Consider the following 57,492-nt stretch of genomic DNA (forward strand, 5'->3'; position numbering starts at 1 on the left):
CCATTCGATTTCCTGCTCGCCAATGAGCTCGACATCCGCTCGCTCACCGTGCCGCGCGCACGGCTGGCGCGGCTGCCCGAGCTGGTGCCCTCGGCCGAGGATCAGCCGATCCTGCCCGATTTCGATATCCACGTCGGCCGGCTCGATGTCGCGCGGTTGCAGCTCGGCGCGGCGATCGCCGGGCGGCCGCATGTCGCGCGGCTGGCGGGGCGGGCCGATATCCGCAGCGGCATGGCCGATGTCGATCTCGACGCGCGCCTGCTCGATGGCGACGACCGCCTCGTGCTCGACATGCGCATCGCCCCCGATGCCGGGGATTTCGACATCGATGCGGATGTCGTCGCGCCGACCGGGGGCGTGCTGGCGACGATGGCCGGGCTCGACCGGGGTCTGACTGGCAAAATACGCGGGCAGGGCGACTGGGATCGCTGGAGCGGATCGCTGCTGGCCGACAGCGCCGGTCCGAGCGGCACGGCGGCGCTGGCGCGGTTGCGGTTGGGCGCGCGCGACGGTCGTTACACGGCAACCGGGCGGGTCGCCCCGGCGCTGGTGCTGTCGAACGGCCTGGTCGACCGGCTGAGCGAGGGCGGGCTCGCGGTCGATATCGACGGCACATTTGCCCAGCGCCGCTGGGAAGGGCGGATTGCCCTGGTCGGCGCGGCGCTGCAGCTCGACAGCGAAGGCGGCATCGATCTTGCCGCCAACCGCTTCAATGCGCTGCGCGCCGATCTGTGGCTGCGGCGGCCGGGTCTGCTGCTTGACGATATGGATGGGCAGAATGCGCGGGTGGCGTTGCGGCTCGACGGGGCCTTTGCCGGGCCGCGCTTCGACTATCGCGCCACCGCGCCCTGGCTGGCGTTCGGCACCACCCGGCTGGAGGGCATAGAGGCGCGGGGCAGCGGTGTCGCCGGGCGCGAAATTGCGCAGATTCCGCTCGCGCTCTCGGTCGATCGCGTGCGCGGGCTCGGTGCGCTGGCGGAGGGTATCGTGCGCAACCTGCGCGCCGAAGGCGTGCTGCAACTGCGCGACAATGTGTTGACGTCGGACCTCATCCGGTTGCGCTCGGCCGGGCTCAACGGGCGGCTGGCGGTGCTCGCCAATTTCACCACCGGCGATTATCTGGTCGGCTTCGACGGGGCGCTGCCGGGGCTGGAAATCGCCGGGCTGGGCCGGGTCGACCTGCTCGCCGATCTCGAGGTGCGGCGCCGTCCGGGCGGGGCGCTCGGCATCGGCGGCACCGCGCGCGCGACGGTGCGGCGGCTCGACAACACTTTCCTGCGCACGCTGACCGGCGGCCTGCCGGTGGTGTCGAGCGCGCTCTCAGTCAATCCCGACGGGTCGATCCGCTTTACCGACCTGCGCGTGGCATCGCCCCTGCTGACCCTGAGCGGCGAAGGCGTGCGGCGCGCCGACGGCACCTTCCAGTTGAGCGGGCGGGGCACGCACCGCAGCTATGGGCCGGTCATCGTCACGCTCGACGGGCCGATCAACCGGCCGCTGGTCAATCTGCGGCTGGCCTCTCCGGTGCCGGCGGCGGGCCTATCCGACGTGCTGCTGCGCCTGGTGCCCGACGCCAACGGCTTCCAGTTCGAGGCGAGCGGCGGTTCGACGCTGGGGCCGTTCACTGCCAGCGGTGCGATCCTGCTGCCGCGTGGCGGATCGGCGATCGTCGATATCCGCCGGCTCGCGGTCGGCGGTACGGTCGCCAGCGGGCGGCTGGCGGTGGTCACCGGCGGGCTGGCTGGCAGCCTGCGGATCGCGGGCGGCGGGGTGAATGGCAGCGTGGTGCTGTCGGTCACGCAAGGGGTGCAGCGGATCGTCGCCGATCTGACCGCGCGCGACGCCCGCTTTGCCGGTCCCCCGCCGATCACGCTGCGGCGCGCGCAGTTGCAGGCGACCATATTGCTCGACCCGCGCGGAACCGACATCGATGCGACCATCGAGGGGGCCGGGCTGCAGCGGGGCGGCCTCAGCCTCGCCCGCTTTGCCGGCAATGCGCGCATCGTCGGCGGGCGCGGGACGGTGCGCTCCAGCGTGGGCGGCTACCGGGGCCGCGCCTTCACCTTCTCGACCGTCATCGGCGTGACGCCGGACCGCTACCGGGTCAGCGGCAGCGGCACGCTGGGGCGGCGCAGGATCAGCCTGTCGCGCCCGGCGGTGGTGCGGCGGACAGCCGACGGCTGGGCGCTCGACGCCGCCGAACTCAGCGTCGGGCGCGGGCGTCTGCGCCTGTCGGGCACGCTCGACGACGCGCTGCTCTCGGTCGACGCCGCGCTCGAGAACATGCCGCTGGCGCTGCTGGAGATCGCCAATCCGGACCTGCTGTTCGGCGGCACCGCGAGCGGTCGGCTGAGCTGGCGCGATGGCGCCGGTCCGCCGACCGGCACCGCCGAATTGCGGCTGCGCAACTTCACCCGCACCGGCCTGACCGGGACCGGCGCGCCGCTCGACATCGGTGTCAACGCCGCGCTGACCGCGGACAGCGCCGCGATGCGCGCGGTTGTCGCGCAGAATGGCGGCACCATCGGGCGCATCCAGGCGCGCATGGCGCCGCTGGGTGGCGGCAGCGATCTGGTCGCGCGGCTGACCAATGCGCCGCTGACCGCCCGACTGACCTATGATGGCGAGATCGGGCCGCTGTGGCAGCTCGCCCGCATCGACGCCTTCGCGCTGTCGGGCCCGGTCGCGGTCGATGCGCAGGCGCGGGGCACGCTCGCCAATCCGCAGATCCGCGGGACGCTGAGGGCGCATGGTGCGCGTTTCGAAAGCTTCAACACGGGCACGGTGGTGACCGACGTCAGCGCCATCGGCCGCTTCGATGGATCGCGCCTGCAATTGCGCAACGTCACCGGCGTCACGTCCGGCGGGGGCACGGTGACGGGCGAGGGTGATTTCGACCTCGCGGCCGCCAATGGCTTCGGCATGGACCTGCGTCTGCGCGCGACCAATGCCTTGCTGATCGAGCGCGACGACCTCAGCGCGCGTGTCACCGGGCCGGTGCGGCTGCTCAGCGACGGCAATGGCGGGACGATCAGCGGCAATCTGGTGCTCAACTCCGGACGCTTCCGGCTCGGCCGGGCAACCGCGGCAGAAGCGCTGCCGGTGATCAACGTCGTCGAGGTCAACCTGCCCGCCGACCGCGCACCGCGCCGCGTCGTGACGAGCGCGCCGTGGCAGCTCAATGTCGCGGTGCGCGGGCGCAACGGCTTCATCGTCACCGGGCTGGGCCTGGAAAGCGAATGGCGCACCGACGTGCGGGTGCGCGGCCCGGTCAATGATTTCAGCATCGTCGGCACCGCCAATCTGGTGCGCGGCGACTATAACTTCGCCGGCCGGCGCTTCGAGCTGCGCGAAGGCGCGATCCGCTTCACCGGCGATGCCGCCGATCCGGTGCTCGACATCGAGGCGGTCGACGACATTTCGGGCATCGATGCCACCATCCGCATCGGCGGCACCGGCAGCCGGCCCGAAATCAGTTTCTCGTCGGTGCCGGCGCTGCCCGAGGACGAGCTGCTGTCGCGCATCCTGTTCGGATCGTCGGTCACCGACATTTCGGTGACCGAGGCCGCGCAATTGGGCATCGCGCTGGCGAGCTTGCGGAGCGGGGGCGACGGGATCGATCCGATTAACGCCATTCGCCGCGCCACCGGCCTCGACCGCCTGCGCATCCTGCCCGCCAACAGCGAAATCGGCGCCGGCACCAGCATCGCCGCGGGCAAATATCTGACGCGGCGGGTGTATGTGGAAGTGATCACCGACGGTCAGGGCTACAGCGCCACCCGCGTCGAATATCAGGTCACCCGCTGGCTATCGGTGCTGGCCGCGATATCGACATTGAACGACGAGAGCATCAACCTGCGCGTCGAGCATGACTATTGAGGATGGACCGGGGTCGGGCGCTGACAGGTGAAGGACAGTCTCCCGCTACGATCGCGCCATCATCCGCGACGATGGTGTGGGGATTGTCCCCATGGTTTCGTGAGGAGGTATTGCCAGAATAATGGGCCGCAGCCCTAAGCTGGGGCCTGTCACAGCATCAGCGTGTTGACGCCCTCGACCACGGTCGAACGCAAAACCTGCCCTGCAACACCGTCCCTCGTTACCGCTGCGAGCTTGCCCGCCTCGCCCTTCGCCGTGCGCGCTAGCACGCGCGCGCCGTCGGCGGTGCGCAGGAAGGCATAGCCGCGGGCCGGTTCGCCCTTGGTGTAGGTGACGGTGAAGCTCTCGAGGGTGCCGGTTGCCTCCTCGCTGAGCAGCGGCGGGTGCGGCTGGGCGTCGCAGGCGGCCTGGATATCGGCATTGCTCTGCGGCTGCCATCCGGGCTGCGGCACGCTCGAATAGACCCCCGCCGCCTCCTTGCTGAGGAAGCCGCCGTTGGCGAGCACCAGCCCCTTCGCTCCCGGCGCGGCGCGGCACGCGTCGACCATCGCGGCAATGGCGTGCATCGAATAATTGTTGCCCGCACCGCCGAAGAAGGGGAGCCCGCCGGTCAGCGTCAACCGTGCCGGATCGGCCAGCGGGTCGATGCCCAGCGCTTCGGTTGCCAGCAGGACGGCGACGGGGAAGCAGCTATACAGGTCCATCAGAATTTCACTGTCTGGCCTTCCCCTAGCGTGAACGCTGGCGGCGATGTCCGCCGCAGTGATCCCGCTCGCCTCCAGCGTCTGCTTCAACACCAGCTCGGTGGCGAGGCTGCGCGACAGATCGGGGCGCTCGCTCGGGGTGCGGTCCTTGGCATGGGCGTGACCATGCAGATACACCCGCCGCTCCGCTGCGATGCCGAGCCGGTCGGCCTCGCCCACGCTGGTCAGGATCACCGCCGCGCCCTGGTTGACCGCATCCTGGGCGACATCCCATTTGAGATAGGGATCGGCGACAGGGTAGTTTTCCGCGCTCGGGGTCGACAGGAAACCGGCGCTGCGCTCCTGCGGGAACTGCGCGAAAGGATAGCGCGCCGCAACCGACGCGAAGCCGGACCATAGCGCCGACATCAGCGCGCGATGCCCCGCCCGGCCATGCCCCAGCCGCGCCGCCAGCGCATTTTCGAATGCCGGATAGGTCTGCGTCGGCGCGCCGAGTCCGTTGGCGATCTCGTAACGCGAGAGCAGCGGCGCGCCGAGGCCGAGGTCGTCGCATTCCCCCGGCGCCGAATGGCTCCAGTCGAGCGCCACGCCAGCCTTCAGCGCCGCCTTCATCGCCGCGGTCGCCTCGCAGCCGGCCAGCAGGATGGCGCGGCATTCGCCTGCGAAAATCGCGGCTGCGCTCTGGTTGACCAGCGTCTGCGGCTGGTCGCCCCCGACCTGGCTGTAGATGGCGTCGCGCGGCGAGAGGCCGATATCGGCAGCGAGTGTGCCCGGCGGGTTGGCGCAGCGACCGAACGGCTGCGGCGCGCCCGGCACGCTGTCGAGCATGGTGCGCAGCGCGACCACCCGGTCTATCGATGCTGCCAGCGCCTGCGCCACGCCACTGTCCGCCAACGCCCGCCGCGCCGCCTCGGCGCGCAGCGATTGCGGAGAGGGCGCGGCTTCGTCCGATCCGGGCCGCCAATGCGAGACGATCTGGCCGACGCCGACGAGGACGGGGGTGTTGGGGGCGATGCTCATGAGTCTCTCCGCTCGACGGGCTATTGATTGTCCCTGCCGCCACTGTCGCGCAGCACCAGCCGGACGGGGACCAGCGTCGGTTCCACCGCATCGGCGGTGCGGCCGGCGAGCAGGCGGGTGACCAGCAGGCGGCCGGCCGCGGGCAGATCCTGTTCGACGGTGGTCAGCGCGGGGCGGCAGTAGCGGGCAGGGTCGCTGTTATCGAAGCCGATCACGGCGACATCGTCCGGCACGCGCTTGCCGGCCTCGGCCAGCGCGGCGAGCGCGCCGATGGCGATCAGATCGTTGGCAGCAAAGATGGCGTCGCATGGCGTGCCGCCGGCGATCAGCGCGCGCGTCGCGGCCTCGCCCTGGGTCTCGCGTGACGCTGGCGCCGAGACCTCTCCTGGCGCGCCCGCGAGGGGCAGGTTCGGCACGGGTGCGCCGCCATCCTTTGCCCATTGCCCGGCGAACCCGGCATAGCGTTCGCGGAATTGCGCGGGTGATCCTGCCTCGCCGCCGATGAAGACGGGATGCCGCCGCCCGCACGCCCGGAAATGCTGCGCGACCAGCGCACCGCCGGCGCGATTGTCGGCGGTGACCAGCGCGTCGTGCGGGCCGTCGCCGCTGTCGAGATCGAAGCTCCAGCTCACCATGGCGACACCATCGGCCTTGAGCTGGCGGAAATAGGACCAGGCGGCCTGCTGCTCGCTGCTGCCGATGACGATGACGCCGTCGGCGAGCCCGGCATCCTCATAATGGCCGAACAATTCGCCCTCGTCCGACTGGAAGCTGACGATCAGCTCATGCCCCGCTTCCGATGCGGCGGTGGCGATGTGGCCGAGCAGCGCGAGGTGGAAGGGGCTGACATCGACCCGCCCGCGCGTGTGGCGGGCCAGCACCACCAGCGCGATGGCGTTGGTGCGCTGGGTGCGCAGCCGCGATGCGTTGCGGTTGACCCGGTAGCCGATGCTGCGCGCCGCCTCGCGGATGCGGTCGCGCGTCTCCTGCTTGATCGATCGGTCGCCGCGCAGCGCCTTGGACACCGTCGGCTGCGACACGCCGACCAGTTCGGCGATGTCATGGCTGGTCGGCTTGCGCGGCAGGGGGCGGGTGGGCGGCGGGCTGGTCACGGCGTCGTCGTGGACCGGCGGATGCAGGCGGTCAAGATAGGGTGCCTATGCCATCGCCTTCAGCCTGGCCCGCGTATCGGACGGCAATGTGCCGCCGACCAGCGGGCGGTCGGCATGCCACAGCGCATCGATGGCATCTGCCCAGGTCGCGCTGCGCCACAGGTCGGCAAAGCGCGCCGCCAGCGGGTCGTCGACCGGGCCATTATCGCCGCGGCTGTGGCGCAGCCAGGCCGCCAGCGCGGTCTCCAGCACCGGGCTGGGGCGGCCGGCGGCGCTGTTGGCCGCCAGCGTCTCCAGCCAGCGCTGCGGGATCTTCTGGCTGCCATCCATCGCAATCTGCATCAGCCGGTGGGCGAGCGCGGGGTTGGCGAACCGGTCGAGCAGCTCGGCGGCATAACGGCGCGGGTCCAATCCGGGGATGGCGGGCAGCGTCGGCGCGGCTTCCTCCAGCATCAGCCGTTCGATCAGCGGGCGGATGGCGGGGTCGGCGACGGCCTGGTCGACCGTGGCATGGCCGCGCGCCAGCCCGAGATAGGCCAGCGCCGAATGCGCGCCGTTGAGCATGCGCAGCTTGGCGGCTTCCCAGGGCGCGGCGTCGGCAACCAGCTGCGCGCCCGATTGGTCGAAGGCAGGGCGGGGGCCGGCGAAATCATCCTCGATCACCCATTGGCTGAATGGCTCGGTCGAGGTCAGCCCCTCGTCGGCAAGGCCGGTGCGCGCGGTCACGCTGGCGACGTCGTCGGGTGTGGTCGCAGGAACGATGCGATCGACCAGCGTCGAGGGGAAACGGCATTCGGTCTCGACCCAGCGGGCGAGCGCGGCATCGACGCCGTCGAGATGGGACAACAGCAGTTGTTTCAGCTGCGCGCCATTGCCCGACAGATTGTCGCAACTGAGCAGGGTCAGGCCGGGCAGGGCAGCAGCGCGGCGGCGCGCCAGGCCATCGGCCAGCAGTGGGTAGATGCTCCCTTCGCCCGCCAGTGCCGGGTCGAGCCTGCCATCGCTGGCGCGGCCATAGCCCTTTTCGGTGATGGTCAGGCTGACGATATGCGTCTGCGGTGCGGCGACCGCATCGACGATGGCGGCCCGGTCCGCCGCGCCGGTCAGCACGCGCTGCACGCTGCCGACGAGGCGCAGCGCTTCACCCGCTGCCGAGCGCACGGCAAGCAGGTAGAGCCCGTCCTGCGGGTTGAGCTGGTTGGCGACGGCGGGCGAGCGCAGCGACACTCCGGTGATGCCCCAGTCCCGCTCGCCGCGGTTCATGGCGTCGTCGGCAAATATCGCCTGATGCGCACGGTGGAACGCGCCGATGCCGAAATGGAGGATGCCGCAGGCCTGGGCGGCGCGGTCGTAGGCGGGGCGGATGACGTCGGCGGGCAGGTGCCCCGCCGTGGCTGCTGACAGTCTCACAGCCGGTACGTGCGCTTCACCAGCCCATAGGCCAGCTCCTGCGCCAGCTCGGCGGCCTCCCACTCTTCCAGCCGGTGCTCGGCGACCAGTTGCGCCAGGAAGCCGCAGTCGATGCGGCGGGCGACATCGTGGCGCGCGGGGATCGACAGGAAGGCGCGGGTGTCGTCGTTGAAACCGACCGTGTTGTAGAAGCCCGCCGTCTCCGTGGTGTTGAGGCGGAAGCGGCGCATGCCCTCCGGGCTGTCGTGGAACCACCAGGCCGGACCCAGCTTCAGCGCCGGATAATGGCCGGCCAGCGGCGCCAGTTCGCGCGCATAGACGCTTTCGTCGAGCGTGAAGAGGATGATGGTCAGCGCCGGATTATTGCCATGCCGCGACATCAGCGGGCGCAGCGCATGGACATAGTCGGTGCGGGTCGGGATGTCGGCGCCCTTGTCCCGCCCGAAGGCAGCGAACAGCGCGGGGTTGTGGTTGCGGAAACTGCCGGGGTGGATCTGCATCACCAGCCCGTCGTCGACGCTCATCGTCGCCATTTCGGTCAGCATCTGCGCACGGAACAGCTCGGCATCGGCAGGCTCGACGGGACCGGGCCGGGTCACGCGCGCAAACAGCGCCTCGGCCTCGGCCGGGGCAAGGTCCGCCGTCGCCGCGCTGGGGTGGCCATGATCGGTCGATGTCGCGCCATGCGCGGCGAAGAAGGCGCGGCGCTGGCGGTGTGCGGCCAGATAGCCGGACCAGCCGAAGCAATCCTCCCCCGTCAGCTCGGAAAAACGCGCCAGATTGGCGCGGAAGCCCTCATAATCGGGATCGACCACCGGATCGGGGCGATAGGCGGTGACCACCCGCCCCTGCCAGCCGGAGGCGGCGATGGCGGCGTGATGCTCCAGCGTGTCGAGCGGCGATTCGGTGGTGGCGATCAGCTCGATATTGTAGCGCTCGAACAGTGCGCGCGGGCGGAAGGCCGGTGTCGCCAGCGCCTCGGTGATGCGGTTATAATAAAGATCGGCGGTAGAGGCATCGAGCCGCACGTCCAGCCCGAAGGCGACATTGAACACCCAGTCGCACCACAGGCGCGATGGCGTACCCCGGAACAGATGATAGTTTTCTGCCAAGATGCGCCACGCCGCGCGGGCATCGGCTGCATGTCCGCCGATTCCCAGCGCCTCCAGCGGTACGCCCTGGCTGTAGAGCATCCGGAACAGATAATGGTCGGGCTGCAACAGCAGTTCGGTGGCGTTGCCGAAAGGCTCATCCAGCGCGAACCATGCCGGGTCGGTGTGGCCGTGCGGGCTGACGATCGGCAGATGCTCGACCTCCGCGAACAGCGCGCGGGCGATGGCGCGGACGGCGGGGTCAGTCGGCAGCAGCCGGTCGGGGTGGAGAACAAGCGGGCGTGGCATGGCTTGGAGAGTTTCCCGTTCACATTGAACCGCAGCCCCGGGCAGGGCAGAGTCTAGGGCGCAGGCGCGTCCACCGTCACCGGCGTCAGCCTGGGGCTCAGCAGGTGGATCGCGGCGACCGCGATGAAATAGGTGACGGTGCAGGCCGCGAAGATCAGCGTGTAATTGCCCCCGGTCGCATCCAGCACCAGCCCGGTCGATTTGGCCATGATCATGCCGCCGATCCCGCCGCAAAAGCCGCCCAGCCCGATTACCGACCCGACTGCGCGCTTGGGGAACATGTCCGGCGGCAGCGACAGCAGGTTGGTCGAAAAGGCCTGATGGCCGGCGAGCGCGATGCCGATCAGCGCCACGGCCAGCCACATATTGTCGAGGCCGGAAACGAACAGCAGCGGCAGCACGCAGGTGCCAGCCAGCAGCAATGTCACCTTCCGCGCGAAATTGGGGGAGCGTCCGCGCTGGATCAGGCGGGACGACAGCCAGCCGCCGGCGATGCTGCCGACATCCGACAGCAGATACATGACGATCATCGGCAGCAGCACGACCTTCAGGTCGACCTGATAGGTGCTGGCGAAATATTTTGGCAGCCAGAACAGCATCAGGAACCAGACCGGGTCGGTCAGGAACTTGGCGACGGCAAAGGCCCAGGCTTCGCGCTTGCTGACAACCTTGGCCCAGCCGATGCGCTCCACCTGCTCGGGCGGATCATGTTCGATCCATGCCAGCTCGCCCTGGCTGACTTTGCCGCTCTCGCGCGGGTTGCTGTAGAGCCACAGCCACAGCAGCAGCAGTGCGGCACCGAACAACCCGGTGTAGAAAAATGTCTCGCGCCAGCCGAGGCCAAGCCAGGTCATGAACAGCCACAGCGTCGGCGCGGTCAGGATCACGCCGATGGTGGTCGCGCTGTTGACCCAGCCGATGGCCAGTGCGCGTTCCTTTTGCGGGAACCATTCGCTGCTGGCGCGCACCACAGAGGGGAAATGGCCGGCCTCGCCGACGCCCAATATCGATCGCGCCAGCATGAAGGAGGCGACCGAGGAGGCCGCCCCATGCGCGACATGGCCGATGGTCCAGACGGTGATGGCGATGCTGTAGCCGATCTTGGGGCCGAACCGGTCGATCAGCCAGCCCATCACCAGAAAGCCGCCGGCATAGGCGGCCTGGAAGGCGGTGACGATGTTGCCATAGTCATTCTCGGACCAGCCGAGTTCGTCGCCCAGCATCGGCGCGAGCAGGCCGAGCATGGTGCGGTCGATGTAATTGACGGTGGTGGCGACGAACAGGATGGCGATGATCAGCCAGCGGTACCGGCCCGCGCTGGCACTTGGCGCCGGATGGGGGGCAGCAATGCTCATCTCGCTCTCTCTCCTGTGCCGGGGGCTTTATGCCCTCTGTGGCGGTGTTTCGGGTTCAGCCTTGCCCACCTGCGGCGACGATGCGGCAGGCAATCGGCTGCGCGTCGTCGAAACTGGCCACCGCATGGCTGCCGATGGCGATGGGATGCACGCCGCTGATCGCACCCGCCGATACCCAGAAGGGCAAGCGCATCGGGCTCGGCCGCGCAGCAACATGGCCGAGCAGGAATCGCACCGACTCGATCGGCCCGCCGGGCAGCGCGTGCATGTCACCGCGACCGACCTCGGTCCCGTCGATGCTGACGGCGCCGACCACGGCGGCGAGATCGCGGGCGCGCCAACCGGGCAGTTCGGCGCCGACGATCAGCCCGCCATTGTTGCCGAAGTCGGACGCGGTCACCAGCGGACCGTCGATATTGATGCGGGCGTAGGGCGAGCTGGCGATCTCGATGCCGACATGCACCGCGCCGACATGCGCCATGATCGCGGCATCGTCGAGCGCGCATGGGTCGCCGTCCGGCAGGCTGTCGATGCGGAACAGCAGCTCGGCCTCGACTGCGGCAAAGCCGCCGGCGAACACCGGCATCGCCACTTCTGCACCGTCCGCCGCCGCCGTGTTGCCGGCAAAGATCGGTCCGGCGAGGCGGTCGGTGCCGTGGATGCTGTCGTGCGGCGGATTGACGCGCCCTACCTTCCAGCCGACCACCGGCTCGCCATACAGCGCAATCGCCTGCTCCTGGATGGCATAGGACGCTGCGAAGTCGGCGGGTGGCGTGGCCGGGTAGGCCGCGATGCTCGATCCGGCCCGGCGCGCCGCGACAAAGGCCCGGGCTATGCGCTCGCCACTGTCCATGATCGCATGGCCGCTATCGAGCAAAGTCCGTCTCCCCTACCGCATCGCTTCTGACACGCCGGTTATCTCCGGCTGGGGATGGCAGCTATAGGAAACCGGTGTCATTGGCAAGATGCCTCACCTGTCACAGCGTCACGCCCCGCTTCCAGATGGCAATTTCCCGCTCATCGTTGCGCTCGGCTGCGGTCTCTTCACCCGAGACATGCGCGATGATGCGTTCGGTGAATGCCGCATCCAGCGCCGCCAGATCCCCATCCAGCGCCGCCCCCGCATCGAAATCGATCCACCCCCGCTTGTGCTGCGCCAGCGCGCTGTTCGAGGCGACTTTCATCGTCGGAACCGGGAACCCCAGCGGCGTTCCCCGCCCCGTGGTGAACAGGATCAGCCCCGCCCCCGCCGCCGCCAGCGCGGTCGACGAGACGGCGTCATTGCCCGGCGCTTCGAGCAGCGTCACCCCGCCCGCTGTGCGCAGCGGCTGTCCATAGCCGATGACGTCGACCACCCGCGCCCGCCCCGCCTTCTGCACCGCACCCAGCGATTTCTCCTCGAGCGTGGTGATCCCGCCGGCGATGTTGCCGGGTGAAGGGTTTTCCGAAACCGGTTCCCCGTTGCGGCGGAAATAGTCCTTGAACGCCGCCACCAGATCGAGCCCAGCGCGGCGGACATCGGCGCCGGCGCGCGCCAGCAGCAGATGTTCTGCGCCGAAAATCTCCGGGATCTCGGTCAGGATAGCGCTGCCGCCCGAGGCGCACAGCCGCTCGGCAAAGCGGCCCAGCAGGGGATTGGCGGTAAGCCCTGACAGGCCGTCCGAGCCGCCGCATTTGAGGCCGACCACCAGCCGCGACAATGGCAGGGCGGTGCGTTTTGCCTCGGCGGCGATGGCGACCAGCTCGTCGACCAGCGCAATGCCGCTGGCAAGCTCGTCGTCCAGCGCCTGTGCGGCAAGCGTGCGCACGGGCGGCCCGCCCGGCGGGATAGCCGCCACCAGTTCCGCCAGCTGGTTCGATTCGCACCCCAGCCCGACCAAGAGGACGCCGCCAGCATTGGGATGCGCAGCGAGCGCGGCAAGGATGGCGCGGGTGCCGCCCAGATCGTCGCCCAGTTGCGAACAGCCATGCGGGTGCACGAAGGCGTGGATGCCGTCGACCCGCCCGGCATGGCGCGTCGCGCTGGCAGCGGCAATGCGCTGTGCAGTGCGGGCGACGCAGCCCACGGTCGGGAGAATCCAGATCTCGTTGCGCGTCCCGGCACGCCCGCCCCGATCATAACCCATCCATGTCTGCGACAGCGCGGTGCCAGCCGCTGCCGCCTGCTGTTCCATCCCCGACGTGCCATCGCTGTCGAGCAGGGTTGCGAGATTGTGGCGGTGGACATGCTCGCCGGCGGCAATCGGCCGGGTGGCCGCGCCGATCGGCTGGCCGAACTTGATCACCCGTTCCCCGGCGGCGTGCGCGCGCAGCGCAATCTTGTGGCCGCGCTGCACCGCCTGAACCACGGGCAGGGCGGTGCCAGCGACGGCGATTCTTTCCCCGGCGGCGATATCTGCTAGAGCGATGGCGACACTGTCGTCGGGGTGAATGCGAAACACGCTGTTGCTCATGAAACCGGTGTCATAAGCGCATTACCCGGGCTGCGGCAAGGCACACGGGGAAGAGAGGATGACGGCGTGAAGAGCAAGGGCCAGCCGACGATCAACGATGTCGCGCGGCTTTCCGGCGTGTCGAAAAAGACGGTCAGCCGGGTGATCAATCGGTCCGCACTGCTCAACGAGGAGACGCGCCGCAAGGTCGAGGCGGTGATTTCCGACCTCGGCTACGTCCCCAACCCGCAGGCGCGGGCGCTGGCGTTGCGGCGCAATTTCCTGATCGGCCTGATCCACGACAACCCCAATGCCCAGATGGTGCTGGGGGTGCAGGAAGGCATATTGGAGGCGATCCGCGAAAGTGCCTATGCGCTGGTGGTCCGCCCGGTCGACCGGCGCTCACCGACGATGATCGAGGATATCCGCGCTTTTCTGGAGCAGCAGCGGCTGGCGGGCGTGATGCTGTTGCCGCCGATTTCCGAGAATGACGCGCTGGCCGCCATGTGCCGGGAGATCGGCTGCGCCTATGTGCGGATGGGCTCGGCCGTGCTCGATGACGAGGCGCATATGGTCGCCTCCAACGATCGTGACGCCGTGGCCGATGCGGTGCGCCACCTGATCGCCCAGGGGCACCGGCGCATCGGGTTCATTGCCGGCCCCCCCGGCTTCCGCTCTGCAGAGGAACGGCAGAAAGGGTTCGAGGCGGCACTGGCCGAAGCCGGCATCACCATTCCGCGCGCGATGCTGGCGGATGGCAATTACACCTTTGATTCGGGGCGGGCGGCTGCCGACCGGCTGCTCGATGCCAGCCAGCGGCCGACGGCGATCTTCGCTTCCAATGACGAGATGGCGGCCGGTGTGCTGCACGCGGCACGGCAGCGCGAACTGCGCGTTCCCGACCAGCTTTCCATCGTCGGTTTCGATGATACCGCCATTGCCGCGCATATCTGGCCGCCGCTGACCACGGTGCGCTGGCCGATCGTGTCGATGGCCCGCGCGGCAGCGCTCAAGCTGATCGAACCCGAGCAGGCCGCGCAGGAGCCGTCGCTGTTCCTGTCCAACCTGATCCGCCGCGCCTCGGTTGCGCCGCCGTTCGACGGGTGACCGGGCCACAGCACCTGCATGATCCCGTAGCCCTGACTTTGTCGAAGGGCGTTTGGCAGTAACGGGAAACGCCCTGCGACGTCATCACGCTCTCGGGGCCAAGCTGAGGCCATGATGCCTTGATCTTGGCTTTGACACCGGTTACCAAAGACGTAGACGGTGGCAGGTAGCCGCTCACTCAATCGATGCGGGACGAGAGAGACGCAATGAAGATCGCGCTGATCACAGAGAATAGCCAGGCGGCCAAGAACGGCATCATCCATGAAGCGCTGACCACCGTGGCCGAGCCGCTGGGGCATCAGGTGTTCAACTATGGCATGTATTCTGCCGAGGATGCGGCCTCTCTCACCTATGTGATGAACGGCCTGCTGACCGGGATATTGCTCAATTCGGGCGCCGCGGATTTCGTGGTGACCGGATGCGGCACCGGCATGGGATCGATGCTGGCATGCAACGCCATGCCCGGCGTGTTCTGCGGCCTGATCATCGACCCGACTGATGCCTTCCTGTTCGGCCAGATCAATGACGGCAATGCCATCTCCATGCCCTATGCCAAAGGCTTCGGCTGGGCGGCGGAGCTCAACCTGCAGGACGTCTACCGCAAGCTGTTCGACGGCGAGCGCGGGCTTGGCTACCCCAAGGAACGCGCCGAGATCATGCGCAGGAACCGGGGCATCCTCGCCAGCCTCAAGGCGGCGTCATGTCATGACATGCTGACCGTGCTCAAGACGGTCGACCAGGACCTGCTCAAGGCCGCGATCGCCGGGGAGCGGTTCGACGAGTATTTCTATGCCAATGCGCAGGATGAGGCGATCAAGGCGTATCTCAAGGCGCTTTGAGCGCAACGCGGCGAAACAACACCCGTCATAGCGAGCGAAGCGCGGCAATTCAGTACGGCGCTGCACAACCCTGGATTGCCGCGCTTCGCTCGCAATGACGATGGAGGGGTGAGCATATGACCAGCCTATTCGATCTGACCGGGAAGGTCGCGTTGGTGACGGGTGCCAACACCGGCATCGGCCAGGGCATTGCGCTGGCGCTGGCCGAGGCCGGCGCCGACATAGCCGCCGCCGGCCGCTCGCCGGCGCGCGAGACGGTGGAGCAGGCGCGCGCGCTGGGGCGCAGCGCCGAGAATTTCGCCGCCGATCTCTCCACCACCGCCGCCATCCAGCCGCTGGTCGATGCGGTGCTGGACAGGTTCGGCCGCATCGATATCCTTGTCAACAATGCCGGGATCATCCGCCGTGCCGATGCCGTGGATTTCACCGAGGAAGATTGGGACGCGGTGATCGATACCAACCTCAAGAGCGTATTCTTCCTCTGTCAGGCGGCAGGCCGGCACATGCTGGCGCGCGGCTCGGGCAAGATCGTCAACATCGCTTCGATGCTGACCTTCCAAGGCGGCATCCGCGTGCCGAGCTATACCGCGTCGAAATCGGGCGTCGGCGGGCTGACCAAGCTGCTGGCCAACGAGTGGGCGGCCAAGGGCGTGCAGGTCAACGCCATCGCACCGGGCTATATCGCCACCAACAATACCGCGGCGCTGCAGGCGGACGAGAGTCGGAACCGGCAGATCATGGAGCGCATCCCGGCAGGACGCTGGGGCGACCCGGCCGATCTGGGCGGTGCAGCGGTATTCCTTGCCTCCCGCGCGTCGGATTATGTGCAGGGGCATATCCTCGCCGTCGATGGCGGGTGGCTGGCGCGGTGAGCAACGCGCCCCCCATCGTCGGCTTCGGCGAGCTGCTGGTGCGGCTTTCTCCGCCCGGACGGCGGCTGATGGTGCAGGCGCAGAGCCTCGATCTTGCGGTCGGCGGCGCGGAGGCGAATGTTCTTGCCGGGCTCGCGGCGCTGGGCCACCCGACCGCGATGCTGAGCCTGGTGCCGGACTCGCCGCTGGGGCGGCTGGCGACAGGCGAACTCAGGGCGCGCGGCATCGATACCGCGCGCGTCGGCGTCGCGTCCGGGCGAATGGGGCTCTATTTCCTCGAACAGGGGCAGGGGCTGCGTGCGTCGGCGATCACCTACGACAGGGCGGGTTCTAGCTTTGCGCTGGCGACAGCCGGGGATTTCGATTTTGCGCGGGCGCTGGATGGGGCGGCTTTGCTCCACCTTTCCGGGATAACGCCTGCGCTGGGGCCGCAGAGCGCCAAAGCTGCGCTGGCAGCGGCACAAGCAGCACGTACGGCAGGGGTGCCGGTGTCGTTCGACGGCAATTATCGCGCGCAACTGTGGGAAGCATGGGACAGCGATCCGCGCGGGGTACTGGGCGAACTGGTCGGGATGGCGAGCATCCTGTTCGGCAATCATCGCGACATCGCGCTGCTGCTGGGGCGCGCCTTCTCAGGCGACGGCCCGGACCGGCGGCGTGAGGCAGCCGAGGCGGCGTTCGACGCCTTCCCCTCGCTGGAACTGATCGCATCGACTGCGCGCCATGTCGTCGATGCCGATCACCACCGCATTGCCGCGCGCGTCGATCTGCGCACCGCGGAGCACCAGACCGAGGAGGTGGACGTGACCGGCATCGTCGACCGCATCGGCACTGGTGACGCCTTTGCGGCAGGCGTGCTCGACCAGTGGCTGCGCGGCGGCGATGTGCGGGCGATGGCCGAGACGGGTCAGGCGCTGGCGGCGCTCAAGCACAGCCTGCCGGGGGATATGCCGATCTTCTCGCCGGCCGATGTCGAGGCGTTCCTTGGCGGCGGACGCGATGTCCGGCGGTGATGGTTGGAGCCGGCGCGCGGTACTTGCCGGCGGCCTCGGCATGGCTAGCTTGCCTTCGATAGCGGCAGCCACGACCATCCGTTCGCCCGAGGTGCTTGCCCCATCCGGTCGGTATGTGGGCGGGTTTGCCTATGATCCCGCCGATCGCGTGACAGTGCGGGCATTGCGCTTCACCGGCATACGCTACGGCCGCGCCGCCCGTTTCCAGGCGCCGCAGCCGGTACAATCGTCCGAACCGATGGCCGAGCAGGCCCCGCGCTTCGGCCCGGCCTGCCCGCAGCCCGGCGACCGATACCAGCCGCAATCCGAGGATTGTCTGTTCCTCAACATCTGGACGCCGCTTGAGCCATCATCCAGCCCACGCCCGGTCATGGTCTATTTCCACGGCGGGGCCTATTCGACCGGTAGCGTCACCGATCCGGTCAACGATGGCGCAGCGCTCGCCCAGCGCGGCGATGTCGTAGTCGTCACCGTCAACCATCGGCTCAACGCGCTGGGCTATCTCTACCTCGCCCGGCTCGATCCGCGCTTTCCCGACAGCGGCAATGCCGGGCAGCTCGACCTCGTCCTTGCGCTGCAATGGGTGCAGCGGAACATCGCGGCGTTCGGGGGCGATCCGGGAAATGTCACCGTCTTCGGTCAATCGGGCGGTGGCGCGAAGATTGCGACGCTGATGGCAATGCCGGCGGCACGCGGCCTGTTCCACAAGGCGATCACCATGAGCGGGCAGCAGGTGACCGTCTCAGGTCCGCTCAACGCGACGCGGCGGGCGGAGGCGTTTCTCGCTGCGCTAGGGCAGGGCGTCGACCCTGTGACGGCTCCGGTCGAGCAACTGATCGCCGCACTGTCGGCGACCGATCCGGTGCTGGGCGGGGGCGTTTACATGGGGCCGGTGCTCGACATGCGGCATATCGAGCGGCACCCGTTCTGGCCTGATGCACACCCGCAATCGCGGAACATTCCGATGATGCTGGGCAACACCGTGTCGGAAACGCGCGCCGTCTACCCTGCCGATGGGCGGGTGCTGGGAGGGCTGACGATGGCTAATCTGAGCCAACGCATTGCCCCGGAAATGCGGATCGACGCGCACCCCGAATGGGTGGTCGCGCAATTCCGGGAGCGCTATCCCGAGGCCGATGCCTTGACCCTGTTCCACCGCATCGTCACCGCCGCACGCAGCTGGCGGGGGCAGGTAATCGAGGCCGAAGAGCGGGCCCGCGCGGGCGTCCCGGCTTTCGTCTATCAACTCGATTTCGAGGACGCCAAACATACCGACGATATCGCGCTGGCGTTCGGCACGGTGGCCGAATGGACGCCGGCACGCCGGGTGATGAGCGAGCGGCTGATGGATGCCTTCGTCCGATTCGCGCGCACCGGCGATCCGGGCTGGCCAGCTTATGACCTGCCCGAACGGGCGACAATGCTGTTCGACACCCAGTCGCGGGTCGTTTCCGATCCGCGTGCGTGGGAGCGCGAACTGTTCGGCCGCATCCCCTATATCCAGCCGGGAAGTTGACGGTTCAGAAGCGGCGTTCGCCCGCCTCGTCGCGCATCTGATCGACGGTGCGTTCTTCCTGCCCGCGCATCGGGTGACGGTTTTCCGGCTTGCGCAGAAAGCGGAGCAGCAGAACCACCGCGATCAGCAGCACGGCGATCAGGGTGAAGAACATCAGCGAGCCATTGAGGGTTTCGGTGGACATGGGTGGGGACCTTCTGGCTGATGCGCCGGGTAGGGCGCGCATACCGGGTCAACCGCTGGCTTGTGGTGATGTTCCGCTACGGCAGCGCCGCAGGCATTGATCGAAATCAGCGTCGTTCGACGGGATAGCTGACGATCAGGACAAGGGGCTCCTCACCGACTTGGCGGATACCGACCTGCGCGCCGGTCCAAAGATAGGCGGCCATGCCGGGTTCGAGCTGTGCCGTCGCACCGTCCGATGTCACCTCGCCTCGCCCGGACAGAACATAATAGACCTCGTCATGCGCGATCGGGTGGATGCCGATCGCGGCACCGACGTCGAGCGACCGTTTGCGGAACTCCATGCTGCGCGATGGCGGAACCGCATCGCTGATGCGCCAAGCGGTGGACATGCCGATGGCGCCATGCGGTGGCGGTTCACGGCGGACGGTATCATCCTCGTCGATCACAACCATCGGCGGCAGAGGCGCTGGTACCGGCGCTGCCGCCGGTTCAGTCTGCGCAGCGAGCGCGAGCAGGAGGATAGTGGCCGGCATCTATGCTGTTCTCCGGCGGTCTATTGCCCCCGCGCGCTGCGGTCGCGCGGGCTCAGCACTTCCTGCGGGCGCGGTGCCGTCTGGGCGGGATAAAGGCCCGAGCGGGGGGTGAGTGTCGCCATGTCCCAGTCGGCCTCGACGAAGGGTGCGCGCACCGGCACCACCACCGGATAGGCGCTGACCTCTCGTTCATCGTCGATGACCTCGCCGCGCCCTTCGGCGACAAAGAACAGCACGCGGATATCGTCCGCACTGCGTGCCCAGGGGCGGGCACCGGCATCGGCGAGGACGGCGGTTTCGACATCGTCAGTGGCCAGCAATGGAATCCCCGCCAGCGGCATCAGCGGCCGGCGGCTGGGGATGATGCGTGCGCGGGTCTCGCCATAGCGGCCGGTCATCGGCAAGGGCACGCCATGGCGGTCGACCGCGCGATTGTCCCGCCCGTAGAAGGCAAGATCGCCATCGCCGCCGATCATCAGGAAGGGCAGGCCGGCATCGGTATCATTGCCGCCGCGCATGACATTGCCGACTGCGGTCAGCTCGCCGGTAACATAGGGCTGGCCGACCCATTCGAGCGACATCAGATTGTAATGCACCGCGCGGTGCTGCGGATTGTAGATCAGATTGTTGACCATCAGCACCTGCGCGCCGCCCTTGATCAGCGGATGCCGCTCGACATTGTGGGCCCAGACATTGCGATAGAAGATGATGCCGGTGGCATTGTCGTGGACCAGGCTGCCCTTGCTGTGCTCGCCCTTGGGGTGGCTGGCGTTGGCCAGGCCTTCCGCAGCGAGGTTGTTGGCAAAGACGATGTTGCGGCTGGTGCCTTCGCGCCATTGCTCGACCGTGGTGCCGGTAAAGCGCGGACCGGAGGCGGACATGTTTTCGTCGATGCCCCACAGGAAGCTGCAATTGCGGACGATGACATTGTGCGCGGCGACCGTGGACAGCGCGTCGGCCTCCCAGCCGCTGCGACGCGGCTGGCCGTCGGCGCCGGTGTAGATGCGCACGTGGCTGAGGATCACATCGTTGGCGCGGATGTCTACGCCGCCGCGGATGAGGGTGATGCCCGGGCCGGGGGCGGTTTCCCCGGCGATGGTGACCTCGCCCGAGCGGATTTCAGGGCTGGTGCGGCCGAGATCGATCACTCCGCCGATTTCGAAAACGATGATGCGCGGCCCGGTGGCATCGAGTGCTTCGCGCAGCGTGCCGGGGCCGCTGGCGTCGAGGCTGGTGACACGGATGATGCGTCCGCCGGCACCGCCTTGGGTCACCTGCAGCGGTTCGGGCAAGGGCGTGGCGGTGGCGGGGACGCTGGTCAGGCCGAGGCTGACGGTCCCAATCATCGCGCATATCGCGCGTGTCAGGCGGTGGACGATGCTGGTCATTCTGCTCTCCCGATTGCCTGCTTGACAGATGTGCACCCCCGCTGCAATAAGCAATGACACCGGTTACCTAAAACAATGGAACCGAGCGCCAGACGCTATAAACAGGGCGCGGGCGGGAGAGAGCGACGCATTGGCCGGTGGCCCTGGATGGCGCCGGCGATGACGTGACTCTCCCTGCGTCCAAGGGAGGGTTGGGAACGATGTCGACAGTGATTTTCCGCCGCAACGCAGCATTTGCCGCCATTCGCGCGAGCCTGGCGCTATCCTGCGCCATGGGCCTCGCGAGTGTTGCGCAAGCGCAGGATGCCGCCGCAGCCCCATCGGGTACGGCCACCGGCGACGAGGCGGTGATCGATGATGCCGGCGACATCATTGTTACCGGTTTCCGTCAGTCGCTGCAGGCCGCGCTCAACGTCAAGCGCGACTCGATCACCGCCGTCGATGCCATCGTCGCCGAGGATATCGCCAAATTCCCCGACCAGAATCTGGCCGAATCGCTGCAGCGCATCCCGGGCATCTCGATCCAGCGTGACGGCGGCGAAGGCCGTGCCATCACCGTGCGCGGGCTTGGGGCGCAGTTCACGCGCGTTCGCGTCAACGGGCTGGAAACGGTGGCGACATCGACCGACGGCGCGTCGGCCAACCGCGATCGCGCCTTCGACTTCAACGTGTTCGCTTCCGAACTGTTCAACTCGATCGTCGTCCACAAGACCGCTGAAGCGTCGCTCGACGAAGGCTCGCTGGGCGCGGTGGTCGATCTCAACACCGGCAACCCGCTGGCCGGGCGTGCCGGCTTCACCGGCGCCTTCTCCGCGCAGGCGAGCTATAACGATCTCAGCGACACGGTCGGCCCGCGCATCGCCGCGCTGGTCAGCTGGCGCAATGAGGAAGGCACGCTGGGCGTAAGCTTCTCGGTCGCCCATTCGAACAATGAGACGCTGCAGCTTGGTAACAACACGGTGCGCTGGGCGCAGGCGCGCTTCGACAGCGTCGATGGCACGCGCTGCTTCACCACCCAGAACAGCGGCGGAACCTATGTCGCGAGCCCGGCCTGCAACCAGGCAGCGCTGGCCTTCCATCCGCGCATCCCGCGCTACGGTCGCATCGAGCAGGATCGCTCGCGCCTTGGCCTGACTGGCACGATCCAGTTCGAACCGAGCGAGTCGACCCGCCTCGAGATCAACGGGCTCTATTCGAAGTTCGAGGAAGTGCGGCAGGAGCTTTGGGCGGAGGTGCTGTTCCGCTCCAACGAGCGCTCGATCGACGTGCTGAGCCCGGTGTATGACAGCAACAATAATCTGATCGCCGGCACCTTCAACGACGCGTGGGTGCGTACGGAAAACTACCGCCGCGAAAGCGCCACCGAATTCTACCAGATCGGCGGCAGCTGGGATCAGGACATCGGGGACAGTTTCCGCTTCACCCTGCTGGGCGGGCTTTCCAAGTCCGATGCCAGCATCCCGGTCGAGACGACCATCGTCTTCGATGACCGCGACGCACAGGGCTATCAGTACGACTATCGCGACATGGGCAGCCCGCGGCTGACCTTTGGCACCAGCGTCACCGATCCCGCCAATTTCCAGCTCGCGGAAATCCGCGACCGTCCGTCGAGCACGGTCAACAAGTTCCGCACGGTGCAGTTGCGCGGCGAATGGGATGTGATGGAAGATCTGACGCTCAAGGCGGGCGCGGTCTACCGCCGTTTCTCGTTCGATACGGCAGGGTTCACACGTGACACGATCGTCTGCGGCAATGGCGGGGCGGACCGGGTGCTGGGCACGCTGACCTGCTCACCCACCAGCCTGTTCGGCCCGACCGCAGTCTATGGCTTCCAAGTGACCCCGGATCTGGCGCAACTGGTCAATCTTGGGCGGGCCGGGCAGCCGGATGGCACGACCACCCGCTATATCGTCCCCAATCTCGACGCGGCGACCGGCTTTACCCGCCTGTACAGTCGCACGCCCGCAGTCGATGCCGGCAACACCCGCGCGGTGACCGAAACGGTCAAGGGCGGCTATTTCCAGGCCGACTGGCGCTCCGAACTGGCCGGCGTCGAATTCGCGATGAACGCGGGCGTGCGCTACGTCCGCACCGAACAGAGCTCGACCGGCCTCAACAACGGGACGGCGGTGACGGTGGAGCGTGCCTATGAGGATTGGCTGCCCTCGGCCAACCTCGCCATCTTCGCCTCCGACGACATGATCGTCCGCCTTGCCGTATCGGACGTGCTGACGCGCCCGACGCTGGGCAATCTGACACCGGGCGGCTCGGTCGACGGGTTCAACTACCGCGTCAGCTTCGGCAACCCGTTCCTCCAGCCGTTCCGCGCGACCGCCTATGACCTCGCGTTCGAATGGTATTTCGCGCCGCAGTCGATCTTCTCGGTCGCCCTGTTCCGCAAGGACGTGGCGAGCTTCCCGGTCTCGCAGACGATCAGCGGCACCTATGCCTCGACCGGCCTGCCGCTGTCGGTGATCCCGCCAAGCTCGCCCGCCGCGATCAATCCCGAAGGGCAGCTGTGGACGATCAACACCATCGTCAACGGCCAGGGTGCGCAGCTCGAGGGTGTCGAGGTCTCGGTGCAGGCGCCGCTGCGCTTCCTGCCGGGCTTCCTCTCCAACTTCGGCATCATCGCCAACGCGACCTTCGTCGATTCCGATGCAGACTATACGGTGTCCGGCCCGGCAGTGACCCCGGGCGGCGCGCTGGTCGCGGCGACCCGCACGGCGACGCTGTTCGGCCTGTCGAAGCGGGCCTACAACGGCACCATCTATTATGAGGACGGCGGCTTCTCGGCGCGCGCGTCGGTGAGCTATCGCAGCCGCTACATCGATGCCAACTCGGGCACCGGCAATGTCTTCGAAGGCTATGGCTCGACCGTCAATGTCGACGCATCGGTGCGCTATGCAGTGACCGAGAATATCGAGCTGTCGGTGGAAGGCATCAACCTGACCGACGAGTATCGCTATCGGTTCACCGATTTCGACGCGGACCGCAATTACGAGAACAACCATTTCGGCCGGACGGTCCTGTTCGGGGTGCGGCTGAAACTGTGATCTCGATCTAGTCACTCGTCATTGCGAGCACAGCGAAGCAATCCAGGGCAGCGCTACACCGCACTGGATTGCTTTGCTGCGCTCGCAATGACGATGTTGGAGTTTCGATTTGTGGACTTCGACCGACGCGACATCCTCGGGAGCGTTCCCGCCGCCGGCCTTGGCCTGCTCGTCGGCACCCCGGCCTTCGCCCAAGGCTCCCGCGCGACATCCTCGCTCGATCCGCATGGCGACATGGTCTGGCCGCGTGGCATCGAGGGGCAGCGGCGGGCCGACCTTGGCGATGGGCGTTTTCTCAATCCCATCCTGGCCGGCGATCGACCCGATCCATCGATCCTGCGGCGCGGAGACGACTATTTCCTCACCTTCTCGAGCTTCGATGCCTATCCGGGCCTGCTGATCTGGCACAGCCGCGATCTGGTCAACTGGACGCCGCGCAAGGCCGCGCTCACCACCCCGATAGGATCGGTCTGGGCACCCGACCTGACCTGGCACGACGGCCGCTTCTATTGCTATATTCCGGCGCGCACGCCGAGCTACCGTTCGATTTACGTCATCCACGCCGAGCATATCGACGGGCCATGGTCGGAGCCGGTCGACCTGCATCTCAATGCGCATATCGATCCATGCCATGTCGCCGACAGCGATGGCACGCGCTGGCTGTTCCTGTCCGGCGGAGACCGGGTCCGCCTCAGCACCGACGGCCTCTCGACGGCAGGGCCGGTCGAGCATGTCTACGACCCGTGGCGGTATCCGGAGGAATGGGTGGTCGAGACCTTCGCGCCCGAGGGGCCGAAGATCATGCGGCGCGGTGCGTGGTGGTATATGACGACGGCGGTGGGCGGGACCGCCGGGCCGCCGATCGGGCACATGGTGATCATGGCGCGCAGCCGCACCCTCGCCGGGCCGTGGGAGGATGCGCCGAACAATCCGCAGATCCGCACGCAGAGTGCGCGCGAGAAATGGTGGTCGCGCGGCCATGCGACGCCGTTCGAGGGGCCGGACGGGCGCTGGTGGATGATCTACCATGGCTATGAGAATGGCTATTGGACGCTGGGCCGCCAGACGCTGCTCGAGCCGGTGGAATGGACCGGGGACGGCTGGCTGAGGCCGCAGGGCGGCGACTTGTCCGCGCCGCTGGCCAAGCCGCTGGAGCTGGGCGCGCAGCCGCACGGCATGGCGCTGTCCGATGATTTCTCGACCGACCGGTTCGGTGAGACCTGGGCCTTCTACGATCCGGGTGCGGACGAGCGCGCGCGGGTGCGGCGCGAGGGCGGGGCACTGGTGGTGGCGGGCAAGGGCGGATCGCCCGCCGATTGCTCACCGCTGTGCGTCATTGCCGGAGACCAGAGCTATCGCGTGACCTGCGACATAGAGATAAGCGGCAGGGCGGAGGCGGGCTTGCTGCTGTTCTACAACCGGCGCCTCTATGCCGGGCTCGGCATCGGACCGGGCGGGCTGGTGATGCATCGCTATGGCCTGCAACGCGCGCGCGGCCTGCCGCCGGGCATGGCGGCACCGCCCCGCCGGCTCACCATCCGCCTGACCAACGAGGAGAATATCCTGACCATCCATACGCGTGAGGAAGGCGATGCCGAGTGGCGGAAGTTCGACGTGCAGATGGAGGTCAGCGGCTATCATCATAATGTCGCCTATGATTTCCTGTCGCTGCGACCGGCGCTTTATGCTGCGGGCGAAGGCGAGGCACGCTTTCGCGATTTCCGGTACGAGGCGCTATGAGCGTCGATCGCCGGACAATGATCGCGGGTGCAGCATTGGCAGGGCTCGCCGCCCGCGCTGCCGCGCAGACCCCGCCGCCCGCGACTGGCGGCGCACTGCCCCCCGGCCTGCCCGAACCCGCCGAGACCATCGATCTGTGGCCTGACCGTGCGCCGGGCGCGCCCGCGACGCCGCTGGTCGAAACGGTCACCGAACGCTCCACCGACCCGCAGATCACCGACCGCGCGGTGTTCGGCATAGCCCGCCCGCGCATGACGGTGTTCCGGCCCGACCGGCCCAATGGCGCCGCCGTGCTGGTCACGCCGGGCGGCGGCTATCGATGGGTCGTCATCGACAAGGAAGGTTATGAAATTGCCCGCTGGCTGAGCGCGCGGGGGTTCACCGTGTTCGTGCTCTTCTATCGCCTGCCGGGAGAAGGCTGGGCGGCGGGACCGGATGTGGCGCTGGCCGATGCGCAGCGGGCGATGCGGGTCATCCGCGCGCGGGCGCGTGACTTTGCTGTCGATCCGGCGCGGGTGGCAGCGATGGGTTTTTCCGCCGGCGGGCATGTCTGCGCCGATCTTGCCGCCCGGTTCGATCATCGCATCGGGACGCCGATCGATGCCATCGACAGCCTGTCGGCCCGGCCATTCTGCGCCGCGCCCATCTATCCGGTGATCAGCATGCGTGCCCCGCATGCCCATCCGGGGTCGCGACGCCAGCTGCTGGGCGAGGCGCCCTCGCCAGCACAGGAGGCGGCGCACTCGCCCGACCTCGCCGTTCCTGCCAACGCGCCGCCGCACTTCATCCTCCACGCCGAAGACGACGATGTCGTCCCGGTCGACAATGCCTTGCTGCTGCGGGCGGCCTTGAAGGCGCGTGGCGTGGCGGTCGAAACCCATTTGTTTGCAAGCGGCGGGCATGGCTTCGGCTTGCGCCGGGCGGCGGGCAAGCCGGTCGAGGTCTGGCCCGAGCTGTTTCGCGCCTGGGCGCGGACAGTAGGCCTCGGTTAAGCGGTCAGAAGATCGAGCGTGGCAAGGCCGAGACGCTCGAAATCGGCCCGCGACGCGATCTGCACCGGCGGCAGCGGGTGCAGTGGCGCGGTGGCCAGCGCCTCGAGCAATTCCTGCCTTTGCGCGCCTCCGGGCAGCGCGGCGAGCCAATGCGGGCGGAACAGATGTGGGGTCAGTGCGGCAACCGGGTCTGCCGCCCCGCCTGCGGTTAACCCGGGGAGCAAAATCGCGGCGACGGGCAGGCCGGCGGCTTGCGTCCGATGCGCGGGTTCGGCCAGCCATTTGCCGCGGTCGTCGCGCAGATCGGGGGCAATCGAGCGTGTGGGCAGCCAGGTGGCGGTCGTCGCGTGCAGGCGCATGCCCGGCCGGCCGGGGGCGAGGCGTGCAGACCCATCCGCGCCATGCGGCCAGGCGACGCAAAGATCGTCGGCAACGAACGCTGCTCCCGCTGCGACCATCGCGGCGGCGAGGGTCGACTTGCCTGCGCCGGTGGCGCCGCAGATCAGCACCGCGGCGCCGTCCACCTCGACCGCGCTGGCATGGAGCGGCAGCGCGCCGCGCCAGGCGAGAGTCAGCGCGGCGATGGTCGAATAGAAGACCGTGGGCATCGCGCCGTTCCAGTCCGGGCCGGGCACATAGACTATCTCCCGACCATCGACGATGTCGGCCAGCATCGCGCCGTCCCGGTTGAAGCGGATGCCGTCGGCGTGGATGGTGCTGCGCCGGAACCAGCGCAGCGCACCCGGTCTGGGCGGGGCGGCGTCGCGGCGGCGAACGTCGATGTCCGGCTGCTCTGTCGGAGCAGGGTCCGCAGCAAAATAAGGAAGGGCGATGTCCGACCGCCAGCTGAGGCCAAAGGCACGGTGATGGTGGGCATCCCCGATCACAGCGCCAGCTCCCGATACAGAAGGTTGAGCGTGGCGGCAGCGTCGAGCGGACCGGTGGACAGCTTCAGAATGCGCAGGCGGCTGGCGATCCGGGCGGCGCTGGCGAGGCTCTGCGCGCGATCGGCGACCAGCGCCGGCACCCTGGGGCGATGCCTGGCCTTGAGCAGCGCCTCCAGCGCCGCCACGCCGGTCAGCGGGGCTATGCCGGGCAGATGGGCCGGGTCGCGGTCGAGGATGACCAGCGTGCCGAGCGGGGCCGCACCGCACTGCTTGTCGCTGGCGACCGACACGAAGCGGCGGTCACGAGTGAAATAGCCGCCGGGCAGACCGCAACCGAGCAGCGTCGCGCCGTCTGCATCGAGGCACAGCGAATCGTCAGCGAGCAGTTGCGCCCCGCGGCCGAGCGCTTCGGCCAGCAACGTCGACTTGCCGGCGCCGCTGGGGGCCGAGAGGGCAATGGCCTCGGTCTGGCCCATGGCGATGAAGGCGCTGGCATGCAGCATGTACCCGCCACGCGTCCACATCAGCGCGGGCAGGGCGGTGGCGACCAATAGCGCGCTCACATCGACCTCGTCGGCGGCCGGGTCCGGGGAGATCAGGATGCCCTGGTCGGGCTGGCACAGATAATTTGCGACACCCGGCGGCGTGAACAGCAGGGCAGCGTCGGCATCGGCCGATGGCGGGCGGTAACGATAGGGATCAGCAACGATGCCGGCATCGTCCAGCCGCGCCTCGCCTGCGGTGATGGTCAGCGCTGCACCTTGCGCGTCGGCGTCCGCGATTCTGGCGCCGGGGATGGCGCGATCGCTAGCAAAGCGGAGGCCGAAGGCCTCGACGATGATGGATGGGGCACTACCGGTTGTGCCGGATGCGACCCCTCTGGGCGTGGGCTGATGGTCGGTGGCACCCTGCATGCGCCCAGCGCCTAAGCGAAATTGCGGCAGCGCGCCATGCTTGGCGGCGATGGTCAGGTGGGCGCGCGGTTGGCTTTTAGCTGTGCGATGCCGCGAAAGCGCTTGAGTCCTGCGGCCACTGCGGCGAAATGCAGGCCATGGCCGACGACAAGATCTACCTCTCTGCAAACCAGCTGCTTGAAGACAGCTTCCGCCTCGGCATCCAGGTGCTCGATAGCGGTTTCAGGCCGACGCATCTCGTCGGCATCTGGCGCGGGGGCGCGCCGGTCGGCATCGCGGTGCAGGAATTGCTCGATTATTACGGGGTGCACTGCGACCATATCTCGATCCGCACCTCGTCCTACGAGGGGATCGACAAGCAGGCGGAAGTGCGCGTCTTCGCGCTCGGCTATCTGGTCGATACGCTCAATCCGGAAGACCGGCTGCTGATCATCGACGATGTGTTTGACAGCGGGCGCAGCATCCGTGCCTTCATCGCCGAGCTGAAGGCGCGGTGCCGCAACAACATGCCGCGCGACATCCGCATTGCCACCGTCTACTGGAAGCCGGGACGCAACAAGACCGATTTGCAGCCCGACTATTTCGTCCACTCGACCGAGCAATGGCTGATCTTCCCGCACGAGATAGACGGGCTGAGCATCGAGGAAATCCGCCGTAACAAGCCCGAGGCCGCAGTGATCCTGCGCGACGGTACCGGTGACAAGGAGCAGACCAATGGCTGAGGGTTTTGCATCGTCGGCGGATCGCGCCGCCTTTATCGCCGGCCTGCCCAAGGCGGAGCTGCATCTGCACATCGAAGGTTCGCTGGAGCCCGAACTGATGTTCGCGCTGGCGCAGCGCAACGGCGTCACCATTCCCTTCGCCAGCGTGGAGGAGGTGCGCGCGGCCTATGCCTTCTCCAATCTGCAGGATTTCCTCGACATCTATTATCAGGGGATGGCGGTATTGCTTACCGAGCAGGATTTCCATGACCTGACCGCCGCCTATATCGCGCGCGTCCATGCGGATGGCGTGCGCCATGTCGAGATTTTCTTCGATCCGCAGGGCCATACCGAGCGCGGCGTGCCGTTCGCTACGGTGATCGGTGGCATCACCCGCGCGCTGGACGAGGCGCAGGCGCAACATGGCATCAGTTCCAAACTCATCATGTGCTTCCTGCGCCACCTGTCGGAAGAAGCGGCGGAAGCGACGCTCGATGAGGCGCTGCCCTGGCTTGGCCGCATCGACGGGGTCGGCCTCGATTCATCCGAAGTCGGCCACCCGCCGTCCAAATTCGCCCGCGTCTTTGCCCGCGCCCGCGCACTGGGGCTGAAACTCGTCGCGCACGCCGGGGAGGAAGGCCCGCCCGCCTATGTGCATGAGGCGCTGGACGTGCTGCACGTCGACCGCATCGATCATGGCAATCGCAGCCTTGAGGACAGCGCGCTGGTCGGCCGGCTGGCGACGGAGCAGATGTGCCTGACGGTGTGCCCGCTTTCCAACCACAAGCTGTGCGTGGTCGACGATCTCGCCCATCACCCGCTCAAGACGATGCTCGACGCCGGGCTGCTCGCCACGGTCAATTCGGACGATCCCGCCTATTTTGGCGGATATGTGAATGCCAATTTCATCGGGGTCGCAGACGCGCTGGACCTGTCGAAGGACGACCTGCTGCGTCTCGCGCGCAACAGCTTCACCGGCTCCTTCCTGTCCGACGCCGAACGCGCGCCTCATCTTGCCGCCATCGACGCTTACGCCATGGCGCATTGAACCATGGTTCCGCGTGAACTGATCGCAACCGCCCGCGTGCCGGGCGGGGCAGAGCTGATGCTGTATCGGCGCGGCGGCGATCACATGATCTGCCTCGAGCGCAACGAGCTGATGAGCAGCCGCATGGCCGGTTCGGAGGAAGCGCTGGCGGTGATGAGCGTCGAGCGGCTTGCCGGGCGACCGGCGCCGCACATCCTGATCGGCGGCTATGGCATGGGCTTCACGCTGCGTGCGGCGCTCAAGGCGTTGGGCGGTGATGCGCGGGTGACGGTATCGGAAATCGTGCCGGAGATCATCGAGTGGGCGCGAGGGCCGATGGTCGAGTTGATGGCAGGTTGCCTCGAAGACCGCCGCGTCGAGCTGGTCATGGGCGATGTCGCACAAGTCATCGCTGCCGCGCCGGCGCGTTTTGACGCGATCCTGCTCGATGTCGACAATGGTCCCGATGGCCTCAGCCGCGAAGGCAATGACGGCCTCTATTCGCCCCGCGGCCTCGCGGTCGCGCGGGCGGCGCTGAAGCCCGGCGGAATCCTCGCGGTCTGGTCGGCAGGGCCGGACAAGCTGTTTGCCAAGCGGTTCGCCGGCGCAGGGTTCGCGGTCGAAGAAGTCGGCGTGCGCGCGCGCAGCAACGGCAAGGGGCCGATGCATGTCATCTGGTTCGGCCGGAAGGGCGGTTGACGCTCCCCGTCGCCCCGGACTTGATCCGGGGCGGCTATCGACGTCGCGCACCGGTGCCAGCGACCCCGGATCAAGTCCGGGGTGACGTGTTCCGGATGTAAGCCAGCGCCTCCGCTTCCCCGATCACTTCGGCATATTTGGCCTGCAGGTCGAACAGATTCGCCTCGTGCGGGGCCGGGTGGCGGTCGGCGCAGGCCTCGCGCACCACCAGCGGCACGAAGCCGTATTGCATCGCATCGAGCGCGGAGGCGCGCACGCAGCCGGAGGTGGAATAGCCGGTGATCAGCAGGGTATCGATGCTTGTCGCGTGGAGCGCCTCGGCAAGGCCGGTGCCGAAGAAGGCGCTGGGATATTGCTTGGTGAACACCCGCTCGCCTTCGCGCGGAGTCAGCCCCTCCAGAAAGGCACCGAGCGGCGATCCTTCCACGAACATCTTGAGCACGGGCGCCTTGCGGTAAAACACGCCGCCGTCCGAGCCATCGGGCTTGTACTGCACGTTGGTGAACACCACCGGTGCCCCGGCCGCACGCGCCGCTTCGGCGAGCCGGACAATGCTGTCACGCGCCGCCGCAGCGGTTTCCATGAACAGCGCCGAGCCCTCCGTGAGATAGGCCATCACGACATCGACGATCAGCAGGGCAGGCCTGCTGCCCGGCTGAAGCCGCCCTTCGTACACCCCCGCATAATTGTCGGCTGCCGGGGGGCCACCCATCAGATTATCCCCGCCGCCGCCAGCCGCTCCAGCTCCGCCGCATCCAGCCCGAGCCGTTCCGCAAACACCTCGGCATTGTCCTGCCCGGGCGTGGCGGGCGCGGGTCGGCGGATGGCGCTGGGGGTTTTGGAGAGCTTCGGGAAGGCGTTCTGCATCTTGATGCGCCCGCGGCTCTGCGTCTCGACCTCGACGATCGCCTGACGCGCCTGGAAGTGCGGATCGGCGAGCATTTCCGGCGCGCGATAGACGCGCCCTGCGGGAATCGAATATTCGGTCATCAGCGCATCGACCTCATCCACCGTCAACGTGCCGGTCCATGCATTGACCAGTGCGTCGAGCTCATCCTGATGGATACCGCGCGCGATGTGGGTCGAATAGCGCTCGTCGCTCGCCAGTTCGGGTCGCCCCATCGCCTGGCAAAGCCTTGCGAAGATCGCATCGCCATTGCCGCCGATCATGTAGCTGCCGTCCTTGCAGGTATAGACGTTGGAGGGCGCGATGCCCTTGAGCACCGAGCCCGAGCGTTCGCGGATCACGCCGTTGCGGTCATATTCGGGCACGAGGCCCTCCATCACCTGCAACACCGCCTCGTAAAGCGCGGAATCGACCACCTGCCCCTCGCCGGTTTTCTCGCGGTGGTGGAGCGCCGCAAGCACGCCCATGCAGCCATAGGTGGCGCACAGCGTATCCCCGATGGAAATGCCCATGCGGCTCGGCGGACGGTCGGGCTCGCCGACGATGTAGCGCCAGCCGCCCATCGCCTCGCCGATCCCGCCGAAGCCCGCCCGGTCGGAATAGGGCCCGTCCTGCCCGTAACCCGACATGCGCGCGATGATGAGGCCGGGGTTCACCGCATGGAGCTCAGCAGGCGAAAGGCCCCAGCGTTCCAGCGTGCCGGGCTTGAAATTCTCGATCAGCACATCGGCTTCGGCAATCAGCCGCTTGGCGAGTGCCTGACCTTCGGGCACGCGCAGATTGCAGGTGACCGAGCGCTTGTTGCGTGCGATCACTTCCCACTGCACCTTCTCTTCGCCCTGGCCCCAGTTGCGCATCGGATCGCCCGCGCCCGGCGGCTCGATCTTGACGACGTCGGCACCCATGTCGCCGAGCAGCTGACCGCAGAAGGGCCCAGCGAGAAGCTGGCCCATTTCGACGACCCTGATCCCGTGAAGCGCGCTCATTCGGCGGCCTCCCTGAGCGTTGTCCAGACCGGCTGGCGCGGCGCCGGCAGGCCGGTCTCGGCTTCGCAGCTGGCGCGCAGGGCGTCGATCCCGGGGCCATAGTCGAACAGCGGCAGTGCGGGGCGGGAGGCACGGATGTCCGCGCGGAGTGCCTCGGTCGCGGGCCCGTCGACCGTGCCGTCGGCGGCCGCCACCACGCCATAGGCGCGCGCGCCCTCGACTGTCACCAGCCCCTGCACGATCTCCTTGCCGACCAGCGCCGGGTCGCGCTCCAGCGGATCGCCCCAGCCGCCGCCACCCCAGGTGATGAAGTGGAGCTGGTCGCCCGCCTCCACCTCGACATCCTCCACCTTGTTGCCGACGATGGTCCGGCTGCCGTCCGCTTTCTCGAGGATCTTGCGCGCGCGCTTGCCGGGATGGCCGCCATTGACGCCCCACGGCGGCACGAACCAGCGGTCGTCATGGATGGAGATCGTGCCGGCGCTCAGGAACCGGTAGGTCATGTGGATGCCGTTGCCGCCGCGGTGCAACCCTGCACCGCCGCTGTCGGGCGCGGTCTCGTAACGTTCGATGATCAGCGGGAAATAGCGCTCCAGAAACTCGTTGGGGACGTTGGTGAAGCCCGGCCACAGCGAGTGCCCGTCCGGCCCGTCGCCCATCGGCCGACCGGGAATGCCGCCGAAGCCGATCTGGAACAACTGGAACCATTCGCCCTTCGCGTCATAGCCCGAATAGAACAGGTGCGGGCTGGAGCTGAAACCGGCGGCGTTGAGGAATTCCGGGGTCTTCTGCCCCAGCAATCCGCCCAATATGTCGAAAATCCGCCCGAGCGCATGGGTGCGACCCGACAGGGCTGCGGGGAATTTCGGTTTGAGCAGCGATCCTTCGGGGATGCGCACGTCGATCAGATCGTAGAAGCCGTCGTTGAACAATATCTGCGGATCGAACACCATGATCATGTAGATGCCGAAGAACATCTTGAACATGTTTTCGTTCAAGTAGAAGTTGATCGAGGCTTGGCTCTGCGGGTCGGTTCCGGTGAAATCGAGCACCACCGTGTCGCCCTCGCGCCACATGGTGCATTTGATCTTGTAGGGGCCATAGCCGACGCCGTCGTCGCAGATATAATCCTCGAAGCTGACCGGTTCCTCGCCGATCGCCATGCCGATCAACTGCTTCATCGCGCGATGGTTGCGTGCCAGCAATTCCTGCGTGGCCGAAACATAGACGTCGTCGCCGAACCGTTCCGCCATCTCGATGACGCGGCGTGCCGCGACCCGGCAACTGGCGATCAGCGCGTTGAGATCGGCCTGGCACCAGTCGGGCTTGCGAGTCTGGTGCATGACCAGCTTCATCAGGTCTTCGTTATACTCGCCCTTCTTCCAGATCTTCACCGGCGGGATGCGCACGCCTTCCTCGAAGATCGAGCGCGCCGAGATCGGCATCGACCCGACCACGCGGCCGCCGATATCGCTCTGGTGCCCGAACATTGCGGTATAGGCGATCAGCCGCCCTTCCTTGAACACCGGCAGCAGCACCAGCCAGTCGTTGCTGTGGGAAATCGCACCCTCGACCGAATAGGGATCGGACAGGAAGATCATGTCCCCGTCCTCCAGCGTGCCCTGATAGCCTTTCAGAAAGCCGCCGATGAAGCTGCCGAACTGGCCGACGATCATCCGCCCCTCATGGTCGGCGATCAGCGGAAAGGCATCGCCCTGTTCGCGGATGCCGGGCGACATGGCGGTCCGCACCAGCGTCGCATCCATCTCGATACGGGCGTTGCGCAGCGCATTTTCGATGATGTCGAGCGTCACCGGATCGATGGCAACGCGGGTGAAGGGGGTGGAGTTGGTCTGGACGATAGTGGCAGGCATGTCTCGTCCTCCTCAGGCCAGGTTGATCAGGATGTTGCCGACGGCATCGACCGTGCCGACGCAGCCGCTTTCGATCAGCGTCGTCGAATCCATCTCGATGACGATGGCCGGGCCGGGGATGATGTCTCCCTGTCGCAGTTTCGACCGGTCGTAGATCACCGCCGCCTGCTCGCGCCCGTCCATCCACAGGCTGTGGTCGCGGATCTTGGCGGCGACGGGATTGCCGTCACCCCTGGGCAGTTCCTGCGCGGGCAGATCGAGCGCGCGGCCCACGGCGACGGCGCGCAGGTTCACGATTTCGTGCGGCGTATCCATGGTGAAGGTGAACAGCCGCTCATGCTCGGTATCGAAGCGGTCGAGCAGGCCCTGCACCCCGTCACGCGCCAGCACGTCCGGGGTGATGGTCAGCGGCACCTCGAACGCTTGTCCGGCATAACGGATATCGACCTCGAAGCTGATCTCGATCTCGACATCGGGCACCCCGTCGGACACCAGCTCGGCGCGGGTCTGATCCGCCATGTCGCTCAGGATCGCCTGCAATTCCCCGGCTTCGGCGGTCGAGGCGAGGCGCGAGAAGCTGCGCGCGCTTTCGGTGCGCATCCGCGTCGTCGCGTCGCCCAGCGCGCACAGCACGCCGGGGGAGACCGGCGAGACGGCCGGCCAGCTGCCCATCAGCCGCGCGACCGCATTGACGTGCAGCGGCCCCGCGCCGCCGAAACCCATCAGCGCGAAATGGCGCGGATCATAGCCCTGCTGGACCGAGATCATCCGCAATGCGCCAAACATATTCTCGTTGACGATGTCGATGATGCCGCGCGCCGCCGCCATCAGGTCGATGCCCAGCGCATCGGCGATGGTCTGCACCGCGCGCTTGGCCCCTTCGCGGTCGAGCTGGAACGTGCCGCCGAGCAGGTTTTCCGGCAGATAGCCCAGCACGACATTGGCGTCGGTCACCGTCGGCAACTCGCCGCCCTTGCCGTACGCCACCGGCCCGGGCACCGCCCCCGCCGACTGCGGCCCGACGCGCAGCGCCTTGGTCAGCTCGGGCACATAGGCGATCGATCCGCCGCCCGCGCCGACCGTCTTCACGTCGAGCGCGGAGGCGCGCACCGAGAGATGGCCGACATCAGTGGTGCGCTGCCGGCGCGGCTCCAGATTCTCGATCAGCGCGACGTCGGTGGAGGTGCCGCCGACATCGAGCGTCAGGATATTCTTCAGCCCCGCATTCTTCGCCACCCACAGTGCGCCAGTGACCCCGCCGGCCGGGCCGGACATCAGGATGTTGACCGGATGCTCCTGTGCCTTGCTGGCGGACATCAGCCCGCCGTCGGAGCGCAACAGGGACAGGTGGCCGGTGAAGCGCTGGTCGGCCAGCCGGTCCTTGAGATTCGCGACATAGCGGCCGACCACCGGGCGCACCGCCGCGTTGGCGACGGTGGTCAGGGTGCGCTCATATTCCTGCATCTCCGGCAGCACTTCATGGCTGAGGCTGACGGGGACGCCGGGCAATATCTCTGCCGCCAGATCGCCGATGCGGACCTCATGCGCGCCATTGGCATAAGCGTTGATCAGGCTGACGGTGACCGCTTCGACGCCCTGTGTCTTCAGCGTGGTCAGCGCGGCGCGGGCGCTGGCTTCGTCGAGGGCGCGCACTTCCTTGCCCGCCGAATCCATCCGTCCCTTGACGGTGACGGTATCCTCCAGCGCGGCCAGCGGTTGCGGCTTGGGCCAGATGATCCATGCCGCCAGCCCGCCGGGGACGAAGCTGCGGGCAATCTGCATGATGTCGCGATAGCCCTCGGTCGTCACCAGCCCGACCCGCGCGCCCTTGCCCTCCAGCACCGCATTGGTGGCGACCGTCGTGCCATGCAGGATGGTTTCGATATTGCAGGCGGCGATGCCGGCCTTGTCGCAGATCGCCTGGACGCCGGTCAGTATGCCCTCGCTGCTGTCGTGCGGGGTGGATGGCGTCTTGTGCCGCCAGAAATCGCCGTTGCTCGTGTCGAACAGCAGCCGATCGGTGAAGGTCCCGCCGACATCGACACCCAGACGATAGGCCATCCGTATTTCCCCTATTGTCTCGCCGGACCGACCGGCGACCACCACCCGATTACCTCGAAACCGACTGCCCTGCGACCAGATCAGGGCGATCGGGACTCGAGGCGTTCCCTCTGCTTCACGTCCGGAAAGCCGCCGGCGTGGCCGACCATTCCGGGCATTCTTCTGTCCATCTTTGCGCCCAGCCAGCGGCTGGCGCCGATCAGCGCGTCGAGATCGAGGCCGGTAGAGATGCCGCTGCGCTCGAGCATGTAGGCGACATCCTCGGTCGCGACATTGCCCGCGGCGCCCGGCGCGAACGGACAGCCGCCGAGGCCGCCGAGCGAGGCATCGACGGTGCTGGCGCCGGCCTGTACCGCCGCCCAGACGTTGGCGAGGCCGGTGCCGCGGGTGTTGTGGAAATGCACGCGCACGGGGATGGGCGCGATATGCTCCCGCACTCGGGCGACCAGTCGGCTCACCTTCGCCGGGTCGGCGACGCCGATGGTGTCGGCCAGCGCGATTTCGACGGGATCGGCTTCCGCCAATATCCCGGCCATCGCCACCACCCGGTCTTCTGCGACCTCGCCCTCGAACGGGCAACCGAAGCTGGCGGCAATCGTCGCCTGACCGGTTCTGCCTGCCTCCCGGGCGCGCAGGATCAGTCCCCTCGCCACCGCGACGGACTCGTCGCTGGTCTGGCCCTGGTTGGCCATGGCGAAGCTGTTTGTGGCGACGCAGACCGCGCCCAGCTGGTCGATGCGGCCGGTCTCCAGCGCCCGCTCGGCGCCGCGCCGGTTGAGCACCAGCCCGATGTAGGTGACGTCGTCCCGTCGCGGCAGGCCAGCGCAGACATCGGCCGCGTCGGCCATCTGCGGCACCTTGGCCGGATTGACGAAACTGGTGACCTCGATACGGCGGCTGCCGGCGGCGATGGCCCGCTCGATCAGCGCCAGCTTGTCCGCGGTCGACAGCAGGCGCGCCTCATTCTGCAACCCGTCGCGCGGGCCGACTTCAACCATCTCGATATGTGCGGGCAGGGTCATGGCCTTCAGCATTGCAGGATTGTATACAAAATCAAGGGGCCATCGACGCCCTTACTCGGCAGCGGCGGCAAAGGCCGGCGATGTGCCGCGATGCGCGTCGGCATAGGCGTGGAAGGCGCGGCGAATGTGGGCGACCATCACCGCATGGGCCCATTCGCCGTCGCGCGCGCTGAAGGCCGCGAGCAGTTCATCATGCTCGCGCCAGGATCGGCGGAGATTGTCGATGTCGTAATTGCGGGCGGTGCGCAGGACGACCGGCTGTTCGGTCACCCCGGCCAGCATGGCCGCCAGTCGCGGGGAACTGGCGGCGTCGGAAATGATCGCATGAAACTGGCGGTTAGCTTCCAGAAACGCCGGAATATCTGGTGATGGCGGCGCAATGGCCGCTGCGAGGGCAGCGTTGCAGGCCGCAAGCTCTGCCAGTTGATCCGGGCTAAGGCGCAGTGCCGCGCGCTTGGCGGCCAATGCTTCGAGCATCCCGCGCAGCTCGAACGCGTCCTCGACATCGTCGAGCGACCAGTCGGCGACGAAACTGCGCTGCGATTCGGTGCGGCGGACCAGCGCCTCCGCCTCCAGCCGGCGGAGCGCCTCGCGCACCGGCGTGCGGGAAACCCCGCAGGTTGCGGCAAGCTGGATTTCACCGATCTGCGAGCCGGACGCCAGCTCGCCTGAGAGGATCATCGCGCGGATCTGCGCATAGGCGCGTTCCGATGCCTTTGACATGCCATCTCCAAACCGCTTGACGCGGAGCAATTGTATACAATACACCCTCGGCAACGCAAGGACAGGGGGTGTTCCGGCGATGGGCGGCTTAGAGGGTTTCTCGGGGGCGAAAGCAAGGCGGGTCGACACGGCCCGCCTTGCTGCGTCTTTCGGGGCCATGCCCGACAGCCGTCGCCGTGGCAGCCCGCCCGCCATTGCCGTCAGGCCCGCCCAGCCGAGCTGGCCAATAACCGCCCCACTGTCCCCAGGAGACACGGTCTGACCATGGTCGGGCCGCATCAGGAGTTCGTCATCATGCGCGCCACCAAGATCAGCCTGCTGTCCGCTGCCGCCCTTGCCGCCCTGGCGTCGCTGCCATCGACCGCGCTGGCGCAGGACGCCGATACCGCAGCAGCGTCCGAGGAGGGCGACGAGGAGATCATCGTCACCGCGCGCCGCCAGAGCGAACGGCTGGTCGATGTCCCGGCCTCGGTCACTGTCATCACCGCCGACGTGCTCGCCAACACCGGGGTCAACAGCGCAGACGGTTTCGCGCAGCTCACGCCCGGGGTCACCATCGTCACCGGCACTGCCGAAGCCGGCGACACGCAGATCAACATCCGCGGCATCAACGGCGCGCGCGACGCGGAAAGCTCGGTGGCTTTGGTTGTCGACGGGATCCTCAAGACCAACACCGCCCAGCTCAACCAGGTGCAGGGCACGCTGCGCCAGATCGAAATCCTGAAAGGGCCCCAGGGCGCGATTTACGGGCGCAATGCGGCGGCCGGTGCCATCGTCATCTCGACGATGGAGCCTTCCGACACGCTGACGGGTGGCGGCACGGTGCGCTACGCCAATGAGAACAGCTTCGAAGGTACCGCATACCTGTCAGGCCCGGTGTCGGAGAATGCCGGTTTCGTGCTGTCGGGCTATTACAACACCACCGACGGCTTCTATCGCAACGAGTTTCTCGACCGGAAGGTGGTGGACGATCTGGAGGTCTGGTCGCTCGACGGTCGCTTCATGGCCGAGCTGGGCGACAATACCGAGATCGACCTGAAGGCGCGCTACGCCGATCTGTCGGGCGCGTCGATCAACTTCAACTCGGTGTTTCACGTGCCGGCCTTCGCCGGGGTCAATCCGGCCTTTTACGAGGACGTCAACGACCACCGCTTTCGCTATTACAGCAACATCCGCCCGACCAACGACCAGACCAGCTTCGACGCCTCGATCAAGATCGACCATGATTTCGGCAGCGTGGCGCTGACCGCCTGGGCGCTCTATTCGAACGTCGAGCAGGAGCTGACCGCCGACGGGACCAGCGCCGACTTCGCGCGCTACATCACCGCGGCGCTGCCCTCCGGCAATGCGGCGGTGGCGCAGTGCGCGGCATCGACGCTGGCCAACGCCCGCTACCCGGTCAACGCGCCCGGGGCGATCGGAACCAGCCCGGTGCCATTCATCTTCAATCCGGCCACCGGTTCGACCTTCGGCGCTTATTCGCCGACCACCTGCGACGGCACCCAGCTGCAGATCCGCGAGCAGGAAGACTTCAGTGGCGAAGTCCGGCTCGCCTCGCAGGGGGATGGGCCGCTGCAATGGCAGGCCGGTCTCTATTATCTGCACATCAACCGCGACACCGGCGTCAGCCTCGGCGCCGATCTGGGGCAGGGGGTCAGCCGCGCGCTGTACAATGCGCCGGGCAGTTCCAACCCGACTTCGCTGCTGCTGGCCGATGCCTTCACAACCAACGTCTATGCCGCGTTCGGCTCGTTCGATTATGCCGTATCGGACAGCATCGATGTCGGCGTCGCGCTGCGCTACGACATCGAGGACCGCAGCAGCCGCAGCCGGGTGCCGACGGCGACAGACCCCTTCACCGGCGGACCGATCAACCCCGGCCAGGCCTTTGGCGCGCTGACCCCGCAATCGGCCACCTACCGCCAGCTCCAGCCCAAGATCGAGCTGAGCTGGGAGCCCGCGCCGAACACCAACATCTACGCCAACTGGGGCATCGGCTTCAAATCCGGCGGCTTCAACAACCAGGGCTCGGCCGCGATCATCGCCGCCAACAACGCCTTCGTCGGATCGACGGTTCTGATCACCGACCAGTATGACAAGGAAGTGTCGAGCGCGTTCGAAGTCGGCATCAAAGGGTCGCTGTTCGACAACCGCGTCACCTTCGATCTCGCCGCCTATCACACCGACATCGACGACATGCAGTTCTTCGAATTCTTCGTCGGCAGCTTCGGCCTGTTGCGCGTTGTCTCCAACATCGACGAGGTGCGGGTGCAGGGCGTCGAGCTCAACACCAGCGTGCGCATCGTCGAGGGCTGGCGGTTGTTCGGTTCGGTCAACGTCACCGACAGCGAAATCAGGGCCAATGCCTCGCGTCCGTCCACGGTCGGCAATGAATCGCCCTACACCGCCGATTACACGATCAACCTCGGCACGCAGATCGATTTCCCGATGAACGACAGCCTCGATTTCACGCTGCGCGCCGATTATCGGATTACCGGCCCGACCTGGTTCCACACCTTCCAGAACCAGGAATCGCCGACCCTGTTCAGCGGCCTGTTGCCCATCTCCGCGCTGGCACTGCCGGCGGTCGTCGGCAATGCCCGCTACGATGTCGCCGAGCGCGAGGCGTTCGGCGTGCTCAACATGCGCGTGGGCATCGAAGGGGAAAACTGGGGCCTGGCCGTGTTCGCCGAGAATCTGCTCGATCGCCGCTATCTCAACGAGGTCATCCCGGCGATCGAATTCGGCGGCAGCTTCGCGTCGCCCGGTGCGCGCCGTCTGATCGGTGCCGAGGCGCGCTTCAACTTCTGAGGCAGCGGGCTGGCGCCGCGCCAGTCGTTACGCGCGGGGCTCGCCGGTTCGGGCAGGGGATGGCAGCATGGGGCAGGGCGCAGGCGCTCTGCCCCATGGCGCTAGGATATCAGTTGCCGCTGATCAGATCGCCGAGCTGGCCGAGCGCGGAGCCTTCGCCACGGTTCTGGCCGCCACGGCTGCCGGCTGCTGCTAGCATGCGCCCGGCGAGACGCGAGAAGGGCAGCGACTGCACCCAGACTTTGCCGGGGCCGCGCAGCCGCGCGAAGAACACGCCTTCGCCGCCGAAGATCATGCTCTTGACGCCGCCAGCCGTGACCAGGTCGAAATCGACCGAGGGGGTATAGGCGGCGAGGCACCCGGTATCGATGTGGATTTCCTCGCCCGGGCCGAGCGTGCGTTCGACAATGGTGCCGCCCATCTGCACGAACACCATGCCATCGCCCTCCAGCTTCTGCATGATGAAGCCTTCGCCGCCGAACAGGCCGGTCATCACCTTGCGCTGGAAGGCGATACCGATGGCGACACCCTTGGCGGCTGCGAGGAAGCTGTCCTTCTGGCAAATCAGCGTGCCGCCGACGTCGCGCAGCCGGATCGGCAGGATGACGCCGGGGACGGGCGCCGAGAAGGCGACACGGGCCTTGCCGGTGCCATTGTGGGTGAAGACGGTGGTGAACAGGCTTTCGCCCGTGACCAGCCGCTTGCCGGCGCCGAGCAGCTTGCCCATGAAGCCACCGCCGCCCTGATCGCTGCCGTCGCCGAACACGGTGGTCATGCCGACGCTCGCATCCTTCCACACCATCGCGCCAGCCTCGGCAACGGCGCTTTCGCCCGGATCGAGCTCGATCTCGACAAACTGCAGTTCCTGGCCCTTGATCTCGAAATCGACGTCGTCGTTCATCTTTTTGTCTCCGAAGCGGCAAATTGGAAAAGCGGCCCGCCCAGCATCGTTGCGCCGGGCGGGCCAGAGGATAGCGGCAATTTGTTACGGTGTCTCGGTCACCTGAACGGTGGCAGATGCCGTGCCGCCGCCGAAGGTGCCGACCCACACGTCATATGTGCCGCTCTGCGGGTTGCGGAAAATGACCTGCGCGTCGCCGTCACCGAAGCTGTCGTCATCACAATACCAGCGGCCGTCCGGGCCGTTGATGATGAGGGTGGTGTCTGCCGAGGAGATCGAGCGGAAGGCGAGCGGGAATCCGCCGGCGCGATAGGTGACCTCTACGTCGGGGGCGTCGCTGATCATGCCGGTGCAGGCCCCGGGCAGGGCATAAAAAAACAGCCTTTAGCCTTTGGGGCAGTCTAGGTCGTGAACCCATTAACGGCGAAGCCCGGACCGTATATGGTTCATAGACGATTGGACCGGGGGACATTCGGTGGACGGTGGATGTGAGGTGTGTCGAACGGATGCGCCTGCGGACAAGAAGTGGCAGGCACTCGCGACGGTGGCAGTTCGTTCTGACGGGCCGACCTTTTTGAAGCGCTGCGGATCGTGCGGCACCCTGTGGCACGAGACTTTGCGCGATATGCGCGCTGTGAACCGAGAGCAGGCAGAGGCGCTTTATCCGGACTCTCCCCTCGCTGAATGATGCTTCCATTTCGTGGGTTGGTCTGATTCAGCACCGGCATGAGCCGATATGACCTAACCGACTTCGAGTGGCGCGTGATCGAACCGCTTCTGCCCAACAAGCCCAGGGGCGTGCCGCGCGTTGACGATCGCCGCGTGCTGAACGGTATTTTTTGGGTGCTTCGATCCGGTGCGCCGTGGCGCGATTTGCCGGAACGTTATGGCCCGCGCACCACCTGCTACAACCGCTTCGTGCGATGGCGGAAGGCCGGGGTGTGGGACCGGATGATGGACGCCATCACTGCCGCACATGATGGCGACATCCAGATGATCGACAGCACTTCCGTTTGCGCTCATCAGCAGGCCGCGACGGCAAAAAGGGGGATCGAGATCATTGTCTCGGTCGCTCCCGAGGCGGGCTCACGACCAAAATCCATGCGGTCGTCGACGGGCAAGGCCTCCCCATCCGGCTGAGCCTTACCGCCGGGCAAAGCCATGACGGCAAAGCCGCTGACGATCTGCTCGATCATGTCGGCGCCGGAACAATCGTGCTGGCGGACAAGGCATACGATGCCGACCGCATCCGTGCGTCTCTCCGCGACAAAAGAGCGTTTGCCAACATACCGCCAAAGGCCAATCGGAGGTCGAAACCATACTTCAGCACTTGGCTCTACCGCGAGCGGAACCTGATCGAGCGCTTCTTCTCCAAGCTCAAGCACTTCCGCAGGGTCGCCACCCGCTACGACAAGCTGGCCGAAAACTTCCTCGCTATGATCCAGTTGGCATCAATGCGTCTGTGGCTTCGCGTTTATGAGTCTACGGCCTAGCTCTCTTAACCGGCCCTAGCACATGACGAACGAACTAGGCTTAAAAGCACTGTTGATTGCCGGGACGGTAGGGTGGGCATTTCACTTCGTAACCGAAAATCTCAAGTATGACGTCGAACATTGTTTCCTCCCAGATTAACTTAACGTCCAGAGCGTTACAAGACGCAGACAATGATTTCAACGTTGTTTTGCGGGTTGAGGTCGATTTTTCGCCTGTTTGTTATGACTAGCAAGAGCGCATTCGGATGTCCACGGTGATCCAAGGTTTTAATTGTCGCTTGCAGGCATGTTTGTCTCCCGAAACAGGTTCTTTACCCACTGCTGCGACACGGCGAGCTTTGCATCGCGTATGCGCTTCACGCTCGACAAGGTGCCGGGCACGGGCCTTGGCATCATTTCGACCTTGCAGGTCGACAACTATCTGCTGCTGGTCAACGGCTCGCTCGTCGCCGGCGAAGGGCGGATGGCGCCGGGCAATCAAAGCTTTCACGGTCAGAAGACCTATCTGACCCGTATTCCGGCCGGGCTGCTGCGCAGTGGCGAGAATGTGCTGACGTACGTCACGATACGGGACGGCTTCCCCTATACCGACATCTATCCGCCGATCATTGCGGAATATGACAGCCTCGATCGCTATTCGGCGCGGCGCCTGTGGGTGATGGGCAGTTTTCCCCTCTACAGCGGGCTGGTGCTGTCGATGCTCTGGCTGGTGGCGGCCATCATGACGGCGCGCTCGGACGATCGGCGGTTCGCGGGGTGGCTGAGCCTGCTGTGCGCCGCTTTCGCGGCCAATGCTCTGTACGGTGTGATGCTCGATCCGCCCTTCGGTGGATGGGCGCGAATGCTCGTCTTTTTCGTCGTGAACCTGGCGGTGCCGACGGCGGTGCTGGGATTCGTCGATACTTGGACCGGGCGACCGCTACGCTGGCTGGGGGCAGGCATCGCCGCACTGTACGGGACGGCAATGGCAGTGATAGCCGGTCTGCTGTTCGGGACGGCGATGCCAGGCGCCTATGACAATCCCGCGCTGCTGTGGAGCTGGTATCATCTGCTGTTCGCGGTTGCGACGCTGCTGCGGATCCTGTGGCACTTTGTGAGCGTGCACGAAGAGCGGATCGCCGAATATGCGATCCTGTCGGTACTCGCCACTGCCGGGTTCATCGACGGATTGAGCCTGTTCTTCCCCGATCAAAGATGGATGGAAGGCAATCTGCTGCATGCGGCGCCTTTCTTCATGCTGGCGATGGTGGTGGCGTTTCTCGCCCGCAACATCCGCCTGTTCCGGTCTCAGGAGGCGATTGCCGACCTGCTGCGCGCCCAGGTGCAAAAGCGTGAGGCCGAACTCGCCGAGGCGCACGCGCGCGAGCGCCAGTTGGTGCGTGCCGCCGCGCATGACGATGAGCGGCGGCGGATCATGCGCGACCTGCACGACGGGCTGGGCAGCCAGCTGATGTCGATGCTGCTGGCCGCACGTGTCGGCGTGGCCGAGCCGGCGCAGGTCGCCGAGGGCCTGCAGGCGGTGGTCGACGAGATGCGGCTGATGGTCGATTCGATGGATTCCGTGGGGGAATCGCTCGGCACCGCGCTGCTCACCTTTCGCCAGCGGGTCGAGCCGCGCGTGATCGCGGCGGGTGTGCAGTTCGACTGGGACAATCGCCTGGCGCGCGAGCTGCCCGGTTACGGGCCGCGCGACGTGCTGCAACTGTTCCGCATCATGCAGGAAGCGGTGACCAACGCGCTCAAACATGCCGGAGCCAGCCGCATCGCCGTGACCATAGGCGAAGACGCCGAGGCCGGCAGCCTGCACCTGCGCATCGCGGATGACGGGTGCGGCATGGCGAAAGTCGACGGCGCGGGACGTGGGCTCACCAACATGCGCAGCCGTGCAGAGACACTGGGTGGTTCGCTCCAGGTCGGTGCCGGTGACGGGACCGGTACGGCTGTGACCCTGTCCTTGCCGCCGCGGCCGGCATGACCATGCCATATCATGGCATCTTCCCGTGCGTGGCGCGTCGGGCCAATGTCGGCCCATGATCGATACACAGCCGACGCCGCCCGCCCGTATCGCCGTGGTAGAGGATGATCCGCTGGTGCGGCAGTATTTCCTCAAGACATTGTCTGCCGAAGCGGGCTTCGACGTCGTCGGGGTCGCGCCCGATATCCGTACTGCGCGCAGCCTGATCGCGCTGTCGCCAGACCTGTTCCTGCTCGATATCGGCCTGCCCGATGGCAACGGCCATGATCTGGTGCCGGTGATCAAGGCGGGGTGCGGCGCCAAGGCGCTGATCATCAGCAGTTTCGGAGACCGCGATACGGTGGTGCGCGCGCTGCGGGCGGGGGCAGACGGCTATCTGCTCAAGGACAGCGCGCCGCAGGTGATCGTCGATGGTATCCGCGTGACGCTGGACGGCGGATCGCCGGTCAGCCCGGCGGCGGCGGTCTATCTGCTCGATTTTCTGCGTGGTGCGGCCGACCCCGCAACGGCCGATGCCGCACCGGTGGCAAGCGAGGACCGGCTGACGCCGCGCGAAACCGATCTGCTGCGCGCTTTTGCCGGCGGTGCGAGCTACAAGGAAGCCGCGCGCCTGCTCGACATTTCCCCGCACACGGTGGGCAATCATGTCAAATCCATCTACCGCAAGCTGGAGGTCAACTCGCGCAGCGAGGCGATCCGCGAGGCGCGGCGCGGCGGGGAGCTGGGCGCGCGATAAGCTGCTCGCTGCCGGCTGTCCTGCGCGTTGACCCTCCTTGCGCCGCACGGCATGGGCAGTTCGCAAAAGGGAGAGCGGCATGAACTTCGACCTCGACGATGACCACCGGATGCTGGCCGATCTGGTGCAGCGGTTCGTGCGCGATCATCTGATGCCGCTCGAGCCCGCCGTGCTGGCGCGCGAGGCGGCCGGCGGGGATAGCGAGCTGACGGCGGACGAGCGCGCGGTGCTCGACGCGGTGTCGAAGGACATGGGGCTGTGGAGCCTCGACGCGCCCGAGGAGGTCGGCGGCATGGGGATGCCGCATGTCGCGCTGGTCGCGGTCAACGAGGCGCTGGGATCGACCGTCGCCAAATATACGCTGCCGCCGGATTCGCCCAACCTGATGATGCTGGCGAAGACGGTCAACGACCGGCAGCGCGAGGCCTATCTGGCGCCCTATGCGCGCGGGGAGACCATTTCCGCGATCGGCATTTCCGAGCCCGCCGCCGGCGCCGATCCGGCGGGGATGAAGACCAAGGCGGTGCGCGCCGACGATGGCAGCGGCGACTGGATCATCAACGGTCGCAAAATCTGGATCACGCGCGCGGACGAATGCGACTTCACCATCCTGATGGCGATCACCGACCCCGAAAAGGGGGCACGCGGGGGCATGTCTGCTTTCCTGGTCGACCGCGACGCACCGGGCTTCAACGTGCTGCGCCGCATCCCGATGCTGGGCGGCGAATATACCTATGAAGTGGCGCTCGACGATTGCCGGGTTCCGGGCTGGAAGCTGCTCGGAACCGAAGGACAGGGGTTCGGGCCGATGCAGGTGCGGCTGGGGACGCGGCGGATGGAGATGGCGGCTTGGTGCATCGGCGCGGCACAACGCGCGCTCGACATGATGACCGAATACGCCCCGCAGCGCGTGACCTTCGGCGAGAAACTGTCGCAGCGGCAGAGCATCCAGTGGTGGGCGGCGGATGCCGCGACCAAGATCCACGCCACCCGGCTGATGGCCTATGACTGTGCGTGGAAGCTCGACCAGGGCCGCGATGTGCGGCAGGAGATTTCCATGCTCAAGGTCTATGCCACCGAAATGGCCAGCGAGGTGATCGACAATGCGATGCAATGTTTCGGCGCAATGGGCATGACCAAGGAAATGCCGCTCGCGCTGCTGGCCGGACGCGTGCGCACAATGCGCATTTACGACGGGCCTTCGGAAGTGCATCGCATGGTCGTCGCCCGCAATCTGATGGATACCCGCCCCTGATGTCTCATACCCTTGTCCGAACCGATCATGGCCGCGTTGCCGAGCTGGTGTTCACCAGCGGCGCGAACAATCACGCAACCGTCGGCTTGCTGAAAGACATTGGTGCGGCGCTGGCCGGGATCGATGCCGATCCCGCGATCAGCGTGACCGTGCTGGCATCGGACGGCAAGCCCTTCTGCGGCGGCGCGGATCTCGCGACGCCGGGCGGGTTCGGCACCGACAGCGCCGATCCGATCCGCGAATTCTACGATCAGGCGCTGACCATTTTCGCGGCGCAAAAGCCGGTGGTCGCCGCGGTTCAGGGCGCGGCGGTCGGGGCAGGGCTGGGCCTTGCCGTCTCTGCCGATTTCCGGGTGGCGGCGCCCGAGGCACGCTTTGTCGGCAATTTCACGCGGCTGGGCTTTCATCCCGGCTTTGCCCTGACGGTGACGCTGCCGCGCCTGATCGGCCAGCAGCGCGCGCTGGAGATGTTCATGACATCGGCGCGCTACAAGCCCGAGGATGTCGCGGCCTGGGGGCTGGTCGACCGGCTGGCGCCGAGCGGGGGCGCGCGGGCGGGCGCGCATGCGCTGGCCGCCGAGATCGCGGAAAACGCGCCGCTGGCGCTGATCGCGACGCGCGCGACGATGAAGGCCGGATTGCTCGACGCGGTGCGCGCGGCACTGGCGCACGAGCATGCCGAACAGGCCAAGCTGCGTGCCACCGAAGATTATGCCGAAGGTGTGGCGTCGGTGTTCGAGCGGCGCGCGGCGAATTTCAAGGGGCGATAGGCGAGACGGCGCATTCCAGTTCCGTAGCCCTGAGCTTGTCGAAGGGCGCTTCTCATCACTGCGAAACGCCCTTCGACAAGCTCAGGGCTACGGGTTTCGGGCGGGCTGCCTATCCGAAGGCTATCGCGCGCAGATGCGCCGCCAGCTCCGCGCCATTGCGCTCCCAGTCGAACCGCGCGCGGGTCCGTGCCGCCAGCGCCTCGCGGTCGCGCGGCAGGGCAAGTACCTCGCGGATCGCCGCAGCCAGCGCCGCCGGTTCCGCCGCGGCGATCCGGCCGGCGTCGGGGCCGTCGATCAGCTCGTGCGCGGGCGGTATGTCGCTGAGCACCAGCGGCGTGCCACAGGCCAGCGCCTCCACCCAGGCGTTGGCGAGGCCCTCGCTGGCGGACGGCAGCACCATCGCATCGGCGGCACTGTAGAGGCTGGGCAGCCGGTCGTTGGCGATCGGCCCGAGCAGGCGGACGCGTGCCGCCATGCCCAGCGCGGCCGCCAGCGCCGTCAGGCGGCGGCTATCGTCACCGCTGCCCGCCATCAGATAGATGGTGTCGGGGGGCAGGTGGCGCATCGCGTCGATCACCAGCGCCTGGCCCTTGCGCGGGATGATTGCGCCGACGGTCAGAAGAACCGGCGCCTCGCCCTCGACACCCCATTCGGCGCGCGCTGCCGCGCGGTCGAGCGGGCGGAAGCGGGTCGCGTCGACGCCGGTGTAGTGCACGCGGATTTTGGCGGACGGCATCCCGGCGGTGACCATGTCGGCCTTGAGCGCTTCGCCGACGGCGAGCAGGCCTTGCGCGGCCTGTGCGGCGGCAAGGATCGGCGGGCCGGTGTCCGGGCGGTGCGTCCACAGCGAGATATCGGCACCGCGCGCCTTGACCGAGAAGGGCACGCCGAGGGCGCGGGCAAGCCGGTGCGCCGCCGGGCCATCGGGATGGAAGAATTGCGCGTCGATGACGTCAAGGCGTCCCTGCGCCTGCAGCGACCGGGCGATGGGCAGAACCGCGTGGGCGATCGCTGCGGCATTGGTGCGCGCGCCGAGCCGGGGGATCAGGGTGAAACGCGGGCGTAGCACGGTGAGGCCGCGCCAGCTTTCCTGCGCCGGCAGACCGCGCAGCGCGGCATAGCGGCGGTTGAGCGACAGTGGCCAGGGCGGGATGCCGAGCGGGGCGACGATGGTCACATCGACGTCCGGCTGGCGGGGTAGCGCCGCCAGCGAGCGTTCGACGAAAATGCCGAAATTGGGACGGGTGGCGTCAGGAAACAGCGTCGCGAGGCTGAGGACATGCAGCGGCCGGGGCGCCGCGTCAGCGCTCACGGGCCGAGCGTCCGCACCAGCCGGGCAGCCACCGCCGCCCATTCGGGCAGGGCGACGACCTGCTGCCGGCCCCCTTCGGCGAGCGGCAGCAGTTGCAGCTTCTCCCCGTCGAGCGCCAGCAGCCGGCCGAACAGGAAGCGGCCGGCCGGGCGCGGAATCAGGATGTCGCGGTTGAGTGCGGTGGCCAGCGCGTCGCGGACGATGCGACGGCACCACAGCATGTCGCCCGAGCGATAATCGCCCAGGCTGGCGGTAAAGCGCACCGCGACCATGCCGGGCTCGGCCCGCAGCGGCGGGATGCTCTCGTCATGGGTAGGGGCCTGCGCGCCATCGCTGCCGACCAGCGCGGCGACCGGCAGCAGTTCATTGTCGGGCATCTGCACCAGGTCGCGCCCTTCGACGCCGAGCGCATCGGCGATGCGGTTGAGCCAGCCGAGCGAGAGGGTGCGCGTGCCGGTCTCCAGCCTGCCGATGGTCTGCGCGGTGGTCGGCGGGCTGCAGCGCTGCGCGACCTCCTCCAGCGTCAGCCCTTTGGCGCGGCGCACGCTGCGAATGCTGTTGATCATCGCGCTCTCCCGACTTGATTGCGAACCATATCGGTTTTTTCTTTCCTACAGATATCACCATATGGCAAGAGTGATTCGTCGTCGCCATCGCAAAAAGGAGTCGCGCATGCCCCAACATCTTGCCACCCGACCGCATCCGGACAGCATGGGTGTCGGCACTGGCCGGTCGCCGCGGCTGGTGAGCGTCAATGTCGCAGAAAGTCCGCTGACCTGGCTGCATTCGCGGCGGCTGATCACCGATCGCCAATGCACGGCCGGCGAGGCGCTGCGGCGGGATTTTGCCCGCGCCGGGCTGGAGCCGGGGGTGACGATGCGCTGGGATGCGCCGCCCCCGGACGGCAGCCCGCGCGGGGCAAGTTACGATCACCGCAGCCTCGCCCGCATCGACGCGCATCGCCGCTTCCATGCGGCGCTGAGCGCGGTCGGCGCAGGGCTGGCGGATGTGTGCTGGCGGGTGATCTGCGCCGGCGAGCCGATGCAGGGCGCGGAGCGGGCGCTGGGTTGGCCGAGCCGGTCGGGCCGGGTGGTGCTGGGGCTGGCGCTCGACCGGCTGGCGGATTTCTACCGGTTGCCGGGGGGATGAGCTTCCTCCCCCAACGGGGGAGGGGGACCATGCGCAGCATGGTGGAGGGGCAGGTGCGGCGTTCGGTGGCGTCGCGTAACAACCGCGTGCCCCTCCACCACTTCGTGGTCCCCCTCCCCGTTCCGGGGAGGACCTACCCCAAGGCTTCGACCTCTTCCGCCAGCGTCAGCCAGCGTTCCTCGGCTGAGTCCTTCTCTGCCCGCAGGTGCTCCAGCTCCTTGGTGAGTGCTTCGAAGCGGGCAAAGTTTTTGGCGTAGAGATCGGGATTGGCGAGTTCGGCCTCTGCCTTGGCGATGGCCCCCTCCATCTTCTCGATCTGCGCCGGCAGTAGGTCGAAATCGCGCTGGTCCTTGTAGGATAGTTTCTTCTTCGGCCCGGTGGAATTGCTGGTGGCATTGGCAGCATTGGCGGCAGTGGCTGCCGCCTTCGCCGCTGTCACCGCGCGCGGGGTGCCCGATTTTTCGGCCTTCTTGCGCGCCTCCCAGTCGGCATAGCCGCCGGCGACGACATCGACATGGCCCGATCCGTCGAGCCCCAGCGTCACCGTGACGGTGCGATCCAGAAAGTCGCGGTCGTGGCTGACGAGGAGCACGGTGCCCTCATAATCGGCGATCACTTCCTGCAGCAGGTCGAGCGTTTCGAGGTCGAGATCGTTGGTCGGCTCGTCGAGCACCAGCAGGTTCGATTCGCGGGCGAATTCGCGGGCCAGCAACAGGCGCGACTGCTCGCCGCCGGAGAGGGTGCCGACGCGCGCCTCGCTCATGGTCGGATCGAACAGGAAGTCCTTGAGATAGCCCTTGAGATGCTTTTTCTCGCCACGCACCTCCACCCAGTCGCCGCCGTCGGCGACGATGTCGCGGACGCGCTTGTCGGGTGCAAGCAGCTTGCGCTGCTGATCGATGACGATGCCGTCGAGCGTTTTGGCGCGGGTGACGGTGCCGCTGTCGGGCTCGATCTCCCCGGTCAGCAGCTTGAGCAGCGTGGTCTTGCCGGCGCCGTTGGAGCCGACCAGGCCGATGCGGTCGCCGCGCTGGATGCGGAAGCTGAAGTCCTTGATGATCGGTCGGCCATCATAGCTTTTGCTGACATGCTCCGCCGTGATCACCGACTTGGTCTTGCTGTCGTCCTTGACCAGGCCGAGCTTGGCGGTGCCGGCGGGGGCGAGCATCGCGGCGCGGGTGGCGCGCATTTCGTAGAGCTTTTCCAGCCGCCCCTGGTTGCGTTTGCGCCGGGCGGTGACGCCGCGTTCGAGCCAGTGCGCCTCGATCTTCAGCTTGGCATCGAGCCGGTCGGCGTTGCGCGCTTCCTCGGCATAGACGGTCTCCATCCACGCCTCGAACCCGCCGAAGCCGATCGCCTTGCGACGGATGTTGCCGCGATCGAGCCACAGCGTCTCGCGGGTCAGCCGGGTGAGGAAGGTACGGTCATGGCTGATCGCGACGAAGGCGCCGGTGAAGCGCTGCAACCAGCCCTCCAGCCAGTCGATCGCGGCAAGATCGAGATGGTTGGTCGGCTCGTCGAGCAGCAGCACGTCGGGATCCATGGCGAGCGCGCGGGCGAGCGCGGCGCGGCGCTTTTCGCCGCCGCTCGCCGTCGCTGCGTCCCGGCCCATGTCGATGCCCATCTGGTCGGCGATGGCGGCGACTTCATGCGCGGCGGGCGCGTCGCTTCCCGCGACCGCATAATCCATCAGCGTCGCGCAGCCGGCAAAGCTGGGCTCCTGTTCGAGGAAGACGACGCGGGTGCCGGGGACGATGGTGCGCTTGCCCTCGTCTGGCTCGATCCGCCCGGCCAGCAAGCGCAGCAGCGTCGATTTGCCCGCACCGTTGCGGCCGATCAACGCCAGCCGTTCGCGCTCGCCGATGTAGAGATCGAGATTGCGGAACAGCCAGCCGCTGCCCTGGACGATGCCGAGATTTTCATATGCGAGGACGGGGGCTGCCATGATGGCGGGGGCTTTATGGCTGATGGGTGCGAAAGGGAAGGGTCTCGCGCCGAGGCGCGAAGGTCAGGGTGTGTAGCGGTTTCCCTGCGCCTCTGCGAGAAACCCTCCTTACCTGTCCCTGTCCTGCAAGGCCCATTCAGCGCCGCGCAAGCCCGCCACCCCTATTCGTTGCACCAACGCAACCCGAAGGGCGATTGCCCGTTACGAGGTGCGACACAACAGGAGTGACCTAGTGATGATCCGTCTCCCCCTCGCCGCCGCTGCCGTGGCGCTCGCCTTTGCAGCACCTGCCGTTGCGCAGCATTCAGCCCCGATGCCGGACCAGACCATGACCCAAGTCGATTCACCGCTCGTCACTTTCTCCATCACCGAGGAAATCCGCACCGTCCCCGATCGCGCCAGCATCGGTGCCGGCGTGACGACCACGGCGCCGACCGCTGTGGAAGCGATGCGCCAGAATGCGGCGGCCATGGACCGGCTGGTGCGGGCGCTGCGCGCGCGCAACATCCCTGCGCGCGACATCCAGACCAGCGGTATCACCCTCTCGCCGCAATATGATTATCGCCCGCAGGAGCAGGGCCAGCCGCCGCGGCTGACCGGTTATCAGGTCAGCAACCAGGTGCGGGTGACGACCGCGAATATCGCCGGGCTCGGTCCGCTGCTCGACACGCTGGTCGAGGCCGGCGGCACCAATCTCGACGGGCCGACCTTCTTCCTCGAAGACCCCGACGCCGCGCTCGAAACCGCGCGTGACACGGCGCTGCGCCGCGCCACCGAACGTGCCGCCCGCTATGCGCGCGCCGCCGGCTATCGCAGCGCGCGGCTGGTACAATTGAGCGAAGGCAATGCCTTCGTCGCTCCGCCGCCGATGCCGATGATGCGGATGCGCGCCGAGGCCGCCGATGCCGCGACCCCGGTCGCGCCGGGTGAGGTCAGCAACAGCGTGACATTGAACGTGCAGTATCGGCTGGAGCGCTAGGGTCAGGACCTTAAGCGCTTGCGCTGACCCCGGCATCGGCGGCACTGTCATCGTTCATTCGATGATGGAGTCGCCGATGCGCCGTTTTGCCTTGCCTGCCGCCCTCCTGGCGTCGCTCGCCGTTGCCGGCAGCGTCACTGCGCAGGCCCCTGCTACTCCGCCGACCGTTCCCGGCGTGCCCGATCCGTCGCGGGTCACCGCCGGCACCTATGCCACGGACCCTGCGCATACCCTGGTCGGCTGGCGGGTCAGCCATTTCGGCTTCAACGATTATTTCGGTCAGTTCGGCGATGTGCGCGGCACGCTGGTGCTCGATCCCGCCAATCCGGCCCGGTCGATGGTCAGCATCACTGTGCCCGTCAGCGGGCTTGCAACCGCCAGCAGTGGCCTGACCGCACATATGCAGCGTGCCGATTTCTTCGACATGACCAACCACCCGGAGGTGCGCTTCGTCTCGACCGCGGTGGAAGCCAATGGCGACCGCGCGCTGATCGCCGGCAACCTCACCATTCGCGGGGTGACCCGTCCGGTGATCCTGAGCGCGCGTCTGTCGGGCGCCGGGACCAACCCCTATAACCGCAAGGACACGGTAGGCTTTCACGCCACCGCGACCGTCAAGCGCAGCGATTTCGGCATGTCCTACGGCGTGCCGCTGGTCAGCGACGATGTCGAGCTGACGATCAGCGTGGCGTTCGAAAAGCAGCCGACGCCCTAGGGCCCATACCCTAGCAGCCGCTCAGCCCAGCAGGGCGTCGAGATCCACCGGGGCGCTCGCAGCCACCTCGAGGGCGCGGTCCTCTCCGTCCAGCCCGGCCTGCGCGAGGCGGAGGTCGCGCTCGGTCAGCAACGCGGTCAGGCGGGTGGCAGAGGCACGCACTAGTGCCGCCAGCCAGCGGTCGAGCAGCGGTGGGCCGTCTGCCGTAGCCAGGCTGAAGCCGTCGAGCAGTGGCGCGATCATTGCGGCGGGATAGAGATATTCGCCGGTCACCCAGCGGTTGGTGGCAAACCAGCGCAGGGGCAGGCCGTCATGGCCGATCGACAGACCGGCGACATGCACGGTCGACGGCCGCGGTCGCCGTGCTGCCGGTGGCGCAATCAATGGCTGTGCGCGGCGCGGCAAGGCGCGGCGGGCAAGGAAGATGTGGAAATGACCATGCTCGTCGGCCGCCCGGTCCCCGGGTTCATGGCTATGGTAATAATAGCGCGCGCCTGAGACGCGATCGACCGAATCGCGCGGCGGATAATGGTGCCAGCGCCGGGGCGCGGCGCCATCGGGCAGCAGCAGCGCCATCAAGCCGCTGCCGTGGTCGGCGATGGCCAGCGTTGCCTCCAGCAGGTCGGGGGCGAGGTGTGTCGACGGCATGACGTCAGCGGGCAAAGCGACGCGCCGAGCCGCGTCGCGGGCGCCATCAGTCGTTGCTGGCGACCACCGTGGGTGCGGCGGCGCGGGCAGCTTCGGCCTGCCGCGCTTCGGCGCGCGCGGCCTCCCGGGCGGCGCGTGCTTCGGCGCGGACAAGCCGACGGGCTTCGCGGCGGATGCGCTGATCGGCCAGCCGGGCTTCGCGCTGTTCGGCGGTTTCCTCAAGCCCGCGGTAACCGGACTGTTCGTTGTTGCTGTAGCGCTGGAAGCCGGCGCAGCAATTCGCCCGCGCCGGGCTTGAACCCGCAACGGCAGCGGTCAACCCGCCGGCGACGGCGAGTGCGGCGGTCAACGTTCTGGTGGTGTGCTTCATGCGACTCTCCTGGGACCAACAATGCCGACAATGGCCGGGTCACTACCCTGTTCGCCATGCGGCGCGGAAAAGTTGCAGGCCGCGTGTCTGGACAGCGCCGCGCTTTCGCGGCATGAGCCTGACGTAATGATCCGCACCGCGCGCCTTATCCTGCGACTTCCACGCCCTTGGGCGTGACCAACCGACTGCGCGCCTGACGCGCGGCGACACGGCCAAGGGCGAAACCGACACACCCAACAGCCTCGCGACGATACGGACCTCCTGCCATGACCATGCTCCGCAACCCCGGCGTCAAATACCGGCCTTTCCCGCAAGTGCCCTTGCCAGACCGGCAATGGCCCAGCCGCACCATCACCCGCGCACCGCGCTGGCTGTCGACCGACCTGCGCGACGGCAATCAGGCGCTGATCGACCCGATGGACGCCGACAAGAAGCGCCGTTTCTTCGACATGCTGGTCAAGATCGGGCTCAAGGAGATCGAGATCGGTTTTCCCGCCAGCGGCGCGACCGATTTCGATTTCATCTCCGGCCTGGTCCGCTCGGGCGCCATCCCGGACGATGTGACGGTACAGGTGCTCACTCAGGCGCGCGCCGACCTGATTGCCACCAGCTTCGACAGCCTGGCCGGCGCAAAGACCGCGATCGTCCACCTCTACAACGCCGTGTCGCCCGCGTGGCGCAGCCAGGTGTTCGGCATGAGCATGGCAGAGGTGAAGCAGATCGCCATCGATGGTGCCAAACTGCTGCGTGACAATGCGGCGCGGCTGCCCGGCACCGACTGGCGTTTCGAATATTCGCCCGAGACCTTCTCGACTGCGGAGCTCGATTTCAGTCTGGAGGTGTGCGCCGCCGTGATGGACGTGCTGCAGCCGAGCGCCGACAAGCCGCTGATTCTCAACCTGCCGGCGACGGTCGAGGCAGCAACGCCCAACATCTACGCCGACCAGATCGAATATTTCGGGCGCAACATTCCGCATCGCGAGCGTGTCGTCATCAGCCTGCACACGCATAACGATCGCGGCACCGGTGTCGCAGCGGCGGAATTGGGATTGCTGGCCGGGGCGGACCGGGTCGAAGGCTGCCTGTTCGGCAATGGCGAGCGCACCGGCAACACCTGCCTCGTCACCATCGGCCTCAACATGTACACGCAAGGGATCGACCCTGAGCTCGACTTCTCGGACATCGACGCGATCATCAGCACCGTAGAGCATTGCAACCAGCTGCCGGTGCACCCGCGCCACCCTTATGGCGGCGAGCTGGTGCACACTGCCTTTTCCGGCAGCCATCAGGACGCGATCAAAAAGGGCTTTGCCGCGCAGGCGGCGCGCAACGACCAGCTCTGGCAGGTGCCCTATCTGCCGATCGACCCGGCCGACATCGGCCGCAGCTACGAGGCGGTGATCCGCGTCAACAGCCAGTCGGGCAAGGGCGGCATCGCCTGGGTGCTCGAACAGGATCATGGCCTCAAACTGCCCAAGCGCCTGCAGGCGGATTTTTCCAAGCCGGTGCAGGACATGGCCGACCGCGAAGGGCGCGAGCTGAGCAGCGCCGACATCTGGCAGGCGTTTGAGACCAGCTATCTGAGCGAGGCGGACAAGCGCTTCACGCTGGTCGACTGGGAAGAGGGCCGCTCGGGCGCGGACCGCCTCTTCATCGGCACCATCCGCGTCGACGGCAGCGAAACGCGCCTGTCGGGGCGCGGCAACGGCCTGATGTCGAGCGTCATCGCCGCGCTGAGCGAGGCCGGCGGGCCCGATCTCGACATCGCCGATTACAGCGAGCACGCCATCGGCCACGGCAGCAACGCCCGCGCCGCCGCCTATGTCGAATGCCGTACCGCAGACGGCCGCACCATCTTCGGCTGCGGCATCGACGAAGACGTGGCGACGGCGAGCGTCCGGGCGATACTGAGCGCGGCCAACCGGGTGTGAGGGAGCGACCGCACGATCGCCCCCTCGTTTAGGCTCCCGGCTTCAGCGCACCGCAACCGCGCGGGCACCGGCTGCGCGGGCCGCGAGGGTGCGGATCTGGGCATGGCCGTCGGCGATCATCTCGGCCATGCAGGTGCGGCTGCCGGC

At 67.2% G+C, this 57,492-nt stretch carries 48 protein-coding genes (2 of these 48 running past the window's edge); 22 read left to right on the forward strand and 26 right to left on the reverse strand.

What is annotated here, in order from left to right; all coding sequences use genetic code 11:
- On the forward strand, positions 1–3,879 hold the 3' portion of the coding sequence (locus tag AC0QC4_RS13355) for a translocation/assembly module TamB domain-containing protein (protein ID WP_483660409.1). It extends 309 nt beyond the left edge of the window; the window shows 3,879 of its 4,188 coding nt (coding positions 310–4,188); its start codon lies off the left edge, out of view; its stop codon occupies positions 3,877–3,879.
- 149 nt (positions 3,880–4,028) lie between these two features.
- Here AC0QC4_RS13355 and AC0QC4_RS13360 read toward each other — a convergent pair whose 3' ends face one another.
- The 7 genes from AC0QC4_RS13360 to AC0QC4_RS13390 form a co-directional block, all read right to left on the reverse strand.
- A complete protein-coding gene (locus AC0QC4_RS13360; RefSeq protein WP_483660410.1) occupies positions 4,029–5,603 on the reverse strand; it encodes a hypothetical protein in 1,575 nt (524 codons plus the stop codon).
- A gap of 20 nt (positions 5,604–5,623) precedes the next feature.
- Positions 5,624–6,715: a LacI family DNA-binding transcriptional regulator gene (locus AC0QC4_RS13365; RefSeq protein WP_483660411.1), complete on the reverse strand. Its 1,092-nt coding sequence runs from the start codon at positions 6,713–6,715 to the stop codon at positions 5,624–5,626.
- Between the two features lie 45 nt (positions 6,716–6,760).
- Positions 6,761–8,125 (reverse strand): mannitol dehydrogenase family protein, encoded by a 1,365-nt coding sequence (locus AC0QC4_RS13370; RefSeq protein WP_483660412.1) that lies wholly within the window; start codon positions 8,123–8,125, stop codon positions 6,761–6,763.
- Positions 8,122–9,525, reverse strand: coding sequence for a glucuronate isomerase (gene uxaC / locus AC0QC4_RS13375; RefSeq protein ID WP_483660413.1), 1,404 nt, complete (start codon positions 9,523–9,525; stop codon positions 8,122–8,124). The genes AC0QC4_RS13370 and uxaC overlap by 4 nt, the downstream gene beginning before the upstream one ends.
- 53 nt (positions 9,526–9,578) lie before the next feature.
- Positions 9,579–10,880: an MFS transporter gene (locus tag AC0QC4_RS13380; RefSeq protein WP_483660414.1), complete on the reverse strand. Its 1,302-nt coding sequence runs from the start codon at positions 10,878–10,880 to the stop codon at positions 9,579–9,581.
- Between the two features lie 55 nt (positions 10,881–10,935).
- Positions 10,936–11,757 (reverse strand): 2-keto-4-pentenoate hydratase, encoded by an 822-nt coding sequence (locus tag AC0QC4_RS13385; RefSeq protein ID WP_483660415.1) that lies wholly within the window; start codon positions 11,755–11,757, stop codon positions 10,936–10,938.
- A gap of 100 nt (positions 11,758–11,857) precedes the next feature.
- Entirely contained in the window at positions 11,858–13,333 is a 1,476-nt protein-coding gene (locus AC0QC4_RS13390; protein WP_483660416.1) for a UxaA family hydrolase, read from the reverse strand.
- A 66-nt stretch (positions 13,334–13,399) separates the two neighbouring features.
- Here AC0QC4_RS13390 and AC0QC4_RS13395 point away from each other — a divergent pair, with 66 nt between their 5' ends.
- The 5 genes from AC0QC4_RS13395 to AC0QC4_RS13415 all read left to right on the forward strand — a co-directional run bounded on the left by AC0QC4_RS13395 (position 13,400) and on the right by AC0QC4_RS13415 (position 18,659).
- Positions 13,400–14,419: a LacI family DNA-binding transcriptional regulator gene (locus AC0QC4_RS13395; protein ID WP_483660417.1), complete on the forward strand. Its 1,020-nt coding sequence runs from the start codon at positions 13,400–13,402 to the stop codon at positions 14,417–14,419.
- A gap of 206 nt (positions 14,420–14,625) precedes the next feature.
- Positions 14,626–15,258 carry an RpiB/LacA/LacB family sugar-phosphate isomerase gene (locus tag AC0QC4_RS13400; protein ID WP_483660418.1) on the forward strand — a complete coding sequence of 211 codons (633 nt, stop codon included), beginning with the start codon at positions 14,626–14,628 and terminating at the stop codon, positions 15,256–15,258.
- Positions 15,259–15,374: 116 nt separating this feature from the next.
- Entirely contained in the window at positions 15,375–16,130 is a 756-nt protein-coding gene (gene kduD, locus AC0QC4_RS13405; RefSeq protein WP_483660419.1) for a 2-dehydro-3-deoxy-D-gluconate 5-dehydrogenase KduD, read from the forward strand.
- Positions 16,131–16,198: 68 nt separating this feature from the next.
- Entirely contained in the window at positions 16,199–17,143 is a 945-nt protein-coding gene (locus tag AC0QC4_RS13410; protein WP_483660464.1) for a sugar kinase, read from the forward strand.
- Complete coding sequence (locus AC0QC4_RS13415; RefSeq protein ID WP_483660420.1) at positions 17,130–18,659, forward strand: carboxylesterase/lipase family protein; 1,530 nt, start codon at positions 17,130–17,132, stop codon at positions 18,657–18,659. Before AC0QC4_RS13410 ends, AC0QC4_RS13415 begins: the two co-directional genes overlap by 14 nt.
- Before the next feature lie 4 nt (positions 18,660–18,663).
- On the opposite strand, the gene AC0QC4_RS13420 is transcribed toward AC0QC4_RS13415, so the two are convergent.
- From AC0QC4_RS13420 to AC0QC4_RS13430, 3 genes are all read right to left on the reverse strand, one after another.
- On the reverse strand, positions 18,664–18,843 hold the full coding sequence (locus AC0QC4_RS13420; RefSeq protein ID WP_483660421.1) for a hypothetical protein: 180 nt from the start codon (positions 18,841–18,843) through the stop codon (positions 18,664–18,666).
- Between the two features lie 106 nt (positions 18,844–18,949).
- On the reverse strand, positions 18,950–19,297 hold the full coding sequence (locus AC0QC4_RS13425) for a cupin domain-containing protein (RefSeq protein ID WP_483660465.1): 348 nt from the start codon (positions 19,295–19,297) through the stop codon (positions 18,950–18,952).
- Between the two features lie 101 nt (positions 19,298–19,398).
- Positions 19,399–20,766 (reverse strand): pectate lyase family protein, encoded by a 1,368-nt coding sequence (locus AC0QC4_RS13430; RefSeq protein WP_483660422.1) that lies wholly within the window; start codon positions 20,764–20,766, stop codon positions 19,399–19,401.
- A 200-nt stretch (positions 20,767–20,966) separates the two neighbouring features.
- On the opposite strand from AC0QC4_RS13430, the gene AC0QC4_RS13435 reads away from it, so the two are divergent.
- From AC0QC4_RS13435 to AC0QC4_RS13445, 3 genes are all read left to right on the forward strand, one after another.
- Entirely contained in the window at positions 20,967–23,822 is a 2,856-nt protein-coding gene (locus tag AC0QC4_RS13435) for a TonB-dependent receptor (RefSeq protein ID WP_483660423.1), read from the forward strand.
- A gap of 93 nt (positions 23,823–23,915) precedes the next feature.
- On the forward strand, positions 23,916–25,562 hold the full coding sequence (locus AC0QC4_RS13440; RefSeq protein ID WP_483660466.1) for a family 43 glycosylhydrolase: 1,647 nt from the start codon (positions 23,916–23,918) through the stop codon (positions 25,560–25,562).
- Entirely contained in the window at positions 25,559–26,554 is a 996-nt protein-coding gene (locus tag AC0QC4_RS13445) for an alpha/beta hydrolase (RefSeq protein WP_483660424.1), read from the forward strand. The genes AC0QC4_RS13440 and AC0QC4_RS13445 overlap by 4 nt, the downstream gene beginning before the upstream one ends.
- On the opposite strand, the gene AC0QC4_RS13450 is transcribed toward AC0QC4_RS13445, so the two are convergent.
- On the reverse strand, positions 26,551–27,441 hold the full coding sequence (locus tag AC0QC4_RS13450) for a hypothetical protein (RefSeq protein ID WP_483660425.1): 891 nt from the start codon (positions 27,439–27,441) through the stop codon (positions 26,551–26,553). The genes AC0QC4_RS13445 and AC0QC4_RS13450 overlap by 4 nt on opposite strands.
- Positions 27,438–28,355 (reverse strand): hypothetical protein, encoded by a 918-nt coding sequence (locus tag AC0QC4_RS13455; protein ID WP_483660426.1) that lies wholly within the window; start codon positions 28,353–28,355, stop codon positions 27,438–27,440. Before AC0QC4_RS13455 ends, AC0QC4_RS13450 begins: the two co-directional genes overlap by 4 nt.
- 137 nt (positions 28,356–28,492) lie before the next feature.
- Between AC0QC4_RS13455 and AC0QC4_RS13460 the strand changes: the two genes are divergently transcribed.
- The 3 genes from AC0QC4_RS13460 to AC0QC4_RS13470 are packed head-to-tail and all read left to right on the forward strand — an operon-like array spanning position 28,493 to position 30,782.
- A complete protein-coding gene (locus AC0QC4_RS13460; protein ID WP_483660427.1) occupies positions 28,493–29,077 on the forward strand; it encodes a phosphoribosyltransferase in 585 nt (194 codons plus the stop codon).
- Entirely contained in the window at positions 29,070–30,104 is a 1,035-nt protein-coding gene (locus tag AC0QC4_RS13465; RefSeq protein ID WP_483660428.1) for an adenosine deaminase, read from the forward strand. The genes AC0QC4_RS13460 and AC0QC4_RS13465 overlap by 8 nt, the downstream gene beginning before the upstream one ends.
- Before the next feature lie 3 nt (positions 30,105–30,107).
- Entirely contained in the window at positions 30,108–30,782 is a 675-nt protein-coding gene (locus tag AC0QC4_RS13470; RefSeq protein ID WP_483660429.1) for a spermidine synthase, read from the forward strand.
- A 70-nt stretch (positions 30,783–30,852) separates the two neighbouring features.
- Here the strand turns inward: AC0QC4_RS13470 and AC0QC4_RS13475 are convergent, their stop codons facing one another.
- The 6 genes from AC0QC4_RS13475 to AC0QC4_RS13500 form a co-directional block, all read right to left on the reverse strand.
- Positions 30,853–31,494, reverse strand: a complete 642-nt coding sequence (locus AC0QC4_RS13475) for an isochorismatase family protein (protein WP_483660430.1) — start codon at positions 31,492–31,494, stop codon at positions 30,853–30,855.
- Positions 31,494–32,675, reverse strand: a complete 1,182-nt coding sequence (locus tag AC0QC4_RS13480; protein ID WP_483660431.1) for a CaiB/BaiF CoA transferase family protein — start codon at positions 32,673–32,675, stop codon at positions 31,494–31,496. Before AC0QC4_RS13480 ends, AC0QC4_RS13475 begins: the two co-directional genes overlap by 1 nt.
- The gene (locus tag AC0QC4_RS13485) at positions 32,672–34,549 is read right to left on the reverse strand and encodes a hydantoinase B/oxoprolinase family protein (RefSeq protein ID WP_483660432.1); all 1,878 of its coding nucleotides are present in this window, start codon (positions 34,547–34,549) and stop codon (positions 32,672–32,674) included. The genes AC0QC4_RS13480 and AC0QC4_RS13485 overlap by 4 nt, the downstream gene beginning before the upstream one ends.
- A 12-nt stretch (positions 34,550–34,561) precedes the next feature.
- Positions 34,562–36,610, reverse strand: coding sequence for a hydantoinase/oxoprolinase family protein (locus AC0QC4_RS13490; protein ID WP_483660433.1), 2,049 nt, complete (start codon positions 36,608–36,610; stop codon positions 34,562–34,564).
- Positions 36,611–36,690: 80 nt separating this feature from the next.
- Positions 36,691–37,632 (reverse strand): hydroxymethylglutaryl-CoA lyase, encoded by a 942-nt coding sequence (locus tag AC0QC4_RS13495; RefSeq protein WP_483660434.1) that lies wholly within the window; start codon positions 37,630–37,632, stop codon positions 36,691–36,693.
- Positions 37,633–37,683: 51 nt separating this feature from the next.
- Positions 37,684–38,355 (reverse strand): GntR family transcriptional regulator, encoded by a 672-nt coding sequence (locus AC0QC4_RS13500; protein ID WP_483660435.1) that lies wholly within the window; start codon positions 38,353–38,355, stop codon positions 37,684–37,686.
- A gap of 264 nt (positions 38,356–38,619) precedes the next feature.
- Between AC0QC4_RS13500 and AC0QC4_RS13505 the strand changes: the two genes are divergently transcribed.
- On the forward strand, positions 38,620–41,166 hold the full coding sequence (locus AC0QC4_RS13505) for a TonB-dependent receptor (protein ID WP_483660436.1): 2,547 nt from the start codon (positions 38,620–38,622) through the stop codon (positions 41,164–41,166).
- Between the two features lie 109 nt (positions 41,167–41,275).
- Here AC0QC4_RS13505 and AC0QC4_RS13510 read toward each other — a convergent pair whose 3' ends face one another.
- On the reverse strand, positions 41,276–42,067 hold the full coding sequence (locus AC0QC4_RS13510; protein ID WP_483660437.1) for an AIM24 family protein: 792 nt from the start codon (positions 42,065–42,067) through the stop codon (positions 41,276–41,278).
- 84 nt (positions 42,068–42,151) lie between these two features.
- On the reverse strand, positions 42,152–42,412 hold the full coding sequence (locus AC0QC4_RS13515) for a hypothetical protein (protein ID WP_483660438.1): 261 nt from the start codon (positions 42,410–42,412) through the stop codon (positions 42,152–42,154).
- Positions 42,413–42,793: 381 nt separating this feature from the next.
- On the opposite strand from AC0QC4_RS13515, the gene AC0QC4_RS13520 reads away from it, so the two are divergent.
- The 5 genes from AC0QC4_RS13520 (at position 42,794) to AC0QC4_RS13540 (ending at position 48,296) form a co-directional block, all read left to right on the forward strand.
- Positions 42,794–43,560 (forward strand): IS5 family transposase gene (locus tag AC0QC4_RS13520; RefSeq protein ID WP_483660439.1). Its coding sequence is split into 2 segments (ribosomal slippage): positions 42,794–43,106 and positions 43,106–43,560, totalling 768 coding nucleotides; the frame shifts between segments, so codons are not numbered across the junction.
- A gap of 349 nt (positions 43,561–43,909) precedes the next feature.
- Positions 43,910–45,535 (forward strand): sensor histidine kinase, encoded by a 1,626-nt coding sequence (locus tag AC0QC4_RS13525; RefSeq protein ID WP_483660440.1) that lies wholly within the window; start codon positions 43,910–43,912, stop codon positions 45,533–45,535.
- Positions 45,536–45,590: 55 nt separating this feature from the next.
- Positions 45,591–46,271, forward strand: a complete 681-nt coding sequence (locus AC0QC4_RS13530) for a response regulator (protein ID WP_483660441.1) — start codon at positions 45,591–45,593, stop codon at positions 46,269–46,271.
- Positions 46,272–46,350: 79 nt separating this feature from the next.
- Positions 46,351–47,526 carry an acyl-CoA dehydrogenase family protein gene (locus AC0QC4_RS13535; protein WP_483660442.1) on the forward strand — a complete coding sequence of 392 codons (1,176 nt, stop codon included), beginning with the start codon at positions 46,351–46,353 and terminating at the stop codon, positions 47,524–47,526.
- Positions 47,526–48,296 (forward strand): enoyl-CoA hydratase/isomerase family protein, encoded by a 771-nt coding sequence (locus tag AC0QC4_RS13540; RefSeq protein ID WP_483660443.1) that lies wholly within the window; start codon positions 47,526–47,528, stop codon positions 48,294–48,296. The genes AC0QC4_RS13535 and AC0QC4_RS13540 overlap by 1 nt, the downstream gene beginning before the upstream one ends.
- Positions 48,297–48,405: 109 nt before the next feature.
- Here the strand turns inward: AC0QC4_RS13540 and AC0QC4_RS13545 are convergent, their stop codons facing one another.
- A complete protein-coding gene (locus tag AC0QC4_RS13545) occupies positions 48,406–49,608 on the reverse strand; it encodes a glycosyltransferase (RefSeq protein ID WP_483660444.1) in 1,203 nt (400 codons plus the stop codon).
- A complete protein-coding gene (locus AC0QC4_RS13550) occupies positions 49,605–50,174 on the reverse strand; it encodes a helix-turn-helix domain-containing protein (RefSeq protein WP_483660445.1) in 570 nt (189 codons plus the stop codon). The genes AC0QC4_RS13545 and AC0QC4_RS13550 overlap by 4 nt, the downstream gene beginning before the upstream one ends.
- A 106-nt stretch (positions 50,175–50,280) precedes the next feature.
- Between AC0QC4_RS13550 and AC0QC4_RS13555 the strand changes: the two genes are divergently transcribed.
- On the forward strand, positions 50,281–50,757 hold the full coding sequence (locus AC0QC4_RS13555) for a DUF6456 domain-containing protein (protein ID WP_483660446.1): 477 nt from the start codon (positions 50,281–50,283) through the stop codon (positions 50,755–50,757).
- A 133-nt stretch (positions 50,758–50,890) separates the two neighbouring features.
- Here AC0QC4_RS13555 and AC0QC4_RS13560 read toward each other — a convergent pair whose 3' ends face one another.
- Positions 50,891–52,702: an ABC-F family ATP-binding cassette domain-containing protein gene (locus tag AC0QC4_RS13560; protein ID WP_483660447.1), complete on the reverse strand. Its 1,812-nt coding sequence runs from the start codon at positions 52,700–52,702 to the stop codon at positions 50,891–50,893.
- Positions 52,703–52,937: 235 nt separating this feature from the next.
- On the opposite strand from AC0QC4_RS13560, the gene AC0QC4_RS13565 reads away from it, so the two are divergent.
- Positions 52,938–53,681, forward strand: a complete 744-nt coding sequence (locus tag AC0QC4_RS13565; protein ID WP_483660448.1) for an SIMPL domain-containing protein — start codon at positions 52,938–52,940, stop codon at positions 53,679–53,681.
- Positions 53,682–53,757: 76 nt separating this feature from the next.
- Positions 53,758–54,396 (forward strand): YceI family protein, encoded by a 639-nt coding sequence (locus tag AC0QC4_RS13570; protein WP_483660449.1) that lies wholly within the window; start codon positions 53,758–53,760, stop codon positions 54,394–54,396.
- A 21-nt stretch (positions 54,397–54,417) separates the two neighbouring features.
- Here the strand turns inward: AC0QC4_RS13570 and AC0QC4_RS13575 are convergent, their stop codons facing one another.
- Both AC0QC4_RS13575 and AC0QC4_RS13580 read right to left on the reverse strand, forming a co-directional pair.
- A complete protein-coding gene (locus tag AC0QC4_RS13575) occupies positions 54,418–55,044 on the reverse strand; it encodes a DUF6969 family protein (protein WP_483660450.1) in 627 nt (208 codons plus the stop codon).
- Positions 55,045–55,090: 46 nt separating this feature from the next.
- On the reverse strand, positions 55,091–55,414 hold the full coding sequence (locus AC0QC4_RS13580) for a hypothetical protein (protein WP_483660451.1): 324 nt from the start codon (positions 55,412–55,414) through the stop codon (positions 55,091–55,093).
- A gap of 272 nt (positions 55,415–55,686) precedes the next feature.
- Between AC0QC4_RS13580 and leuA the strand changes: the two genes are divergently transcribed.
- A complete protein-coding gene (gene leuA, locus AC0QC4_RS13585; RefSeq protein ID WP_483660467.1) occupies positions 55,687–57,345 on the forward strand; it encodes a 2-isopropylmalate synthase in 1,659 nt (552 codons plus the stop codon).
- A gap of 42 nt (positions 57,346–57,387) precedes the next feature.
- Here leuA and AC0QC4_RS13590 read toward each other — a convergent pair whose 3' ends face one another.
- Positions 57,388–57,492, reverse strand: the final stretch of a protein-coding gene (locus AC0QC4_RS13590; RefSeq protein ID WP_483660452.1) for a UrcA family protein. The gene runs 210 nt beyond the window's last position; only the last 105 of its 315 coding nucleotides appear in the window; its start codon lies off the right edge, out of view — the gene reads right to left on this strand; its stop codon occupies positions 57,388–57,390.

The sequence above is a fragment of the Sphingomonas sp. jy18 genome, from assembly GCF_056931895.1.

Excerpts from the sequence above, each read along its gene's own strand:
- AC0QC4_RS13360 (WP_483660410.1), bottom strand. The coding sequence starts at position 5,603 with ATGAGCATCGCCCCCAACACCCCCGTCCTCGTCGGCGTCGGCCAGATC.
- uxaC (WP_483660413.1), bottom strand. The coding sequence starts at position 9,525 with ATGCCACGCCCGCTTGTTCTCCACCCCGACCGGCTGCTGCCGACTGAC.
- AC0QC4_RS13380 (WP_483660414.1), bottom strand. The coding sequence starts at position 10,880 with ATGAGCATTGCTGCCCCCCATCCGGCGCCAAGTGCCAGCGCGGGCCGG.
- AC0QC4_RS13390 (WP_483660416.1), bottom strand. The coding sequence starts at position 13,333 with ATGAGCAACAGCGTGTTTCGCATTCACCCCGACGACAGTGTCGCCATC.
- AC0QC4_RS13400 (WP_483660418.1), top strand. The coding sequence starts at position 14,626 with ATGAAGATCGCGCTGATCACAGAGAATAGCCAGGCGGCCAAGAACGGC.
- kduD (WP_483660419.1), top strand. The coding sequence starts at position 15,375 with ATGACCAGCCTATTCGATCTGACCGGGAAGGTCGCGTTGGTGACGGGT.
- AC0QC4_RS13410 (WP_483660464.1), top strand. The coding sequence starts at position 16,199 with ATGGTGCAGGCGCAGAGCCTCGATCTTGCGGTCGGCGGCGCGGAGGCG.
- AC0QC4_RS13415 (WP_483660420.1), top strand. The coding sequence starts at position 17,130 with ATGTCCGGCGGTGATGGTTGGAGCCGGCGCGCGGTACTTGCCGGCGGC.
- AC0QC4_RS13420 (WP_483660421.1), bottom strand. The coding sequence starts at position 18,843 with ATGTCCACCGAAACCCTCAATGGCTCGCTGATGTTCTTCACCCTGATC.
- AC0QC4_RS13425 (WP_483660465.1), bottom strand. The coding sequence starts at position 19,297 with ATGGTTGTGATCGACGAGGATGATACCGTCCGCCGTGAACCGCCACCG.
- AC0QC4_RS13430 (WP_483660422.1), bottom strand. The coding sequence starts at position 20,766 with ATGACCAGCATCGTCCACCGCCTGACACGCGCGATATGCGCGATGATT.
- AC0QC4_RS13435 (WP_483660423.1), top strand. The coding sequence starts at position 20,967 with ATGTCGACAGTGATTTTCCGCCGCAACGCAGCATTTGCCGCCATTCGC.
- AC0QC4_RS13440 (WP_483660466.1), top strand. The coding sequence starts at position 23,916 with ATGTTGGAGTTTCGATTTGTGGACTTCGACCGACGCGACATCCTCGGG.
- AC0QC4_RS13445 (WP_483660424.1), top strand. The coding sequence starts at position 25,559 with ATGAGCGTCGATCGCCGGACAATGATCGCGGGTGCAGCATTGGCAGGG.
- AC0QC4_RS13455 (WP_483660426.1), bottom strand. The coding sequence starts at position 28,355 with ATGCAGGGTGCCACCGACCATCAGCCCACGCCCAGAGGGGTCGCATCC.
- AC0QC4_RS13460 (WP_483660427.1), top strand. The coding sequence starts at position 28,493 with ATGGCCGACGACAAGATCTACCTCTCTGCAAACCAGCTGCTTGAAGAC.
- AC0QC4_RS13465 (WP_483660428.1), top strand. The coding sequence starts at position 29,070 with ATGGCTGAGGGTTTTGCATCGTCGGCGGATCGCGCCGCCTTTATCGCC.
- AC0QC4_RS13470 (WP_483660429.1), top strand. The coding sequence starts at position 30,108 with ATGGTTCCGCGTGAACTGATCGCAACCGCCCGCGTGCCGGGCGGGGCA.
- AC0QC4_RS13475 (WP_483660430.1), bottom strand. The coding sequence starts at position 31,494 with ATGGGTGGCCCCCCGGCAGCCGACAATTATGCGGGGGTGTACGAAGGG.
- AC0QC4_RS13480 (WP_483660431.1), bottom strand. The coding sequence starts at position 32,675 with ATGAGCGCGCTTCACGGGATCAGGGTCGTCGAAATGGGCCAGCTTCTC.
- AC0QC4_RS13485 (WP_483660432.1), bottom strand. The coding sequence starts at position 34,549 with ATGCCTGCCACTATCGTCCAGACCAACTCCACCCCCTTCACCCGCGTT.
- AC0QC4_RS13490 (WP_483660433.1), bottom strand. The coding sequence starts at position 36,610 with ATGGCCTATCGTCTGGGTGTCGATGTCGGCGGGACCTTCACCGATCGG.
- AC0QC4_RS13495 (WP_483660434.1), bottom strand. The coding sequence starts at position 37,632 with ATGACCCTGCCCGCACATATCGAGATGGTTGAAGTCGGCCCGCGCGAC.
- AC0QC4_RS13500 (WP_483660435.1), bottom strand. The coding sequence starts at position 38,355 with ATGTCAAAGGCATCGGAACGCGCCTATGCGCAGATCCGCGCGATGATC.
- AC0QC4_RS13505 (WP_483660436.1), top strand. The coding sequence starts at position 38,620 with ATGGTCGGGCCGCATCAGGAGTTCGTCATCATGCGCGCCACCAAGATC.
- AC0QC4_RS13510 (WP_483660437.1), bottom strand. The coding sequence starts at position 42,067 with ATGAACGACGACGTCGATTTCGAGATCAAGGGCCAGGAACTGCAGTTT.
- AC0QC4_RS13515 (WP_483660438.1), bottom strand. The coding sequence starts at position 42,412 with ATGATCAGCGACGCCCCCGACGTAGAGGTCACCTATCGCGCCGGCGGA.
- AC0QC4_RS13525 (WP_483660440.1), top strand. The coding sequence starts at position 43,910 with ATGCGCTTCACGCTCGACAAGGTGCCGGGCACGGGCCTTGGCATCATT.
- AC0QC4_RS13530 (WP_483660441.1), top strand. The coding sequence starts at position 45,591 with ATGATCGATACACAGCCGACGCCGCCCGCCCGTATCGCCGTGGTAGAG.
- AC0QC4_RS13535 (WP_483660442.1), top strand. The coding sequence starts at position 46,351 with ATGAACTTCGACCTCGACGATGACCACCGGATGCTGGCCGATCTGGTG.
- AC0QC4_RS13540 (WP_483660443.1), top strand. The coding sequence starts at position 47,526 with ATGTCTCATACCCTTGTCCGAACCGATCATGGCCGCGTTGCCGAGCTG.
- AC0QC4_RS13550 (WP_483660445.1), bottom strand. The coding sequence starts at position 50,174 with ATGATCAACAGCATTCGCAGCGTGCGCCGCGCCAAAGGGCTGACGCTG.
- AC0QC4_RS13555 (WP_483660446.1), top strand. The coding sequence starts at position 50,281 with ATGCCCCAACATCTTGCCACCCGACCGCATCCGGACAGCATGGGTGTC.
- AC0QC4_RS13560 (WP_483660447.1), bottom strand. The coding sequence starts at position 52,702 with ATGGCAGCCCCCGTCCTCGCATATGAAAATCTCGGCATCGTCCAGGGC.
- AC0QC4_RS13565 (WP_483660448.1), top strand. The coding sequence starts at position 52,938 with ATGATCCGTCTCCCCCTCGCCGCCGCTGCCGTGGCGCTCGCCTTTGCA.
- AC0QC4_RS13570 (WP_483660449.1), top strand. The coding sequence starts at position 53,758 with ATGCGCCGTTTTGCCTTGCCTGCCGCCCTCCTGGCGTCGCTCGCCGTT.
- AC0QC4_RS13575 (WP_483660450.1), bottom strand. The coding sequence starts at position 55,044 with ATGCCGTCGACACACCTCGCCCCCGACCTGCTGGAGGCAACGCTGGCC.
- AC0QC4_RS13580 (WP_483660451.1), bottom strand. The coding sequence starts at position 55,414 with ATGAAGCACACCACCAGAACGTTGACCGCCGCACTCGCCGTCGCCGGC.
- leuA (WP_483660467.1), top strand. The coding sequence starts at position 55,687 with ATGCTCCGCAACCCCGGCGTCAAATACCGGCCTTTCCCGCAAGTGCCC.